Source organism: Methanoculleus chikugoensis (genome assembly GCF_900095385.1).
Classification (GTDB): Archaea; Halobacteriota; Methanomicrobia; order Methanomicrobiales; family Methanoculleaceae; genus Methanoculleus; species Methanoculleus chikugoensis_A.
The window spans coordinates 115,343-173,013 of sequence record NZ_FMID01000004.1 but is presented as its reverse complement, the minus strand read 5'-3'; the positions used below and the strand labels follow the sequence as shown (position 1 = coordinate 173,013).

Genomic DNA, 57,671 nt, shown 5'->3' with positions numbered 1-57,671 from the left:
GCCGAGTCGTGCCGGCCAGGCGCTCGCGTTCACCCGCGTCCACGGCGTGCTGTTATACGTCTCGTCGCCGAAGTACCACGCCCACCCGGTCGGAGAGCCGGTCGAGGTGTCGTTGAACTCTACAGTCAGTGGTGCGGCACCGCTGATCACGTTGCTGGTGAAGTTCGCTTCCGGTACGGCGCCAGCCGTGCCGACCAGCAGCGAAAGGGCTGCAATAAACAGAAATAGCACTACCGCCGGAGTGCTCCTGTGACGTTTCGCCATCAAATATTAAAAAAAGTTGAAATGTATATGGCTTTCGTTTTGGCAATCCGGGCCCGGCGGAACTGCCGCCGGGAATCCGCTCGTACAAGATCGCTGATCTCCAGGCTCTGCTTAATATTGGTTTTTATTTCGCATCGAAGCTGGATTCAGGGTAATAGGGGGCTTCCCCCCATCGTGCGCCGCCTCAATCGTAGTCCCGAAAAATGCCGGGCACCGCCCATAACCCCACCGGCGCCGGGCACCCTGAGCCACCGGCGGACCGGGGCGTTCGCGGTCTCTCCCGCGCCGGGCACTGCCGCCCCCTCCCGGTGCCCCGCCCGCGCCCAAAGAACGAGATATAAATTCCCGAAGAGTGGTACTACAATAGTGAGAACCCGGCCGCGTGCGGCCATGCCCGCGGCGAGCCGTTCTGCGGCCGGGATACCAGAATCTACATCGATACGGGCGGGTACCGGCCCCGATTAGCATAGGTGTCGCGGTGATAAGCGCGATGATCCGGGACGGGAGCCCGGGCGCCGCTACCGCGCGCGAGGCGGTTTGCATCGGTGTCGGCGTAGCCTCTACTGGCGACGGGGTTCCAATGAACCCGGTGAGACCCACCACCAGCTGCCGCCACCCGGCGGGGTAGCGACGGTGATGGACTTGCGTATGCTGTCGAACCCGTCGCCGTTGTACACCTGCAACGCCACCGGGTAGGGTGCCCGGGTGCTGCCAACTCCTTTTTGCGACGTCGCGTGAGACCGCGTCGTTCGATGTCGGGCGCCAAAATGAGCGAAGTGCTGTTCTGGAGATCATCGTTGATTTCCCAATATCATGGCCCGGGATTTAATCTGAGAGGCCTTTTTAGGGCGATCTCAATCGTTATCGTCGGCATCATTGATATGAACTATTGAGTACTCAATAATATTATTTAGCATCATAAATTATTATTTCTAATACTTTTTGTTATTCATACAAAAAATATTAATACTCTCCTTTTGATACACTAGGACGGGCAAGCGAATCAAGCAAATTGCCGTCAGCCATCACAACGGTCAGAATATCAATCGGTATCTTGGTGATTTCGTGGTGAAAATAAATTACAGCACAGTCGTTGCGGTCAGCATCGCGATCCTGGTCGTCGTTGCGATAGGATTTTTCGTATACGGGAATGCGTTCGGTAAACCTGCCGAAAGCACGGAAAAATCAGGGATGACCATCACGGACATGGCCGGCAGGACGGTGACACTGAACGCTCCAGTGGAGCGAATCGTGCTGACGGAGTCCTCGAAGACTGCCGAGCTCGCGGCGATCGCAGGGGATGGTTTCGCCGAGAAGATCGTTGGCTGGGACAGCGATATCAAGCGAAATGCCGGGGACGAATACACCGTGTTCGTGGCAAAGTATCCCCAGCTGGCCGACATACCGGACGTTGGGTGGCTGGACGACGGTACGTTCAGCACCGAAAAGGTGATCTCGCTCAAGCCGGACGTCGTTATCATGCATAACTTCCAATTCATGTGGGCCGGAGACGCGACCGCGGACGCCCTGACTAAACTGGAGCTGGCGGGAATTCCCGTGGTCTTCGTGGACTTCTACATGGACCCGATGGTGAACTCCACGAAAAGCATGCTGGTGCTCGGGAAGATCCTTGACCGAGAAGATCGGGCCGGGGAGATCGTGGATTTTTACAACGAGCAGACTGATATCGTGTACTCCCGCCTGGCTACCGTTAACGGAACCGGGCCCAGCGTATACATCGAATGTGCGAGTAAAGATCCATCGGATTACAGCATCTCCTACGGTGACGTGAGCTGGGGCTCGATCGTGAAGAAGGCAGGCGGGAACAACATCGCAGAACCTCTACTGGCCGGTACGAGCAAGGCGGTAAGTCCAGAGTATCTGGTCAGCCAGAACCCCGACATCATCATATTGACCGGCAGGAACTGGCCTGCCCCCGGCTCGTTAAAGCTCGGGTACACCGCCACTCAGGATACGGTCAGGAGCACCATGACTGGATTCGTTCAGCGCCCGGGGTGGGACACGATAGACGCCGTTAAAAACCACGAGGTTTACGGGATCTATCACGGCTACTGCTTCAGTATCTACAACTTCGCGGCGCTGGAGGCCTTCGCCAAGTGGTTCTATCCGGAGGAGTTCAGGGACGTCGACCCGGATGCGGTCCTCAAGGAGTACCACGATAGGTTCATGCCTATAGACTACAGCGGCACGTTCTTCTATAGTTATTATTGAAGGGCGTGTGCGCAATCGGGCGAGGTGTGCTGCCTTGAGGGATAGCGTTAAAAAATGAAGTCCAGGCTGAGTAAATGGATAGTGAGGTCGGGGGAAAGAAATTATCTTTCCTGCTTTTGATCGCCTCCGCAGTCGTTCTCATCGGGGTCATCCCAGTATTCTCCCGATCATGACAGTGCATCCGGGTGAATCAGTTTTGGGAGTGAGTTTTCGTATCGCCCGTAGCGTGGAATGGTCTTCTTAACTACCTCGATCCTGCTGAAAAAGTGTTCCGCCGCGGTGCGCTTCCTATAAGCCTCTGGATTGAAGTTACCCGCTCATTCCGCTTGACCGGGATACTACCTCTGGTTCTTCGATTTCGGTTGTAGCTCCTGAAGGCTGATCTCAATCGTTATCGTCGGCATCCTTGATATGAACTATCGAGTACTCAATGATATTATTTAGCATCATAAATCATTATTTCCAATATTTTTTGTTATTTAAACATAAATTATTAATACTCTTCTTTTGATATACTAACTACGGGCAAGCGAATCAAGCAAATTGCCATCCACCTTCACAACGGCTGAACGTCAATCGCCATCATGGTGATTTCATGGTGAAAATAAATTACAGCATAGTCGCAGTGGTCGGTATCGCGATCCTGGTCATCGCCGCGATAGGGTTCGTCGTATACGGGAATGCGTTCGATAGACCTGATGGCGGCCCGGAGAAAGCCAGGATGACCGTCACGGACATGGCCGGCAGGACGGTGACGCTGAACGCTCCTGTGGAGCGAATCGTGATAATGGAGTCCTCGAAGACGGCCGAGCTCGCGGCTATTGCAGGGGACGGTTTCGCCGAGAAGATTGTCGGCTGGGACAGCGACTTCAAGCGATATGCCGGGGACGAATACGCCGTGTTCGTGGAAAAATGTCCGCAGTTGGCCGACATACCGGAAGTCGGGCTACTGGACGACAACACGTTCAGTATAGAGAAGACGATCTCGCTCAAGCCGGACGTTGTCATCATGCAGAACTGGCAATTATTGCGAGCCAAGGAAGCAACCACGGATGCTCTGAACAAACTGGAGCGGGCGGGAATTCCCGTGGTCTTCTTGGACTTTTATACGGACCCGATGGCGAACTCCACGAAGAGCATGCTGCTGCTCGGAGAAATCCTCGGCAAAGAAGACCGGGCTCAGGAGATTGTCAACTTCTATAACGAACAGACCGAACTCGTGTATTCACGTCTGGCTGCCGTTAACGGAACCAGGCCCAGCGTATATATCGAATGTGGGATCAATGGCCCATCTAGCTACGCCAATACCTACGGCGATGTGGCCTGGGGCTCAGTCGTAAAGAGGGTAGGCGGAAACAACATTGCAGAGTCCTTGCTGGCCGGTACGACCAAGGCGATAAGTCCGGAGTATCTGGTCAGCCAGAACCCCGACATCATCATATTGACCGGCAGGAACTGGGCTACCCCCGACTCGTTAAAACTCGGGTACACCGTTACTCAGGACACGGCCAGGAACACCATGACCGGGTTCGTTCAGCGCCCGGGATGGGACACGACAAACGCCGTTAAAAATCACAAAGTTTACGGGATCTATCAGGGCTACTGCTACAGCATTTACAACTTCGCGGTGGTGGAGGCCTTCGCCAAGTGGTTCTATCCGGAGGAGTTCAAGGATGTCGACCCGGATGCGGTCCTCAGGGAGTACCACGACAGGTTCATGCCTATAGATTACAATGGCACGTTCTTCTATAGTTATTATTGAAGGGACTACCTGGAGGAGATGCATTACATGACGAATGTCGAGGCAACGTCGATATACGGTGAGATCGCAGGGAAAAAATTATTTCTCCTGCTTTTGATCGCCTCCGCGATCGTTCTCACCGTTATCGTCGACGTCATGACCGGACCGGCCCCCCTGTCTCTTGGCGAGGTTGTCTCGACGATCCTCTCCCCCGCGTCGAACGATCAGTCCTTCTATGTTATCGTCTGGACGTTCCGGCTGCCCGTCGCCCTGATGGCTGTCGTGATCGGTGCGGCGCTCGGCTTAGCGGGCGCCGTGATGCAGACTATCCTGAACAATCCGCTGGCGAGCCCGTATACGCTCGGCATTTCTTCAGCTGCGGGGTTCGGCGCGGCACTGGCGGTCGTGTTCGGCATGGGTGTGGTGCCGTTCGCGGACGCGGTGCTGGTCACGGGCAACGCCTTCGTTTTTGCGCTTCTCTGCTGCATGATGATCTACGCAGTAGCCCGGCTTAAGAGGGCGTCGTCGGAGACGCTCGTGCTCGCCGGGATCGCGGTGCTGTTCATGTTCGATTCGCTGCTGATGCTGCTACAGTACCTTGGAAACCCCGAGCAGGTACAGGCGATAGTATTCTGGATGTTCGGCAGCCTGACGAAGGCCACCTGGACCAAGCTCGGCATCATGGCCGTGGGACTACTGGCGAGCGTCCTGATAATCATGGTCGACGCATGGAAACTCACGACGCTCCGGCTGGGAGAAGACAAGGCAAAAGGCCTTGGGGTCAACGTCGAAAGGCTGCGGCTGAAGGGGTTCATCCTGATCTCGGTCCTCACGGCTACGTCGGTTGCTTTCGTGGGCAGCATCGGCTTCGTCGGCCTCGTAGTACCGCACATTGCCCGGATGCTCGTGGGCGAGGACCACCGATTTTTCCTGCCCCTGTCCGCCCTTACCGGTGCCCTCATGCTCTCCGCCGCCTCAATCCTGAGCAAAAACGTCGTGCCCGGCATCATATTTCCCATCGGCGTCCTCACGTCGCTCATTGGAATACCGTTCTTTGTCTGGCTGATCTTTTCGCGAAAGAGGGGATACTGGTGAAACTGGAGGTACGACAGCTTACGTTCGGCTACAGAACCGTGCCGGTCCTGAAAGACGTGTGCATCGATGCCGGGCCGATGGTCACGGCAGTCATCGGGCCGAACGCCGCGGGGAAGTCCACGCTGCTGAAGTGCCTGAGCGGGATACTGAAACCGGAAGGGTCCATACTGCTGGACGGGAAAGACCTGAAGGAGTACAAGAGCGACGAACTCCTGCAGGCCGTCAGTTACCTGCCCCAGGATTCCGCCAGCAACGCGGCGCTGACCGTGTTCGAGGCGGTCCTGTTGGGGAGACTGAACTCGCTCGGCTGGACGGTCACCGACGAAGACCTTTCGCTGACGCTGGATGCGCTGGAAAAATTGGGGATCGAGGGACTGGCAAAGCGACCCCTGAACGAACTCAGCGGCGGACAGAAACAAATGGTTTCCATCGCCCAATCGATCATCAGGAAACCAGGGGTTCTTCTCATGGACGAGCCCACGAACTCGCTGGACCTCCAGCACCAGCTCGAACTTTTCGACGTGATCAGGACGATCACCGAAGACAATAACATGACGACGGTCGTCGCCCTGCACGACCTCAATCTGGCCGCGAGATACGCGGACAACATCATACTGCTGAACTGCGGGAAGATCGAGGCGATGGGAAGCCCGGGGTCGGTGATCACGGAAGACATGATCCGAACCGTCTACGGCGTCAATGCCCGGGTGACCATCGACAACGAAGGGATACCGCAGATCATACCGATCAATTCCACCAGGTACTGCGGTCCTGGGAAATGATGAGGCGACAGCATGGAAACAGACAAACTAGAACTGGACGAGATCAAGGACGGCGTGAGGAAATACTGGGACTACGGAAGCAGGTTCTACGACACGGCGCCGGGATATGACGGCGATGAGGAGAGGTCCCTATGGAAAGACTACTTATCGCAGGCGATCGGGCTGGAGCCGAAGGAGATACTGGACGTCGGCACGGGAACCGGCGCCATCGCGCTGCTGCTGGCGGAGCTGGGCCATAACGTCACCGGGGTCGACTTCAGTCGGGAGATGATGGAAGTCGCCAGGAAAAAGGCACTGGACAGCAGTTCGTCCATCAGGTTTCTGGAAGGTGACGTGGAGAATCTCCGGTTCGAAGATGCGACCTTCGATTGCGTCACCGGGCGGTATGTCCTGTGGACAATGACCAATCCCGAAAAGGCGGTCCGGGAATGGGTGAGAGTCGTGAAACCGGGCGGGATGATCGTCATCATAGACGGAAAGTGGGTCACGAAGGGCCTGCTTCCGATGCTCTCTGTAGGGACCTATCACATCTACCGGTTCATCAGGTGTGGTAAAAATCCCTTCGCCTATGACTACACCAGAGACATCAGCGCCGGCCTCCCGAACCCGCACGGGGTCGAGAAAGAGCAAATAGTTGCCTACATGTCCGGGGCGGGCGTGACCGGCATCACCGTTACCGACCTGGAGCCGATCCGGGCGGTACAGAGAAAACGGCTGCCCAGGTACATGAAATACGCCAACGACCACCCGACGTACTTAGTGTCGGGCATTACTCCGAAAAAACCACAGGATGATGGAACATGACGTTAAGCGAGGACCAGATCAAGGGCGATATCGCGAAACGGTGGGATTACTCATCGCAGCGGTATGACGACTATCACGGCCACGGCATCAAGAGCGATGAAGAGGTCGCCTTCTGGAGAGCGTTGTTCGGACAGATCATCCCCGGAGAGCGGCTGAACGTGCTGGACGTCGGATGCGGCACGGGGGAGATAAGTCTGCTGCTTGCCGGGATGGGCCACAGGGTGGTGGGCATCGACCTTTCTAAAAAAATGCTCGACAGGGCCGCATCGAAAGCAAAGGCGATGGCGCAGGCCGGCCACGAGGTCGACGCGAAGTTCATGATCGGTGATGCCGAGTCCCCTCCCTTCGAAAACGGCTCATTCGACGCTATAGTGACCCGGCACGTGCTGTGGACACTGCCGAACCCCCAGAACGCGGTAACCAGCTGGATGCGGACTTTAAAGGAGGGGGGAACGCTGGGGGTCATAGACGGTTTATGGAACGACGGCAGTCTGGAGACGCGCCTGCGCCGGAAGGTCGGGGAACTCCTGATCCTGATCTTCGAAAGAAACGACATATCTAGGGACAGTTATTCGCCGGAGATGAACGCGACGTTGCCCCATTCGAAAGGCGTATCGGCAGTTAAGGTCCGGGAATACATGGAGAAAGCCGGGCTGAGGGATATCGGGACAGAGAACCTGGCCGACCTGATCGAAATCCAGAGAAGGCACATGCCGTTTCGGTATAAGATCAGCTACAAGTGCGATTATTATGCAGTTTACGGCACGAAATGAATTACCATGGCTGTGAGTTGCATACGGGAAAACGGAGCCTGAAGAATCAACTGTGAGTTCCGATAATCGCCGGGAACATCATAGCTCGCATCGATATGGGACAAAATTTCACGAGGAGGAGATCCCCCGGACGACGACGCCCGGCTCGGAAGGTGTACGGAATGGCTGACAGTTCAAAGATCGTCGAAGAATACACGAAGGTAGAATCCAGACGCGGACTCTCGGTGACGAGCGGCGCCAGCCACATGAAACTGTTCGACCCCCGGGTGCTGGCGATGGGCAAGGGGGAATACGGCAGGCTGTGGAGCGTAGTCACGCTCGGCCTCCTGATCTCGTTCAGTTACATAGTCCAGGGCATCATCATCGCACTCATCCTCGAAGACGTTTTTTCCGGCAGGCCGATGGCCGGATCGATCCCCTCCTTTGCCGGGCTGGTTCTCATCATCGCCCTGCGGTGGGCGATGATCTGGGCCAACGACCGGATTGTAGCCAGGGCCGCGACGAACATCGCCATATCGCTCCGCCGGCGCATTTACCACAAACTGTATGATCTTGGCCCCGGCTGGATGCTCAGCCAGAAAAGCGGCGTCGTGCAGGCGACGATCGTCGACGGGGCGGAAGCCCTTCAGAACTATTACGGGCGGTTCCTGCCGCAGGTGATCGTGTCGTCCCTGGCGGGCCTCGCGATCATGGTGATCCTGCTCTATGTCGACGTGATCATCGGCCTCGTCGTCGGGGTGATGATGGTCGCCTCGCTGCTCCAGCCGCTCGCCATCTACCGGGGAGTCGGGTCCAGAATCCGCGTCTGGTTTGTCGCCATGCCTCGCCTCTTCGCGGAATACGTGGACAACGTCCAGGGTATCGTCACGCTGAAGTCGTTCAACGCCGGCAAGAGACACGGCAAGCTGCTCGACCTGAAGACAAACGCCCTGTATGACGCGGAGATAGGCATACTCAAGGATGAAATCCTCTGGGGCGTGCCCCTGGGGCTGGTCGCGGCGATCGGCGGCACGGTGGCCATCGTGATCGGCGCATTGCGCATGGATGCAGGCAGCCTGTCGGCAGGAGGCCTGCTTTTCGTGCTCCTCCTGGTCAGGGAAGCGCTACGGCCGGTGACCGACCTCCGGCAGACGATACATTTCTCGTTTGCGGGGATGGGTGCCGCCGAGGGGGTCCTCGATATCCTTGAGGCTGTCCCTCCTGCCGCCGCACCGGTCGATCCCATCGCCCCAGGGACGCTCCCGCCGTCCATCGCCTTTGAAGGTGTCACGTTCCGGTACCGGAAAGGGGACGCTCCCGCCGTTGACAACTTTTCGTTCGCCGTGCAGCCCGGCGAGAAAGTGGCCCTTGTCGGCCGCTCGGGTAGCGGCAAAACGACGGTGACGTCGCTATTGCTACGATTTTTCGATCCTGATGAGGGGGCGATCCGGCTCGGGGGCGAAGATATCCGGCGCATCCGGCCGGAGCGGCTGCGTGCCATGTACTCCGTCGTGTCCCAGGACACCTACCTGTTTCACGGCACCGTCCGTGACAACCTCCTGCTGGCAAAGCCGGGAGCTTCCCGGGAGGAACTGGAGAGCGCGACCAGAGCCGCTTCCGCCCACGACTTCATCACCGGGCTCCCAAAAGGATACGATACAGTGGTGGGAGAGAGGGGCGTAAAGTTGTCAGGCGGCGAACGCCAGCGCATTGCCATAGCCCGGGCCATCCTGAAGGGCGCGCCCATCCTAGTGCTGGACGAGGCGACGTCCAACGTGGACGTCGCCAATGAATCGCTGATCCGGGACGCTCTTGACCGGGTTGCCCGCGACAGGACGACCATCATCATCTCTCATCGGCTTTCGGCAGTGCGCGATGCCGACAGGATCTATGTGATCGAAAAAGGCCGACTGGCCGAGTCAGGGTCCCACTCCGATCTCATCCGCCGCAACGGGGACTACCACGCCCTGCTTATGGCCGAGGGGGGAAGCGTATGAGTCACGAGCACCATGATGATCACAGCCTGCCCGTCGGTCAGGTGTTCCGGAAAGTCCGGGTGATAGACCACCTGCTAGGCACGTATCGACTGTCCCTGCAAAAAGTACGGATCACCAGCGTGATCGTACAGGTGCTCGGCATATTGACGGCATTGACCGGTGCATATCTGGTGGGAGCGGTGCTCACGGGAGCCACGATCTCCGACCAACTGATGACGATCACACTGCTTGCCCTGTTCACAGTCATGCAATTTGTTCTCTCAAACGTCAACAGTTACTGGTCCCACGTCACAGCGTTCCGGTCACTGGTTGAGATTCGCAAAGCGGTGTATAAAAAAATTGACGAACTCGCGCCCGCATATGTGATCGAGAGGCGATCGGGAGACCTGGCGAGATCGGCGCTTTCCGACGTCAACCTGCTTGAGCTCTACATCGCACATACGCTGCCGGAATTTTTACAGGCGATAGTGGTGACCCCTATCACGCTGCTCGTCATCGGGTTGATCCACTGGGGCCTCATGATCGCACTGGCCCCGTTCCTCGTCGCCGCGGTGACCGTGCCCGACTGGTTTGCCCGGCGGGCGGAGGAACAGGGACGCGCACACCGGGCGTCCGCAGGGGAGATGAGCGCGGACGTGATCGACGGCGTGCAGGGCCTCCGGGAGATCGTGACCTTTGGGGCCATGGAGCAGTCGATTAAACGGCTGGACGCCAGCCAGCAGAGGTACTCGGACACGTACGTGTCATATGAAGGGCGCAGCGGCCTGGAGCGCGGGTCCGGCGACGCCCTTCTGGCGATGGGGATGACCGTCACGGTCGCGCTGGGCGGGTGGCTGACAACACGGGGGTACATGGATGTGGCGTTGTATCCTGCCGCCACGGTCCTTGCGGCGATGGCGTTCGTGCCGATCATGAACCTGATGAACATCGCCCGGCAGCTGAGTCAGACTTCCGCCGCAGCCGAACGGGTCATAGGAATAATGAACGCGCAACCCACGGTGATCGACCGGGCCGTGTCCCCGCCCGAAGGGTCAATTGTCCCGACACTCGACTTCAAGGAAGTCCGTTTCTGCTATGCTCCAGAGCTGCCCGAAGTGCTGAAGGGGGTGACCTTCGGGGTGTCGCCGGGAGAAACCGTCGCCCTGGTGGGTCGCTCCGGCGCCGGGAAGTCGACGTGCACCTACCTGATGCTGAGACTCTGGGATCCGACGGTCGGCTCCGTCAGGATCGGCGGCCATGACCTTCGTGACTTCCCGCAGGAATACCTCCGGGACATGATCGCCTACGTCCCGCAGGACGTTTATCTCTTCAATGTCTCCGTGAGGGAGAACATTCGCATCGGTCGGGGCGACGCCACGGACGCCGAAGTTGAAGATGCGGCTCGTCGAGCCTTCGCCCTCGACTTCATCACGGCACTGCCCGACCGGTGGGACACGGTGCTTGGGGAGCGGGGGGCCACGTTGTCGGGCGGGCAGCGGCAACGCATCGCGATCGCGAGAGCGTTCCTGAAGGACGCGCCCATACTGGTGATGGATGAGGCCGTGTCCAGCTTGGATACCGAGTCGGAGGCGAACGTTCGTAAAGCCGTCAAGGAGGTCAGCCGGGGGAGGACGACGCTCATTGTGGCGCACCGGCCCTCGACGATCCGGTCTGCCGACCGGATCATCGTGCTGGAAGAGGGGCGGGTCGCGGAGACAGGGTGGTTCAATGAGTTAGCGGAAAACGGCGGGGCGTTCTCCCGCCTGATGACGGCTCAGGTCGAGATCACGCAGCCGGTAGATGGAGCGCCGTAAACGGGTGCCGGTTTTGGCGAAGGAGCATCCCCAAACGGTCTATAAGTTTGTAGGTGTACTGTTATCGGAGCACCAGCGTACCAGGTTTCCCTCCTCACCGCCGTTCCGCGAACCCAAGACCGTTGAGCACCGCTGGCTTGACAATCCGGCTGTGGGTGAAGTGGCGCTGCCGCGCCTTTGGGGGTAGTTGCGTTTGCCGATCGTACGGCGGGTATCGGGGTCATGTGTCTCCACCCGACTTTCCGCAGTAAGAGTTCTGGCCCGGCATTTTTCTCATACCTCTCATTGAAGCAGAGTACCGGAGCAGCAACAAGGTCTCTCGCGTTGAGCGCGAAGCCGCGAAGGGGAGTTTCCTGCCCATCGACCGAATTTCGTGCTTTCGCGTGCGGCTGGCGATCACTCCCACGCACCCGCAACATACGGTGAATCGGTCCACTCGTTCATTATTTCAGGACGCGATCATCTTACTGCGGAAGGTGGGTCCATCCTTGGTCGTTCGATTTTCGGAAATATACGTTGGATCCGGGATATATGCGTATGTTCCGTCTTAGATCGTGAAATCGGACAAATTTGGTCGTTTCCGGGGATTTCTCCCGAAAATGAGGTGTGCGGGATTCTTCTATCTGGACTTGAGGCCGGGGAAACGGCATACCAAGCCGTATCTCGTGTAGCCGGCCACTGTTCAGGAGCGGGGCACGGCCGATCCGCGAGGGCGGTCTTCCCGCTGGGCTCCCTTGCCTCGCAGGTTAAAAAATGAGGTATAAATTCTCCGAAGTCGGTACATACAATTACCGGGAGTGGATCGCAGATCGTGTCTGTCAGGGATGCGGCCGGGATATCCTCGCGGTTGATACGGGCGGGTGCCGGGCCCTGCATACGAGTGAGACCATGAGCGAATCGTTGAGAGTGATCTTGATCGGGGAGAATCCCGGCGACGCCCCGGGTATCCGGGAGATGCTTCGAGGGTGCGGGCGCGAGGTTGAACTGCTGTACTGCGAGCGCCCCGAAGACGGGCTTACTCCCGTGCTGGAGGGCGGAGTCGGGGTGGTTCTCCTCGACCTCGACTTCCCGGATGGCCGGGGAATGGGAATCTTCGACCGCCTGCGCCGGACGGCGCCCGACGTCCCGGTCATCGTGCTCACCGCGGCGGGAGAAGACCCCGCCGCGCTCCACGCGATGCAGAACGGCGCGCAGGATTACCTGGTCAAGGGGAAGGCCGACGCGGAACTGCTCTGCCGGGCGATCCGGTACGCGCTCGAGCGCACAAGGGTGGAGGCCGCGCTCCGGCACTCTGAGGCGATGTACCGGAGGCTCGTCGAGAACCTCAACGAGGGCGTCATCGCCGTCGACGAGACCGGCCTCATCACCTTTGCAAACCCTCGCATGGGGGAGATCCTCGGCTGCCCCGTGGAACGCCTGGTCGGATCGCCGGTCGCCTGGTTCTTTGACGCTCCCGGCCGGAAGTGTTCCGCTCCAACGAATCCGTTCTGCCGGGCGACCGACGAACGGCAGGAGTTCGAACTGGATCTCCTCCATTGCGACGGCGGACACGTCCACGCGCTCGTGGTCACGTCGCCGATCACCGATGAGTCCGGCAGGTTCCGGGGCTCGATCGCCGGCATTATGGATATCACCGAGCGCAAGCGCGCCGAAGAGGAGATCCGGATCCGGAACGAACATCTCACGATGCTCAATCAGGTCATCGGCGTCACGGCCGCTTCTCTCTCTCTTGCCGGGCTCCTGGAGGAGTCGCTTGAAAAAACGCTCGAACTGATGAGGCTCGACGTCGGCATCGTCTACATGCTCGACTCCGAGCGGAAACGAGCGCTGCTGCAGCACCAGAACGGACTCCCCGGATCCGTCCTGGCCCGGCACCGCCTGATCAAGGTCCACCACTGGCCGTTCAACTTCATCTTCATCGCCGGCCAGCCCCGCTACATCGAGCAGCAGGCGGACTTGAACTCCATCGAGGCGGGCATACTCCGGGAACTCGAGGTCTCCGCGCTCGCCTGCATCCCCCTCGTCGCGGAATCGGTCGTCGTCGGCGCGGTATACGCGGGGAGCCGGACGAAGACGTCCTTCTCCCGCGACGAACGGACGCTCCTCGAGACGATAGGCCAGGAGATCGGGTCGGGGATCCTGAAAGGGATGCTGCACAAGAAACTCGAGGCGGCCAACCGGGAGGCGAACCTCTACCTCGACATCATGACGCACGACATCAAGAACGCCGAGAACGTCTCGAACCTCTACACTGACCTCCTCCTCGAGATGCTGGAAGGAGAGGCCGCGCTCTACGCGAGAAAGATCCGGAGCAGCATTCACCGGAGCGCGGAGATCCTCGGCAACGTCACCACGATCCGCCGCATCCACCACGACTCGCCCGACGTCGGGCCGGTCGACCTTGCCGCCGTCATCAGGGAGGAGGTCGCCGCCTTCCCCGATGTCGCGATCGAGGTTGCGGAGCCCCTCCTCACCCGGGTCTGGGCGGACGACCTGCTCTGTGAGGTCTTCACGAACCTCATCCGGAACGCCGTCAAGTTCGGCGGCGGGGACGTCCGGATGGCCATCCGCGTGGAGGACTACGACGGCGAGAGCGTGCTGGTCTCGGTCGAGGATACCGGGCCGGGCATACCCGATCCCATGAAGGAGTCGATCTTTTCCCGGTTCGAGCGGGGGTGGGTCGGGGGCTACGGCGACGGCCTCGGCCTCTTCATCGTCCGGACGCTGGTGGAGAGGTACGGCGGCACCATCCGGGTGGAGGACCGGGTGGAAGGGCGGCCGGATCTCGGTACGGCGTTCCGGTTCACCCTCCGTGAGGTTCTCCCTGCCGGTGACGACGATTACCCGGACGGCGAGGAGTGCGAATAAGATTCCGTGCTGAGAACGGTGCATCGTCGGCTTTCCGTCAGGGCCCGGGCTGACGACTGCCACCCGGATCAAAAGGCTTAAGAGTGCGGGAAGCATTATTCCCCAGCGTGACACCAACCTACGTCCGAATCATCCAGTTCATCGTGGCGATAGGGGTCAGTCTCGCAGCCGGGTGGATCGGCTCGATCTTCACGATGCCGGCGATCCCCGCCTGGTATGCCGGTCTTACAATGCCCGCGTTCAGTCCCCCGGCGTGGGTCTTCGGCCCCGTCTGGACGGTGCTCTACATCCTCATGGGCATCGCGCTCTACCTCGTCTGGAGCAAGGGGTGGGGGCATAAGAACGTGCACGTCGCGACGGCGATCTTCGGCGTGCAACTGGTCTTGAACGTCCTCTGGTCGTTTGTCTTCTTCGGGATGCAGGAGCCGTTCTTCGCGTTCATCGTGATCCTGATCCTCTGGGCTGCGATCCTCATGACGATAGTCGCCTTCGACCGGGTCTCGGTGCCCGCGGCGATTCTGCTCGTCCCGTACTTCCTCTGGGTGAGTTTCGCGGCCTACCTCAACTACGGGATCTACGTCCTCAACCCGTAGAGGACACTGCAAAGGTCGTCTCCGCTCGCAGGATCAGCACCTCACCAATTTCAGCATCTGCAATCGAGCAAGTCACCCCTCTGGAGACCGGAAGCGGGATCAGCAGCACCTGGATACCGGTCTTCGCGGCTTCGCGCTCTTCGCGTGAGGCTCTGTCGACACCAACACTAATTCATTCACGCGAAGGCGCGAAGCACGCGAAGGGAAGTCAGTGGGGTGATCTCTTGAAAATTACTCCGGTCATTTGAGCGAAGTACCAGGGATGTAAAAATGACGGGGAAAAAATCCCCCTATTGCTGTTCTTCGATCTGCCGCCAGACGTGGGCAAACCGCTGGAACGCGGTGTAGTGCCCGAGGAAACCGAATATGACGAGGAGCCACCCGAGGTAGTTCAGGCCGTAGATATCACCGGGTATCAGCACCGTGAGGGCGCCTGCGATGATGATCAGCACGAGGCGATCCGCCCGGCCGAGGATCCCGCCGTAGACCCTGCCCACCCCGACGGCCTGCGCCTGGGTGCCGAGGTAGGAGGACATCAGGACACCCGTCAGCGCGAAGACCCCGATCTGCCAGGGCGCGGCCCCGCCCGCAAATATCCCGGTGATGATGAGTATGTCGGCGTAGCGGTCGATGACGTGGTCGAGAAAGTCTCCGCGAAGTCCCGCGATCCCCATATCCCGGGCGAGCGCCCCGTCGAGCGCGTCGAAGACGGCGTTGAACGCGACCATGATGGTGCCGAGGACGACTCCCCCGGCATAGAACGCGATACCCGCAAGCGCCGAGACGAGGAACGATGCGATCGTCAGCGCGTTCGGGGTGACCCCGATCTTTCGCACCAGGTTCACCACGGGCTGGATGATCCCCTGCACGTGCGGCCGGAACTGGTCGAGTGTCATCGCCCGACCTCCAGGTAATCCGTCCAGTCGATGGAGCCGTAGGACGGCGGGAGAACGCCCTGGATGAACCGCTCGATCCGGTCGGCGCAGTCGCCGGCGGAGAGTTCGGTCGAGTCCACCTCGAGGACGTGCTCGCCCGGGTGCTCCTCGAGCGTCTCGATCAGGATGACGTCGAGTGCCTCCGCCTCGACGTTTTCTGCAACCTTCTCCGCCGGGTAGTTCCTCGGGGCGAGGCGCCGGCGCAGGACGTCCGGACGGCACCGGAGCACCACCACCCGGTCGCAGGGGAGGAGGTGGGCGAGGTGGCCTTCGACGATCCCGTCGACGGGCTCGAACTCCTCCACCCACCGGTCGACGTCCACCACCAGCGTCTGGCGGTCACGGTCCTCTTCGATGACGTAGGGGCGTACCGTATCCGTCAGCCGGACGACGGTGTGCCCTCGCCGTTCGAGTTCGGCCGCAACAGACGTCTTCCCGGTTCCCGGCGTGCCGGTGATGCCCGTCATCATAAGTTCTTTATCGCCTCGAGGAATCGGATGTTCTCCCAGTCTTCGCCGATGCAGACCCTGATGTAGTGGTCTCCGAGCCCCGGGAAACTGGTGCAGGACCGGACGAGGACGCCCTTCGCCGCGAGACGTTCCGTTGCCTCGTCCCCTGTTCGGGGCGCGACGTCGATCATGACGAAGTTCGCATCCGTTGGGTATACCCTGAACGGCACCTCTTCGGTGAACCGCCGCCGCCACTCCTGCACGTGTTCAAGGGTCTCCCTCACCCGGTCGGTGTCGGCGAGCGCCCCTGCGGCCGCGGCCATCGAGACGGAGTTCAGCGCAAACGGCGTTGCGGCCCTCTGGTAGAACGGCTCAAGCCACGCGGGCACGAACGCGTAGCCGACCCGGAGCCCGGCGAGAGCGAAGATCTTCGACATCGTCCGCCCGATGACCAGGTTCTCGTACCGGCGCATCAGCGGCCGGTAGTCGATATCCGCAAAATCGACGTAGGCGTTGTCGAGGAAGAGCAGCCCGTCCATTCCTTCCAGGATCGCCTCGACGTCCTCCGGCGGAACCGAGTTCCCCGTGGGGTTGTTCGGGGTGCAGAGGAAGGCGAGTTTTGCGCCCCGCGAGGCTTCAATGAACGCTGCCGGATCGACCGAGAAGTCCTCTCTGCGGGGGACGTTCACGACCCGTGCGCCCTGTGCCGCGGCTGCGATCCCGTAGAAGGAGAAGGTCGGGGTCGAGACGGCCACCTTCTCGCCGGGCTCGACGACCGTCCGGATCACCGTCTCGATGACGCCGTCCATGCCTGCGCCGGTCACGAACCGGTAGTCGCCGTGGTAGCGGCGGAGGGCTTCGACGAGCGCGGATGCCCGCTCGTCCGGGTAGCGGTTGGTCTCCCGGAGAGCAGCCGCTGCCGCCTCGATCGCGGCGGGCGACGGCGGCCGGGGGTTCTCGTTGCTCGCGAGGCGGGCCACCCGGTCGAAGCCGTGCTCCCGCGCGACGTCCCCGGCCTTCTTCGCGTAGGAGTAGCCGCCCGCACTCGTATAACACGCTCTAATCAAGCGCTGCATCGATGACACCGACGGCTGCGTCGATCTCCTCGTCCGTGATCACGAGCGGCGGGATCAGACGGAGGTTCCCGTCGGCGGCGCAGTTGACGAGCACCCCGTTCGCAGCGCAGGTCTGCTGCACCTCCGGGCACCGGTCGCCGACCGACATGCCGACGATCAGGCCGCGGCCCCGGGGGTTGTGGCGGGCGAGGCCCTTCATGAACCGCTCGCCTTTCCGGGTCACATCGGGGAGGATCTCCTCGATGACGCCGATCGTCGCGAGCGCCGCCGCGCAGGCGAGCGGGCCTCCGGCAAACGTGCTCCCGTGTTCGCTCTTCTTGAACTCGAGTCCCTCGCGGGCAACGAGCGCACCGATGGGGAACCCGCTCGCGAGCCCCTTTGCGGTCGTGACGATGTCGGGAGATACGCCCGAGTGCTGGTAGGCGAACCATTTGCCCGTCCGGCCCATCCCGGTCTGCACCTCATCGACGATCATCAGCGCGCCGGTATCGTCGCAGATCTCCCGGATGCCCCGGAGGAACTCGTCGGGCGGGATCAGCACCCCGGCCTCGCCCTGGATCGGCTCGACGAAGACCCCGGCGGTATCCTTATCGACGGCCCTTGCGAGGGCGTCGAGGTCGCCGTAGTCGACGAAGGTGCAGGGAACCGAGAGCGGCTCGAACGGTTCCCTGATGGCGGGCTTGTGGGTGACCGCAAGCGATCCGCAGGTCCGGCCGTGGAACCCGTGGTTGAACGCGACGAACTTCTTCCTCCCCGTCCGGACGCGGGCGAGTTTGATCGCGCCGTCGTTCGCCTCCGCGCCGGAGTTCGAGAAGAACGCCTTCGCGAGCCCCGAGATCCCGACGAGCCTCTCCGCGAGTTCCGCCTGGTTCGGGATGTAGTAGAGGTTCGAGCAGTGGATCAGCTCGTGGGCCTGATTGCAGATCGCCTCGACGACCAACGGGTGGCAGTGGCCGGTGCTGCAGACCGCAATACCCGCCACGCAGTCGATATACTCGCGTCCCTGGTCGTCCCAGACGCGCGACCCCGCGCCGCGGACGATCTTCATCGTCCGGCTGAACGCGGGCATGTAGTAGCGTGCGTCAAGCACGCGTGAGTCTTCTGCCATGATATCACTCATACTCGATCGTCGCGGGGGGTTTCGGGGTGACGTCGTAGACGACCCGGGAGACGCCGGGGATCTCGGCGGTGATCCGGGTCGCCATCCGCGACAGCGTCTCGTAGGGGAGGAGCAGCGGGTCGGCGGTCATCCCGTCCCGCGACTGAACAGCCCGGACGGCGACGATCCAGCCGTGGAGCCGGACGTCTCCCTTGACCCCGGTCCCGAGCCCGATCAGTGCTGCAAAACACTGCCAGGGGCGGAACTCCTCCACCAGGCACTCCTCGACGATGGCGTTCGCCTCCCGGGCGATCGCGACCTTCTCCTTCGTCACCTCACCGAGCACCCGGACGGCGAGCCCCGGGCCCGGGAAGGGCATCCGGTGCTGGATCTCCGCCGGGAGCCCGAGCCCGCCGGCGACCTCGCGGACCTCGTCCTTGTAGAGGTCGGCAAGCGGCTCGATGACGCCTTTGAACTCGATATCGAGGGGCATGCCGCCGACGTTGTGGTGGCTCTTGATGCCCCCCTCGCTCTCGATGCGGTCGGGGTAGATCGTCCCCTGCAGGAGCATCGTCGCTCCGGTCCGTTTCGCTTCCCGCTCGAAGATCCGGACGAACTTCTCGCCGATAGCCTTGCGCTTCTCCTCGGGATCGACGATGCCCGCGAGAGCCTCGAAGAACTCGTCTGCGGCATCCACGACACGGAGGTTCGCGTCGGCAAAGAGCGACCGGATGCGATCGGTCTCTCCCTTCCGCATGAGGCCGGTATCCACGTATATCGGCACAAGGCGGTCGCCTATCGCGCGGGTCGCGAGCGCCGCGCAGACCGACGAGTCCACGCCGCCGGAGAGCGCCATCACGACCTTATCCTCGCCGGCAGCATTGCGTATCTCACTGACTGCCCGGTCGATAAACTTCTCGACGTTTACCATTCTGCTGTCTCACCTGATCTCTGATGATTTATTCTTCTTGCATGCCTCTACAAAGCCGATGTAGGGGGGGGAGGGTTTTGTCGGGCTCGATCTGAACTCGGGGTGGAACTGCGTCGCGAGGTAGAAGGGGTGCTCGGGGATCTCGCAGACCTCCATCCGCGGCCCGCAGGCACCCGAAAAGACGAGCCCGGCGCCTTCGAGGTCGGCGATGAACTCCGGGTTCACCTCGTAGCGGTGGCGGTGCCGCTCCACGATTGCCGTTCTGCCGTAGAGACCGGCCACCCTCGTCCCCTCTTTCAGGACGACGTCGCAGTTCCCGAGACGCATCGTGCCCCCGAGGTCGCTGACGCCCTCCTGCTCGGGCAGGATGGCGATGACGTGCGCCCCCTCACCCATCTCTTCGCTCGTGGCGTCCTCGATGCCGAGGACGTGCCGCGCGTACTCGATCACCGAGAGCTGGAACCCGAGGCAGAGGCCGAGGTAGGGCTTTTTGTTCTCGCGGGCGTACCGGATCGCCCGGATCTTCCCCTCAATGCCGCGCTTCCCGAACCCGCCCGGGATCAGGATGCCGTCGACGTCGGCGAGATCGCGGACCTCGAACGTCTCCGCGTCCAGCCAGCGGATCTTCACCTCGGTGGAGAGCGCTCTTCCGGCGTGCTTGAGCGACTCCTTGATGGACATGTAGACGTCCTCGATCCCGTACTTGCTGACGATGGCGACCGTCACCCGGTTCGTGTACTCCTGCGAGACGACCCGGTACCACGCGGGATCCGGTTCCCGGTTATTGAGGGAGAGGTAATTGCAGACGACTTCCGCGAGCCCTTCCTTCTCCAGCTCCATCGGGATCTGGTAGATGTCCGGTGCGTCCTTTGCGGAGACGACGGCTTTTACCGGGACGTCGGTGAAGGTGGATATCTTCTTCTTCGTCTGCGGCCCGATCACGTCGCTGCTTCTCGCGACGATGATGTCGGGCTGCAGCCCGAGTTCGCGGAGCGCCTTCACCGAGTGCTGCGTGGGTTTGGTCTTGAAGTCCCCCATCGTGTCCATCGGGACCAGGGTGACGTGAACCAGGATCATCTCTTCCGGCGCGAGTTCGCCGTGCATCTGCCGTACGGCCTCAAGGAACGGCATGCTCTCGATGTCGCCCACCGTGCCGCCGACCTCAACCATGCAGATATCGGCAACCTTGCCGCCGTTGACCGCTTCCTCGGCCGCGCAGCTGATGCAGTGCTTGATCTCGTCGGTGATGTGGGGGATGATCTGGACGGTCGCCCCGAGGAAATCCCCGCGCCGCTCTTTCTCGATGACGTTCCGGTAGACCTTGCCCGTCGTGATGTTGTGGATCGACTTGAGGTTGATGTCCAGGAACCGCTCGTAGTTGCCTAAGTCGAGGTCGACTTCCCCGCCGTCGGAGAGGACGAATACTTCACCGTGCTGGGCGGGGTTCATGGTGCCGGCGTCGATGTTCAGGTACGGGTCGATCTTCACCGCCGTTACCAGGTAGCCGCGGTTTTTCAAGAGGCGGCCGATGGATGCGGTGGTGATGCCTTTCCCGAGCCCGCTCATGACGCCGCCGGTTACAACGATATACTTCAAACTCTCGTTCCCCTCCGGTTGTGCCGGATGCTCTATCTTATGTATGTGATCCCGGGTATTGAGAATGTATTGTTCCGGCAGTCCCGGGGAATCCCCGGCGGCGCAAAGAGGGCTTCCCCGGGGGGGCGTCCCGGCGCTACCCCTCGATGACCGCGAACGATGTCGACGTCCGGGAGAGAAGTGTATCGTCCGCCGCGCTCCTGACCTCCCCGTCTGCAAACGCCACCCGGCGGCCTTTGCGGACGACCCGCCCGGTGGCGACGATCGTCCCCGTGCTGACGCCTTTCATGAAACTGGTGTGCTCGTCGATCGTGGCGATCCTCTCGTTCTCGGCAAGGAGCGTATACAGCGCAAGCGCAATCGCCTCGTCGGCGAGCGCCACGTAGATCCCGCCCTGGAGCCACCCGGCGCCGTTCAGCATATCCGGCCGGACCTCCATGCTGAGGCGCGCCCGCCCGTCGCCGTATTCATCCACATCTATCCCCATCAGTTTGAAGAAGGGATTCGCGTCCCTCCCGACCCGTTTTAGTTCGTCAATGTAGCCCACGCGACCACACCTGCCTCCCGGAGGATATGGGGTCTGTCGGGATAAACGTTATGAAGACCGGTGCCGGATACGAAATCCGATTCGTTTACCCTGCTCGTTTGCCGGCAGGAGTTCGGGGTCCCGGCGGCGGGACCCGGTGCCGCCTCTCCACCCCTGAAAAACCTTGTTGCGCGAGATCTCCATTTAACGAGCCATATACGGGATTTAACGTTCTCTCCCGGCCGGGGAGACCTGAAGGACATATAACAACAAATATCTCTTCAACTCTCAACCAGTACGATATGGAAGAAGCGTGGCAGCCCGAGGCGCTCCGGAACCGGCGGCTCGAGCAGCTCCGGGCTACCATGGACGATTACATCGCAAAGAACACCGGACTGGTCGAGGGGAACCTCCCGGTCTTCTTCGGCCACGTTGCCGCCACGCTCGACAAGACGTTTCCCGACCTCGACGACAGGACCTACGACGACTTCATCGATGCGACCGCTTTTACCCTCCTCAACGTCACGCGCGAGGCCCCGACGACGGAGTTTCTCGAGAAGTTCCTGCGGCACGCCATGGGAAACAAGCGACGCCGCAAGGGACGGGCAACGCTCGACGTGATTGTGGCCCTGAGGTTGATCGACTCCGGCAACTACTACCAGGCGATCGAGTACCTTATGCCCCACAGGAGTTACGACGGTCGCACCAACGCTGCGGTCGCCTACTGCTACTACGCTCTCTCCCTCGCGAAGAACCAGAAGTCGAGACTTCGCCCCGACGACCTGGAACTGCACGCCCGCGAGGAGATGCTGAACGTCTCCCGTGTCCGCGCCCCGCTCAACCGTCTCGCGCTCTTCAATCGCAAGGACAACCGGCTGAACACGATCTTCTGGTTCATGCTGGATCTGGCGTTCACCTGGTTCCCGAGCGAACCGGAGTTCTACCGCATGGGCATCACCAAAACGAAGGACGATGGCGATATCGAGCGCCGGAACCATCTCCTTGCTCATGCAACGGAGCGGTTCTCGGACGATCGGTTCTTCCTCGCGGAGGCGTTCAACACCCGCGTGGAGTTGCGCAACGGGAGCGGTGCCGCCGCTGTCGTCAAACAGATGATGCAGCAGTTCCCGAACGACCTCGAACCGCTCTACTACGGGATGAAACTCGCAATTCTCGGAGCCCAGCCGAGATCCTATGCGACGTTCCGAAAACTGGCGATCTTAAAAGAGTTCCCCCGGTTTCTGCTCTTGATGCTCGATACCGTCTTCGAGGTCATGAGGAACCACAAAACGGAGAGTTACGTCTGCTTCGAGGAGGCAAAGAAGGCCTCACCCGGGCGAGACTACTACATCACGTCGCTGGAGTACATCCTCCGCGACTTCATCGAAGGGGACGAAGAGCGGGCGAAACGCGCGAGATCTGCGTTCTTTATGTCCGTAGATCAGTACTGCATGCAGATCCTGAAGGTCAGGGAGTGACGGAGAATGGGTGTCGCGCTGCAAAGGTCTCCTCCCCGGTGGGGAATCCTGAGATCACCCGTTGCTTCAAACCGGTGTCGAAATGCCGGTGTTCTTCCGGAAAATAGGTTAAATCGCCCCATTTCAAAAATAACGGGGAGAGACAGAACGATGCATATATCTATCTCGAAAAGCAAAATCTCCTGTGAGCGGCGCTTACAGGCCCGAATAATCAGATATATCGTGGAGGACCGGTTACGATGACGGGAAACAAGACAACCCGGGACGGCGCCCCCGAATCGCCGGACCTTGGAGCGGACACCTGCCTCTCGATCCTCCGTGAAACGCCGGACGGCCTCGTTCTGGTGGACGGCGAAGGCAGATGCCGGTACCTGAACCCGGCGTTCACCCGGATCACCGGGTATACCCTGGAGGATGTTCCGACGCTCGCTCAATGGTTCGAGCGTGCCCACCCGAACCCGGCGTACCGCCGGAAGGTGCAGGGACCGGGGGAGGAACTGTTCTCAGGCGCCCGGGACCTCCTGGTTGCCAGCGTGGTCTGCCGGGACGGCAGGGTGCGCGATATCGAGATCCGGCGAGCGGCGGTCGAGGGCGGCTATGTCCTGCTCGCCGTCCGGGATGTCACCGAGCAGTGCCTGGCCGAGGAGAACCTCAGGCAGGCGACGTCCGAGTTGACCGCGGTGATCGAGGCGTTCCCCGATCTCTTCGTCCGGTTGAACGCCGACGGCACGATCCTTGAAGTCAGAGCGGGGAGGCTCGCGGAGACTCCGTTCATCTCCCGGGTGCACCTCGGGCGGCGGGTGCAGGATCTGCTCCCCGCCGGGGTGGGCGAGGCGCTTTCGGGTGCGTTGCAGGGGGTTGTCAGGGCGAATACGCCCGCAGCACCCCTTGAGTTCAGTCGCACGAACGCCGGAGAGGTCCGGCACTTCGAGGCCCGCGTCATGCCGCTACGGGAGATGCACCTGATGGTCATCATCAGGGAGATCACGGAGCGCAAGTTGGCGGAGGAGGAGTTGCACCGCCACCGCGAGCACCTGGAGGAACTCGTCGCCGAACGGACCGCCGAACTCGAGCGCGCGAACAAGCAGCTCGAGCAGCTGCTCTACTACATCGAGATGACCGAGCGCAAAGCCGCGGAGAACTGGCTGGACTCGCCGGTCGAACTGGACTCCCCGGGGACGGAAGAGCCCGGGGAGGCGAGGATCACGACAGACGCCGCCGGGACGATCGTCATCGTGGATATGGCGGCCGAACGCCTCACCGGCTACGCGGGGGACGAACTGGCCGGGAAGCCGGTCTGGTCGCTCTTTACGGGCGGGGATCTCCGGGAACTCCTCTCCCGGGAGGTGCTGGAGCAGGGTCGGGCGGCGGAGTACGCACAGGTCGTGAGTCTCGTGAGAAAAGGCGGGTCGAAAGAGGCCGTCCGTGTCTCCGGCGACCCGATCGCCGACGGCTCCGGCACCGTGATCGGGATGGTCTGCACCTTTTACAAGGCGTGAATCCTCAGAGCCGGAAGCCGTAGGACTCCGGGTGTACCGCTCCCGGGTCCTGGGGCGCAACGGCGACCCCGATCTGGTCGGAGTAGAGCCCGAGCCCTTCGAGGGCGGAGAGGAGCACTTTTTCCGGCGTGTTGTTGATCTCGCTCACGTGGGCGAGCATCGCCATGTGGATGCGGTCGGCGAGCCTCTGCAGGCAGCGGGCGGCATCGGGGTTCGAGAGGTGCCCGCGTTTCGACCGTATCCGGCTCTTTAAGTAGGCGGGATACGGGCCGTTCTCAAGCATATCCGGGCAGTGGTTGCTCTCGAGGAGGACGGCGTCGCAGGATGCGAGTCTATCGAACATCGAGGTGGTGACGGTGCCGGTGTCGGTGCAGCACCCGATGCGGAGGTCGCCCTCGGTGACCGAGAACCCGCAGGGTTCCCGGGCATCGTGGGAGGCGGCGAACGGTTCGACCGAGAAGTCGCCGACGGAGAATGTCTCGCCGCACCGGCACCGCCGGATCTCTGCGGACGTTCCCCTGCACTTCGCGGTGAACGCATCGAGCGTTCCGCCGGTCGCGTAGACCGGAACCCCGAGCCTCCTTGCCAGGACGTCGACGCCCCGGATATGATCGATGTGCTCGTGCGTGACGAGTATCGCCTCGACGAGCGTTGCGTCCCCACCGGCGGCTTCGAGGCGCCGAAGGGTCTCGCGAGCGGAGAGCCCCGCGTCGATGAGCAGCGCACCCCGCTCCCCCCGGAGATAGGTGCAGTTTCCTTTGCTCCCGCTGGCGAGGACTGTCAGTTCCATTGTAGAAATGGTGGGCTGTGCGGATATTTAAGACCGGGGATGACGACGTGCAGAATGAACCCCGGAATCCGGGGCTCCAATCCCCGGTGAGAGCGGATGAACACGACGGAGGAGTCCCGGCAGGGGGCGGTCGGCCGGTTCGCCCCCGGTCTTGCCGGCGGCCGGCACGCATCGACCGGGAGAGGGTGAGGTCTCTCGTCAACACCTGCCCCGTCCGGTCGCTCGATACGACAGCGCTTCCGCCCCGGAGGGCCGGCCGAAGGAGGAAGGCGGGTTCCCGGACCCGGGTGTCGCGGTGGAGGGGAACCTGCGGCATACGTCACTATCGAACTGCTTCAATACCCGCCGGTGGCAATATCGAGTTTGTTTCTATCGAAAATGCTGTTCGCCTTTTCAATACGGTGTTTGACCATTTCGCACACAGCCCAATACACTTCATTAATCTCCATCTCGTTCAGGCCTAGTTCTTTGAATATAATTTCATCAATACTCCCCTGGGTCTCATCGGGATCCGGGATCTGTTCGCGAAGAGGCCTTGTAACAGGTAATCCGGATTCTGAAAAAATTGACATTAATCGTTTTGATCGAACTCTTCTCTCCAGGTTATTCCTGTCTTCGGGGAGGTTGACTAATACCGGGATATTACTGAAATCTTCAACAGAAATGAATAATGCGCCCTCGCCCAGACCGATCTGCCCAAATATGTTTAAGAACAATGCGAAAACCGTTGAATTTAGCATTAGCCCCAGATTCTCCTTATTCTCGGCTTTCAATGGGGATATTCCATACATCACCTTATCGATGATATTTCGGTACTTATTGTAAAATATTGAGAAATTTGTGTTAAATGTTGATCGAGTGATATACTCGGGTGTTAGTGCCCCTATCGAGTACCATCTCACCCTCGTTCTACAACTCGGTCGTTTGTCATAGCCTCGCGCCTCACCCCATTCGATGTATTTTAAAGCGTTTGTTCCCGTTAGCTCGCTTTTCCCTCTGTCGCACAGAAATATTTTAGTTTTTAGTTCTGACGGATCGATTATAAGGGAATTGAATTCTCGAGGGCTCTTGATGATGGGCTTTACAAATTCCACTTCAATGTTCCATCGGTTCAGTTCTTGTTCTGTAAGGTAAAAGAATTCGTTTGCACCCGTTGTAAAGCCTCTTTGAATCTTAGCGGTTTCGCGTAACTTAATGAATTTGCCTTTCCCTTTCTTTAAAATTGTATAGAATATATCCGGAGCCCGTAGGTACTTTCCCCATTTATTGCCGATGTACCTACCCCTCCCGAATCGGCCTTTATCACGGTCGTATTCCTCCGGATATTCCCATCCGTCCTCCAGGAGATCCTCTTGCGTGATCGAAAATATGCGGCATTCATCCGTCTGGACGATGTTTTCGATTAAATCGGTCAAATTACCTCCCTTCACCCTCGCTTGAGTCCTGTCGACGGCAATCATTGTCTCCGCCGAAACGACTTCTTCAAAAGGCTTCTTGAACATCACGAACTTTGCTGTGTTTGAAATTCCCGTCCAGGATGCTTCTACTCCTGTTCGTATTTTCTCTTCAAACGCCTCCCCACGAAGCGCCGGAGCACCAAACACAGCAATGATGGTATTCACATCCGCATGCTCGAAACTCCGTTTCGGGTTATCATAGATCGCATGGATTGGAACATATTTAAGAAGGAACTCCTGGAGGTCTTTCCCATATCCTACATCGAGCCAGGAATTCGATGTAATGAAACAGACAACCCCTTTTTCGTTAAGTAGCGAAAGGCCGTGGAAATAGAAGTAAATGTATAAATCACTCTTTCGATCGATGTTTTGAATGACAGGGAACTGTGTCCGCACCGAATGAATTAATTTCTCTTTATACTCACGCCGATCTTCAAGAGTAACCTCCGCTTTGATACGGTTCGGCGGTGAGATCATCTCCTGTCGTACGTAAGGGGGATTGCCGATTACAATATCGAATCCGTTCTTCTCGCCGAATACCTCAGCGAAATCTATATCCCAGATAAATGGCTTCTTCTCCGGGTCATCGAGGACGGATTTCACCGATTTAAGGTCTCGGCGAACGCCTTCATCGAGCCCTCTCGATCTGATACTAAACGAGACGCCTCCCGTCTCCTGCACCATCGAGTCGCCAACACGGAGGTGGAGGTTCGGATTTGGGAGAAGCGGACCTTTTCTCAGATCTTCAATCGATACGTCGGCGTCAACGATCGGGTGAAGCCACAATCTGAGTTCTGCAGCCCGCACAGCCCACGGCATCACATCGACACCATACAGGGAACGCTGAATGATACCATATTTGATATCGAAAACAGACTTCCTGGTCGATGCCATGCGGGCATACACAGTTTGATACAACTCGGTAAGAACACTGAGCATTCCGACGAGGAATGCCCCCGACCCGCAAGCAGGGTCCACGATAGAGAGATCATTCAGAATGCGCTCTATCCTAAACCAGATCTCAGGATCCCCATTGATATGACCGGTCTTTTCATCATCCTCTGGAGAGTCGAATACAAAATGGTACAGCGATTCTCCTGGCAGATCGGGCAGTTGATTCATTAACGATCCGACCAGTGCCCGGCGGCACATGAAATCAACTTCAATACGAGCTGTATAGAAAATTCCCAGGTCGTTGCGATCATAAATTTCTTCGGCAACATTGGCGAGAGATTCATACACATACCCAATCATCCGGGGATCGACTGCAACTTCCTCATCGAGAGGATCAGCCTCTCGAATGGTAAATTTATACTTCTCAAAGAAGGTAAGAACTTCGTTAAACATCTCATCAGAGACTGTAGCGCCCATTCTGTCAGTATCTTTCTCGGTAAACAGGCCCCCGTTGAGATGCGGAACTGTAAGGAGGAGACGGCTTACATCATCGGAAAACCCCGTGATCTCACTGCTCTTGTTATTAAAGGCTTTAAAGAACACCTGTGAGAGCCGATCCCGATAAAACGTATCTGTTCCGAACCTGTTTTCTGACGTATACGATGCCCAGAGCCACTTGACGAAGTGTGGTTGCTTAAGCCACCCTTTTTCCGCGATGAAATAAATGAACATTACCCGATTTAACAATTGCAGGGCAAACTCATGGGATTCCTGTCTGGAAAAGCCCTGATCGGATACACGCTCGCGCACGCGGAAAAAGAGGCGCTTATAATCCTCAAAGAACTGCCCGGCTACAGACTCAACAGTGAATGCTTCCCCCCATCGGTGCCATACTGCACGCCAGGTTGCATTTTTCTGGTACGAGAGACGAGCCAGCGTCCGGATCTCTGTATAATGAAGATCTTCCTTTTTAAGGATCAGTTTGGTAATCTTGAGTTTTCGTTTTCCTTTTTCATCCTTCACGGTCTTAGGGTAGACAAACAGAATCTCCGAATAATCTATCGTAAAAATTACCATGAACCGAAGATACTGGTGATCGAGCGTATTGGTGGCAGACCTGATGAAGGATGGAGCGAGCGAGGTCGTTTCGAGCAGAAAGACGGGAATATCCTCACCGAAACTCATCGGAGAATAGATATTGGAGATCCTTTCCTCATCCTCCTTACGGAGATCAAAAGACTCTTTCTTCCTTCGCAGAGGTCTCTCATGAATATTCTCTGCAGGATACTCTAACAACGAAAATAAAGCGGCAATATCGTCTGCTTTCGTTATTGATGGTATAAACTCTCTTAGTATCGTTTGAATTCTTACTTCTTCGGCATTATTGGTCACAATCTCAACCTCTTTTCGTTCGTACACCAATAACGACCCAGATATCCCATAATTGAAAAAATTCCGTCGGGGGGCGATACTATTCAATGGGGCTTATATCCCACCTGAATCTGCTATCAACTATTTGAAATAGGTTGTTATCTTCAATTATTAGAACTCTGTCAGGATCTTCTCAATCCCCTGAGAACGGTAATTTAGAATCTGTCAGTCCAGTGTCCCCCTTTACGTGACACGATGAAGCGCCTCCCTGAACCGCGAGAATCGGGAGGTTGCAATGACGAAACATATTCGGGGAATCCCGAAGAGGAGTCGAAATATCATGCGCCGGGTGAAGCCCGGCGATACCATACCCGGGCATGTCCGGCAGGAGAAAGAGGACGACACCATCCTCCCTCCGCGATAAGCGATCAAGGGCGCTTCGCGGGTTCCCCGGAGCACCTGCGGAAAGGCTCGACGTTCGGGGCCGAAGGGCTGGTGGCGCCCCTCACTCGCGCCGAACGACGTGAACCGACTCCGGCGTAAACGAGACCACAACCCGGCTCCCCTCCCGGATGCCGAGGTTGTCCACTGCTTTCCAGGAGAGGATGGACGAGAGCGCGAACCCGCAGTCGACCGTCACCCTGCTGAACGGGCCGCGGGGAACGACGGACGTCACGGTGCTGGGAAGGGCGTTCCTCCCCGGGGCGGCGGCGGCCCCGTCCGCCACGGCGATCCGGATATCCTCCGATCGGATGCAGAGAGAGACCGCCTCCCCCGCCTCGAACGGCGACCGTGCCCGGATCCGGACGCCGCCGGCATCGACGACGGCGGCAGCGTTCTCCCCGACGACGACGCCCTCGACGATGTTCTCGATCCCGACGAACCGGGCGACCTCCCGGCTTGCCGGGAGGGTGAAGACCTCCCGCGGCGTCCCCACCTGCGCGAACACCCCGTTCATCAGCACCCCGATCCGGTGAGCGAGCCGCTGGCCCTGGTACATGTCGTGGGTCGAGAAGACGATCGTCGTCCCGAGGTCGCGGTTGATCCGCACCGCCAGATCCTCGATCGTCGCCACCGAGACCGGGTCGAGGTTCGCGGTCGGTTCGTCGAGGAGGAGGATCTCCGGCTCGATCACCATCGCCCGGGCAAGCGCCACCCGCTGCATCTCCCCGCCCGAGAGCGTCCTTGCCCGGCGCTCCCCGTAACCCGCAAGACCGACCATATCGAGAGCTTCCTCGATACGGGTATGGATCTCGCTCTTGCTCGCGCCCCGGAACCGGAGGCCGACGGCGACGTTCTCCGCGACCGTCGCGTTGAAGACGGCGGGTTTCTGGAAGACCATCCCCATCATCCTGCGGATGGAGAGGTTTCTTTGCTCCGCGTGGATATCGGTGCCGTCCACCCGGATCGTCCCTCCCGTCGGGGTATCGAGGAGATCGATGAGGCGCAGCAGGGTCGACTTCCCCGACCCGGAGGGGCCGATGACGGCGAAGATCTCGCCCTGGTTCACCTTCCCGGTGACGCCGTCGAGCACCCGGGTGTCGCCGAAGTACTTTGAGACGTTCTCGAGTTCGATCATGGTATCACCGGTGCTGCACCGTGGTTATGGCGAGATTCACGCCGAGGGCGATCGCGAGCAGGACGAGCCCGAGCGCGATGGACTGGGAGATGTTGCCCATCGAGGTCTCGAGCGATATTGCGGTCGTCAGGACCCGGGTCGAACTCGCAAACGACGACGCCGCGATGTTGCCGCCGACGAGGATCGCCGCCCCGACCTCCGATATCGCCCGCCCGAACCCGACCGCGACGGTCGCAAGGATAGCGAACCGGGCTTCTTTCAAGATGTTCACCAGGAACTGGAGTCGGGTTGCCCCGAGCGAGCGGAGGGTGTCCCTGATCACCGGGTCGACCCCCGAGAGCGCGGAGATCGTGAGGCCGGTCATGATCGGCAGGATGAGCACCGTCTGCGCGATGATCATCGCGGTCGGGGTGAAGAGCAGCCGCATGAACCCGAACGGGCCGACGCGGGAGATGAGCAGGAATATGAGCAGCCCGACGATGACCGTCGGGAGGGAGTAGAGCGTCTGGATCAGGTTGATAAGACTCTTTCTTCCCGGGAACGTCCCGAAGTTGATCGCGGCCCCGAGCGGAACGGCGATCAGCGAGGCGACGATCGTTGCGGTGAGCGATATGGCGATGCTCCGCGCGGCGATGGCCATCACATCGGGATCAAGCGTGACGATGAGCCTGATTGCCTCCAGGAACCCCTCGACGATCTCGTACATGCTCTCCACCTCTCCGCACGCAGCTGAAGACAAAAAAGGGTGATTGTAGCAGGATCAGGCGATCGGATCCTTCACTTCAGCCTCGGTCACGCCGATCTTCTCCCAGTCGTCCTGGGCGGCGTAGAAGAGCGGCTGGCCGTACTGGTCGACACCGAAGGATGCAATCTCCTTCTGGATATCGTCGGAGATCAGGAAGTTGACCCAGTCCTTCGCGACGGTGGTGTTGGTGTCGGGGTACTTCTCGGGATTGATCTCCATCGCGCAGTAGACGTTGAGCAGGATATCGCCCTCGTCGACGAGCGCTACGAGATCGAGGTCGCCCTTGTAGGCGAGGTAGGTGCCGATGTCGGAGAGGGTGTAAGCCTGCTTCTCATTTGTCAGCGTAAGGGTCGCGCCCATGCCTGTTCCGGCCTCCTGGTACCAGTCCCCGGAGCCCTGTACATCCGTCGAGTAGTTGAACCCGGCGCCCTTCCAGATAGCCTTCTCCTTGGAGTGCGTGCCCGACGCGTCGCCGCGCGAGACGAAGACGACATCCTCACCGGCCATTCCCTTCTCGCGGATGGCGGTGAACGCCGCTTCGGGCTGCATGCCCTTGATCTCTGCCGGGTCGGACTCGGGCCCGACGAGGACGAAGTAGTTGTAGGCGAAGACGCGCCGGTTGATGCCGTAGCCGTCGGCGATGAAGGCGTCTTCACGCGCACGGTCGTGCACCATCAGGACGTCCACATCGCCCCGCTGCCCATACTCGATCGCTTTGCCGGTTCCGGCGGAGACGATCAGCACCTCGGCGTTGTACTTCTCCTCGAAGATCGGCGTGATGTGGTCGAGGAGCTTGGTGTCGTAAAGGCTGGTCGTCGTGGCGATACGGAGTTGCTGCTTCTCTACGGGTGTCGGGTCGGTTGTCGTCCCGGTACAGCCGCAGATCAGCATGAGGGCGACCATGACGGCCGCAACAGCAAAAATAATTCGTCTGTGCATGATGATCAGATTGATATATCGCGATACGTGCATTTAAGTAGATGTGTTTTGTGTTAATGGAAACTTGATATACTTAATGGATTTTATATTTGCCGGGGTTAAGGGGATGTTGTTGATTCGATCTTCACCCCACCACGATATCCCGATACGCTTCGCCGTCCGCCTCGACGTAGAGGATCGCCTTCCCCCCGATGCAGGCGGGCTTCGGGAATTTCCGCAGAGTAACGACACCTTCTTCGAGCACTGCGCCGCCCATGGTCATCACCCGGTCGACGCCGGAGGCGAGGATCGCGGCGACCGTCTGGGTGCCGCGGAGGTCGCGGGTCGTTCCCTTCTGGACGAACCGGCCGTCATTCCCCGATGCCGCAAGCCCGACCCCGGCAAGTGCGCCGATGACGCCGTCTTCGGTGCCGCCGAGCCCTTCGAGGAGGATTCCGGCCTCGCGGGCGAGCTTTCGCGCCTCATCCTGCGTCACGATGCTCGTCTTCGCGGCGAACCCGAAGCGGGAGAGGTCGCCGTTGATCCCGGGGCCGGCGGCGACGCAGATGCCCGGGTCGCTCCCCTCGATGAAGTCGGCGAGCATCATCTCCCTTGCCGTCGCGAAGACGTCGGCCGCGGTCCCGCGCTCCTCCTCCCGGATGTGGATGACCGCGGAGCTGTTATGGGTGGTGTAGGGCACGGCGGGATGGACAAAGAGCTGGTGACGGGTCACCCCCGTCACCGTATACGACCGGGCGAGTTCTGCTGCAATCGTGCGGGCGAGCCGTCCGGTCCCCCGGGACTCGCGGGTGTCGGTGTCGTCAATGCCGAGGTAGAGAGTCATGGAATCGCTCGTGTGCTGTAAAGATCTGCGCGCAACGCTAAAGAAGACTTCTCCGGAGTTAATGGAAAATGGTTGATCCGGGGCGGCCGTCACGCCCGGATGATGGTGCCGACCCGCTCCCCGTTGACGGCCTTCGCGATATTGCCGGGGACGTGGGCGTTTACCACCTTGATCTCTCTGATGTGGACGGCGTCACGGAGGAGTTCGACCGCCATCGGTTCGAGAACCATATCCTCGAGCTGCATCTCCAGGAGTTCGTCGGCCGTGATCTCCGCGATGAACTCGGCGTCGGGGTTCACGAACGGGTTCTCCACATAGAGCCCATCCACGTTCTTCCCGAGGATGCAGTTCTTTCCGCCGACGACCTCCGCCATCAGGAAGGCGCCGGTATCCGTCCGGTGCGGCGGGATGCTCCCGAGTTTCGGCGGGTGCTCGTAGAGCCCGTAGGGCGGGGTGCCCTGGACGACCGGGAGCATACCGAGGGATATGAGCGAGGGGAGGTCCAGGAGGTCGCCGGTCTGGATCCGGGTGCCGTTGTATTTCGAGAGGAGGAGCGAGATCATGGTCGCGTTCTGCTCGCTGATCTTGCCCGCGAGTTCCGCGAGCACCCCCGTCGGCATCCCGAGATCGATCCCGACGTCGAGGATGTGCCGGACCCGGGCGCCGCCGCCGGTGGCGACCAGGATCTTGTGGTCCCGGGAGAGTTCGCCGATCTCCTCCATCAGCGGATGAACGACCTCCCGCCCGTAATCGATGACGCCGTGGCCGCCGATCTTGACAACGTTTAAGTCCGGCATGATCCGGATCTGCCGGACCTCCCCGGTCTCGCGGAGCAGGCTCCGCCGGACCAGGCTCTCGCCCTTGAGTCTCGATCCCATCTCGAATCGCTCTGCCATGGTTAGTCTCCTCATAGCATATGTGGGCGTAAGTATTAAGTGTCTTCGTGGTATATCTGCTGATATACCAATTGGTTGTGGGGTGAAGAAGTAATGAAGATCTACGCACGAGAACGCCAGAAAGTCGGTACCGGCGTGAAGCAGCCCCGGTTCCGCGTTGTCGCCGTCGTCGAAGAGCAGGGCGAAGAAAAGCACCTGAAGGTGGAGGGGACCCACTTCAGGAAGGTCGAACTCGAACAGATTGCAAAGGACATCGGCGCCGAGATCGTCTACCTCGAGGGGATGCCCGAGGAAGAGCGCGGCGAAATGAAGGCGGAAGCAGCGTAACCGAACCGACCTCTTTTTTTCCGCCGGGCGCGACTACTGGTACGATCGGATGTCCACACACGACGATATCTTTGAGGCGGCCGCGAGGATCCTTCTCCTGGATGACCGGTGCGTAACCCTCAGTTTCTCCCCGGAGGGCGTCTCGTTCCGTTTCCCGACGACCCGGAAACTTGCCGAGCACCTCGGGATCCCGCACTACTACGTCCTCCCCCGGTTCGGGGAGATGGAGCGCGACGGGCTGATCCGCCGGGCCGAGCGGGTCGGGATCTCCACCACGGCCGCGGGGACACAGCGGCTCCTCTCGATCATGGCGGAGCGCTACCCGGAGCGCGCAGAAGAGATCCTCGGCGCTGCGGTCTTTCCGGTGCTCCAGGCGCGCTCCGGCGGGTATGAGAGGGATTAACTCTCCCGCCCGCCCACCCACCTCACTCTATATGCAGACGAGCGATCCGGCCCTCATCGGCGGGGTGCCCCTTGATGCATTCTTTGCGTTCCTCCTCGCTCTTGTCGTGTTTCTCTTCCTCGGTAACCTCGCCTACATGCTTCTCCGGCAGGCACTCGACGGGCGCACCTCCCCGGGAACGGCCAAGTGGGCGGCGGCCATCCTGCAGTACGCCGTCATCATCTGCGGGGTCTACGCGAGCGCGCGCTACCTCCTCGACTTCGATCTCACGGCTGTTGCCGCATCGCTCGGGATCCTCGGCATCATCGTGGCCGTCTCGTCGACCCAGATCACCCAGAACGTCCTTGCCGGCATCCTGATCACCATCAACCGCCCGGTCCAGCTCGAAGAGTGGATCGTCGTCGGGGAGATGCCGTCGACGGGGCTGTGCAAGGTGCATGATATCTCGTTCACGACGACGATCCTCCAGGGGCTCGACGGCGGTCTGATCCTCACCCCGAACTCGAACATCATCACCTCAAAGGTCATCAACTACTCCCGCGCCGGGCTCCAGGAGATCGCGATCCCGCTCACCGTCCCGGTCACCGCGGATCTTGGGCGGGTGCAGGAGATCGCGATCCCGCTCACCGTCCCGGTCACCGCGGATCTTGGGCGGGTGCAGGAGATCGCGATCCCGCTCACCGTCCCGCTCACCGCGGATCTTGGGCGGGTGCAGGAGATCGCCCTCGCGGCAGCCCGCGACCATCCCCGAATCCTGCCCCACGTCGAGCCGGCCGAACGCTCAGCGGTCCAGAGCCTCTTCGACCTCCCCTACATCGGGCGCCTCTCCTCCGACCTCCCCCATATCGGCCTTGCGATCTTCGAGCCGAAGGTACAGGTCACGTCGATCAGGGAGGAGTGGGTCCGGCTGACGGTGCGGGTCTGGATCCGGGAGATCCCCGAGAGAGACCGGATCGTCTCCGGGTATCTCGATGCCGTCATCGGGCGGCTGAAGGCCGAAGACCTCCTTGAAGCAAAGAAACCGGAGAAGGGGCCCGCGCCGGAGAACCCGGTGTGACGGGCTTCGTCGCTTTAGGAAAAAGGGTAGACGCGGGCCGCCGAAGGCCGCGAGTCCTCACGCGGACTCTTCATACTCCCGGAGATCCTTTGGCGAGAAACTCCGGACCTTCACCTCCTCGATGCGCCGCGCGTCGACCCAGCCGCTCCTGACCTCGTCGCGGTGGTCGAACTGGCGGACGTAGGGCTTGATGTCGAGGAGCGGCGTGCCGTCCAGCACGTCGATCCCGCGGACCCGGACGGTGTTGCCTTCGACGGCGATGACCTCGACGAGGGAGATCCCGATCGGGTTCGGGCGGTTGCAGTGGCGTATGGCAAAGATCCCGCGTTCCCTGCTGCCGTCGGCGAACGGACGCTGGCGCAGGGAAAACCCGTTTACCCGGTGAAAGTGGTAGAGGAGGTAGATGTGGGAGAACCCATCGAGCCCCTCCAGCCCGTCGGCGTACCCGGGAGCGACCTCGATCGCCCCCTCTGCTTCAGAGAAGATGCTCTGGATGGGTGTGGTGTCCCCGTCGGTGAACGGCGATCGGATGGTCCCGATGATCCGGTAGGTGGCGGTCTCCATGGGTTCATGCTCCTTGTGCCCCGTCAGGGTCTCATCCCCGTCGAGGTAATGGAGGCGAGCGGTTCGGATTCCGCAGTTCCGGCAGTTTCCGGCGTATCGGGCGCGGTTCCGGTGCACCTGTACGAAGAAGCGATAGTTGCCGTAAAAAACGGTGGAAGAACGGAAGGGTGGTGCGCTTTCATAGGGATTATTACTCGATAGAGCAAAATAAGCGTTTACATTCACCACAATGATAACTTCTGCAGTTTACCCTGACGCAGCTGCTGAAAAAGTATATCGACAACATTTATGATGGGGAAGCATCCTTCCAAAACCCCCAAAAAGGAGAGGAGACATAGAAGGAGAGTGCGTATGGCGGAGAACAGCGGAACGGAGGAACGGGGTATCCGGATCACCCTCGAGGAGATCGCCGGAGCGGTCGGCGACTTCGGCACCATATTCCCCATCCTGCTCGGCGTCGCGATCGTCTGCCCCGACGTGAACGTCAGCCACTTCTTCCTCTTCGTCGCCGCCTGGTTCATCATCACCGGGCTCTACTACCGCCTTCCCATCCCCATCGAGCCGATGAAGGCGATTGGGGCCGTCGTCATCGCGGAAGGACTCTGTGCTGGCGAGATCGTGGCCTCGGGGATCATCGTCGGGGTGCTCTTCCTCGCGATCGGCCTCGTCGGCGGGATGGCCTGGCTTGAGGACCGGATCCCGAGAAGCGTCATCCGCGGCGTGCAGGCCGGGCTTGCGCTCCTCCTCCTCCGGACGTCGCTCGGCTACATCGTCGCCGACCCGCTCGTTGCAGTGCTCGCGATCGCGGTCATCGTTGCCTTCTTTATCGCGTCGCAGCGCACCCGGATCCCGGACATCTCCGCCCTCCTCGTCCTCATCATCGGGCTTGCCGTCGGGATCGCCGCGCAGGGGATGCCGCCGTTCCGCCTGATGCCCCTCCCCGCCCTCGTCCTCCCGATGCCGTCGGACTTCATCGCCGGCACCTGGGACCTCGTCCTCCCGCAGGTGCCGCTCACGATAGCAAACGCCATCCTCGCGACGTCCCTCCTCACCTACGACCTCTTCCCGAAGAAGGGCGTCGATCCCGACCGGCTCTCCCGGACGATCGGGGCGATGAACCTCGTCTCGACGCCGCTCGGCGGGTTTCCGATGTGCCACGGCGCCGGGGGGCTCGCGGCGATGTACCGGTTCGGCGCGAGGACCGGCGGGGCGAACATCGTCGCCGGGATCTTCATCCTCATCTTCGCCGTCGCGTTTGCCCCGCCGGAGGTCCTGACCCTCATCCCCCTGGGGATCTTCGGCGCGCTCCTGGTCTTCGTGGCGCTCGAACTCGGGAAGCACAGCGCGAAGACGGAGTCTTACCTGGTCACGGGGGTCATCGCCGTCCTCACCCTCGTGGTCGGTCTCACCGTCGCGTTCATCGTCGGGATGGTCCTTGCATATGCGCTGGAGCGGTGGGGGAAGGGGAGAGCATCCCGGAGTTGATGGGCCGCGGCCTTATCCTTCCGGAGATCTGTAACCCCCACCCCACCCAGCCTTCGGCCTCCTCCCCCGCCCCCAAGGGGCGGGGGCAGTCATGGCGATACCCTCTGGAAAGCCGGAAATGATTCTTTTCCGGGCGCTCCCCGTACACTGGACCGTGGGGGTATCGCCATCGGGGAGGGGCCTGTCTCAACCTATCCCGGATACCTGTAGCCCCCACCCCACCCGCGAGGAAGACTGCGGGCAACGCTTGGCGATACGTAACCAGCCGGCGAACCGGGCCAGGTTTTATCCTCTCCGGCGTAAGACCCGGGCGAAGATGGACACCGTCACCTTACTCGGTCTTCTCGCCGGCACGCTCACGACGCTCGCGTTCGCGCCGCAGGTCGTCCGGGCGTGGCGGACGCGGTCGACCGCCGACCTCTCGCTTGGTATGCTCGTCGTCCTCCTCTCCGGCGTCCTGCTCTGGCTCGCCTACGGGGTGGTGAGAGGAGATATCGCCATCATCGCGGCGAACGGGGTAACGGCCGTCCTCGTCGGCCTGATCCTCTCGATCAAGAAGAAGAGTGGATGACGTGGATCGCCGTCGCCTTCACGGAGAGGGTGACGGACGCTCCCGGAACGAGGCCGAGTTCCTGCACCGACCGCCGGGTCAGGACCGCGGTGAGCATGACGCCCGCGTCAACCCGCACCTCGGCGACGGGGCCGTTCTCCGCGACCGAGACGACCGTCCGGGACATCCTGTTTCGGGCGCTGGTGCGCCGGTCATTCCCGACGGCGAGGACGACGTCGTCGGCCCGGATGCAGAGCGTGACCTCCTCACCCGCGGCGGCGTCCGTCACCGCCTCGAAGACCAGTCCGCCGACGTCCACCGTCGCGAGCCCGTCCTCGTTTGCCGTCACCGTTCCGTCCAGGATGTTCTCGACCCCGACGAACGACGCGACCTCCCGGCTCCTCGGCGCGTTCAGCACGACACCGGCCTCTCCCTCGTCCACGAGCGCCCCGTCGATGATCACCGCCATCCAGGTGGCGAGGAGATGCGCCTCCCGGCGCGAATGGCTCACCTGGACGACGGTGAGCCCGTCCTCCCGATGAAGCCGCTTGAGGTCGGCGATGAACTTCTCCTGCGTGACGGGATCGAGGGCCGAGAGCGGTTCGTCGAGGAGGAGGATGTCGGGTTTCACCGCGACGGCCCGTGCAAGCGCCACCCGCTGCTGCTCCCCGCCGGAGAGCGTCCCCGGATACCGGTTGGCGAGGTGAGCGATCCCGAACCGTTCGAGGAGAGGGGCGACCTCGGCCCGGGCCTCCTTCTTCCGCATCCCCTGCACCCGGAGACCGTAGGAGACGTTCTCGATGACCCGCATGTTCGGGAAGAGCGAGTAGTCCTGGTAGACGAGGGCAACCTTCCGCATCTCCGGGGGGAGAGCGGTGATCTCTTCGCCCCGGAGGAGGACGCGGCCGCTCTCCGGCCGGTGAAGCCCGGCGATAGCTTCGAGGAGCACCGTCTTTCCCGCCCCCGACGGCCCGACGATGAAGTAGTAGTCGCCCTTCCCGATCCTCAGGCTGACGTCGTTTAAGCGGAACGAGCCGAGTGCGAGCGATACACGGTCAAACTCTATCATCGTACCTCCCTAAGTACCGGGTCATCCTTCGCAGGAGGTAGAATACTCCGAAACTGACCAGGATGACCGTAAACGCGATGCTCCTGCTCGTGTGGATGCCGTCCGTCGTGAATGAGTAGTAGATCAGCGTCGATATGATGAACGGGTAGTAGGCGATCATGATGACGCCGGCGAACTCCCCGATCGCCCTCCCCCAGGCGAGGATGGCCCCGCTGTACATGTGCCGGAGGCTTAAGGGGAGGGTGACCGTCCAAAACGCCGTGAAGGTGCCCGCCCCGAGCGTGCGGGCGACGTTCTCCAGGTGGACCGGCACCTTCTCAAACCCTTCCCGCATGGAGTTGACGTAGAACGGCGAGGCGACGAAGAGCATCGCGATGATCGTTCCCGGGAGCGCGTCCTCGAACGCAAGCCCGATCTCCGAGAGCGGCGCGCCGAGCCATCCCCGGCGCATGAAGAGGAGGTAGACGAGCAGGCCCGCCACCGTGTGCGGCAGGATGAGCGGGATGTCGACGATGCTCTCGACGGCACCCTTGAGCCGCGAGGGACGGGCCCGGGCGAGAACGTAGGCAAGCGGTGTCCCGAAGAGGATGAGGAGGATGACGGCGCTCGCCCCCGCGCCGAACGTGAGGAGGATAGACCCGATCACCTCCGATGACGCTGCGACCTTGAGGAGATGGGCCGGGTCGGCGAGTTCCGTCATCGTGATGTTGGCGATGGCAAGCACCGTTATCCCGACGATCGCCGCGCCCATAATGCAGAACCCGACGATGCACCAGTCGAGATACCGCCCCCGATACTCGTTCCAGCGGGTAACGTTCGCCTCCTCGCCTGCCGGGAGGGGTTCGGTTGAGAGCGTTTCGGTCTTCATCTTCGTGATCGTGTTGTACTGGTTATGCACGCTTCACAGAAAGCCTGTTTTGGGAAAAAGAGAGAGGTCAGGGGTTGACCGTAACGAGCGACTGGAGCTCGGCCGGAACGGTGCCGTAACCGTCCGCGGGGACGATCGGGGGCTGGCCATCGCGCTCGAGGATCTCCTGGCCGGTAGCGCCGATCAACATCTCGACGAACGCAACGCCGAGGTCGGGGTGCTCCGCGATCTTCGGGACGGTCACGCCGTAGACGATGGGGGAGCCGGTATAAAGTGTCGTGCCGTCGCCCTTCTTCGCCTCGGTCTGGACGGTCGCGTAGTTATCCGCAAATGCGACGGCCGAGAGGTCGATCTCCTCGGGGAGCTCGATGAACAGAAGGTCGTTCTGCACGGCAACGCTCCGGTACTCCCAGGCGTAGTCAAGTCCGCCGGCCTGAACCATCTGGACTAACTCGACGCTCTTAGGCCGGATTGTCAGGGTGGTGCTGTCGGGCTTCGGGTCGGCGGCGTGGATGGTGTAGGTGCCGTTCTCTTCGGTGACGGTGATCGCGCTGTGCTCGCTGACAAGGGTCTCAAAGATCCGGTCGTTCTTGTAGTAGGTCTCGGCGAGCTGGATCACCATCGGGGTGCGGTAGCCGCAGGGGTCGGAGTTCGGGTCGGAGAAGCCCCACCGGACGCCGTCGCGGTCGAGGACCTCGTACCAGTTCTCGGCGGCAATCTCGTCGGCGTACTTACTCTCGTTCGTGTAGGTGAGCACCATCCGGTTCTTCGCAAACGTCAGGTACCAGTCGGCGTGATCGGGCAGCATCATCTCCGGGATGAGGGCGTAGTCGGCGGAGGCGAGGACGTCGGCGGGCTTGCCGTTCTCGGTGATCTTCTTGATGCAGTCGACACTGCCGGCGGGCTCGAGGAGCACGGTGACGCCGGGATGTTCGGCTTCGAATTCTGCTTTGACCTTCTCAAACGGTCCGGTCAGGCTCCCGGCATGGAAGACCTTTACCTGGACGTCTTCGGCGGCGGTTGCCGTCGGTGTGGGGGTCGTCGCCGGATCTTCAGTCGTCCCCGTGCAGCCGCAGAACAGGACCGCGACAGCGATGATGAGGGCGATAAAAGCCATTAAATTCGTTTGTTTCATGAAATAGCTTTTTAGGGCAATCGATTGTTAAAACTATCCTTTCCTGCAAGAAATTAAGGCAAATATGTTAATATTTTGGGCTAATTCAGTGCATTTGCCTCGGGAAGGTGCCCTGATACCAGTTCAGTGTCCGGTCAGGGGGATGAGGTGGACCGCCTTCGCCTGGAGGGAGATCCAGACCCCCACCCCCTCACGAAGCCCGAGGGCATCCGCCCGCCTTGCCGTCACCAGTGCGACGAGATCGCACCCGCAGTGGACCGTCACGTTCACAAACGGCGCCGCAGGTTCGATACGGGTGAGCATGGCCGGGAAGAGGTTCTCCGCCTCCTCGTGCATGGGTTCCCTCCGGTGCAGGGAGACGTCTTCGCCCCGGATGACTATCTCGACTTTGTCGGCGGGCGGCGGGGTCGCCGAGAGGATCTGCCTCCCGCCCGCCTCCACCGTGGTGAGCCCCTCGGTCCGGGAGACGACCCGGCCGGGGATGATGTTCTGGACGCCCACGAACCGGGCGATCCTCCGGTCCTTCGGTGCGCGGAATACATCGCTGGACGGCCCCGTCTGGGCGATCGTCCCCTCGATCATCACCCCGACGCGGTGGGCGAGCCGCTGCCCCTGCGCGAGGTCGTGGGTGCTTATGAGGACGGTCATCCCGGCTTCGCGGTTGAGCCGCATCACGATCTCCTCGATGGTCGCAGTCGATGTCGGGTCCAGATTTGCGGTCGGCTCGTCCAGGAAGAGGACCTCCGGGTCGGTCACGAGCACCCTCGATAACGCCACCCGCTGCTGCTCGCCGCCGGAGAGATCGGTCGCCCGGCTCCTCGTGTAGCGGGAGAGCCCGACGGCTTCGAGGGCCTCATTCACCCTCCGGTCGATCTCGTCGCCGGAGGCCCGCCGGTACCGGAGCCCCATCGCGACGTTGTCGTAGACGGATGCGTTGAAGACGATCGGCCGCTGAAAGAGCATTCCCATCCGGCGGCGGAGGTCGAGCCACCGGCCGCGCTCTGCGACCACATCGATGCCGAAGATCGAAAGTTCTCCCTCGTTTGCGGGCTCGATCAGGTCGAGGACGCGGAGAAGCGTGCTCTTCCCGGAACCGCTCGGACCGATGAGTGCCAGGATCTCTCCTTCTTCAACCGCGAGGTCGACATCGTGCAGGGCCAGGAGGCTGCCGTAGGACTTCCGTATGCCGTGTGCCTCTATGATTGCCATACCGTCACCGCCTCTGCACCAGGGATAGCGCGAGATTCACCCCGAGCGCCACCGAGAGGAGGATGATCCCGAGTGCGATCGAGAGGGAGTAGTTCGCCATCGACGTGTTGAGCGTGATCGCCGTGGTGAGGACGCGGGTGGCGCCCCGGATGTTCCCCCCGACGATCATCACCGACCCCACCTCGGCGATCGCCCGCCCGAACCCGAGGAGGACGCCGGCCATGACCGCGAACCGTGCCTCCGATATGATCGTCATGACCGTCTGGAGCCTGCTCGCGCCGAGTGCGGTGATCGTGTAGCGCTTGTCCCGGTCGATCCCGGAGAGCGCCGAGACCGTCAGCCCCATCAGGAGCGGTATGATGAGAACCGTCTGGGTGACGATCATGCCGCCGGGGGTGTAGAGGAGGCGGAGGAACCCGAAGGGGCCGATGTTTGAGAGGAACAGGAACATGACCAGGCCGACGATGACCGTCGGGAGCGCATACAGCGTCTGCAGCGTGGAGACCACCGCATGCTTCCCCCGGAACTCGTAGAAGTAGATCAGCGCCCCGAGCGGCAGGGCGATCAGCGCGGCAAAGAAGGTGGCGGTGAGGGAGACGTAGAGCGAGCGGATGGTGATCTCGACCACCTGCGGGTCGAGGGCGATGATGAGCTCGATGGCCTCGATGAACCCCTCGACGATCGGGTTCCCGTTCACCACGCGAACTCACCCTCCAGGCTCCCTGTCACCTCGCTCCCCGCCCTGCTCGTGATGCTTACGTGGGTACCGGCTCCGCGCAGGTGCAGTTGAACGGCGGCTCCGTGCACTCGGGTGCGTAAAGCGGCGTGAAGAGCGGTTTACCGAACTCCTCGGTGCCGAACTCCCCGATCATCTCCTTCGTCTCGTCCGAGGTGAGCCAGTTGATGAAGTCCGCGGCACCTTCGGCGTTCACCTCCGCGTGCTGCTCGGGGTTGACGGCAATCGCGCTGTAGCGGTTGAGGAGTTCCGCGCCCTCGGCGACGACCGGGACGAGATCGAGCCGGTCTGCAAACGAGAGATAGGTCCCCTCATCGGAGAGGGTGTATGCCTGCTGCTCGTTTGCGAGGATCAGGGTGTCGCCCATCCCCTTGCCGGCCTCGACGTACCAGGCCCCGGCGTCAAGGACATCGGCCTCGTAGTCGTAGCCCGCCTCTTCCCAGAGCACCTTCTCCTGGTTGTGGGTCCCGGAGTTGTCGCCGCGGGAGACGAAGGCGACGCCCGCCGTCTGGTTCGTGCCGGCGGTATAGATCGCCTGGAAGGCCTCCACCGGGCTCATGTTCGCGATCCCCGCCGGGTCAGATTCGGGGCCGACGATGATGAAGTAGTTGTAGGCGATGCACCGCGGGTTGATCCCGAAGCCGTCGTCGATGAACTGCTGCTCAAGGTCCGGGGCGTGGACGAGGACGAGATCGACGTCGCCGCGCCTGCCGGAGTCGATGGACTGGCCGGTGCCCTGGGAGATGAACTGGAGGTCGACCCCGGTCTCGTTCTCGTAGACCCGTTCGAGCTCCGCGAGGAGCCCGGTGTTCTCAAGGCTTGTCGTGGTGGCGATCCGCACGACGTTCGCCCCGCCGGGGGGAGCGGTCGTGGCGTTCGGTGTCGCGTTCCCGTCCGGCGCCGTCCCCGTGCATCCCGCACAGAGGGCAAGGATGAGCAGGACCGCGATGATGCCTGCCGTCAGAAGAGTCGTATTCGTTCTCATAACAACGCGTCAGGATGATTGACCGGTATTAAATAGTTAACGGTGTCCCCGGGGTTAACGATCCGTCCCTCGCCCCCCCGGAGAGCGCTCCCACCCGGGCCGCCGCCTGCCGGTTCTCCGTGCAGGCGGCAGGGACCCGTGCTGTTCACGCCGTAGTGTTCGTCTCTCCCGAGCAGGAGGTGCAGTTGAACGGCGGCTCCGTGCATTCCGGTGGGTAAAGGGGCACAAAGAGCGGCTGGCCGAACTCTTCGACGCCGAAGTTCCCGATGTACTCCTTGGTCTCGTTCGTGGTGATCCAATCGATGAAGTTGTTCGCCTCATCGATGTTGACGCCCTGCGCCATCTCGGGGTTGACCGCAATTGCGCTGTAGCGGTTCATGAGTTGGTCGCCCTCCGTCACCAGCTGCACGAGGTTCAACTGGCTCTGGAAGGCAAGGTACGTCCCGATGTCGGAGAGGGTGTAGGCTTCCCTCTGGTTGGCGATGGTCAGGGTCTCGCCCATGCCGCTCCCGGTCTCGAGATACCAGTTCCCGGAGTCCTGGATCTCCTGGGTGTAATTGTAGCCGGCCGCCGTCCAGATCTCCTTCTCGCGGGTGTGAGTCCCGGAATCGTCACCACGGGAGACGAACGCCACGCCCTCGGTGTCGTTCGTGCCGGCAGCATAGATCGCCTGGAAGGCCTCGACCGGGGTCATGTTCGCGATCCTCGCCGGGTCGGACTCGGGCCCGACGATGAGGAAGTTGTTGTAGGCGAAGCACCGCTCGTTGATGCCGTAGCCTTCGTCGATGAACTCCTGCTCAAGCGACGGCGAATGGACGAGCACCAGGTCGACGTCGCCGCGTCGCGCGGTATCGAGCGACTGTCCGGTGCCCTGGGCGGTGATCTGCACGTCCACGTCGGAGGTGTTCTCGTACATCAGTTCAAGTTCGTCGAGAAGCCCCGTATCGTAGAGGCTCGTCGTCGTTGCTATCCGGAGTGTACCCGGATCCGCTGCCTCCTGTGCTGTAACGGAGACGGCACAGGAGGCGAGCAGCACTACCATGATGCCCAGGAGGGGCACCCACGTTCTCGATCTCATGCGGGGACGCACTCAGCCGGGTTTATATTTATACGTTATTATAATAATTACAAAATTAAGGATGTCAATCTCTTCTGCACACCCGCCCTCCGGAGGAGAGGCATTCCCCCGGAGGGTGGCGAAACCTTAACGCTCCTCCCCGCCGACCCTCTTCCTCATGTGGCAGGCGCTGGATATCGGGACCTGGATCGCGGGACGGCGGTCGGACCTCGACCGGGTGAAGGGGCCGGTCTCCGAGATCATCGGGAGGGTGCGCTCAGAGGGTGACGCCGCCCTCATCGACCTGACGAAGAAGTTCGACGGGATCGATCTGGCTGAGTTCGCCGTCACCGAGGAGGAGCGGGAGGCGGCCTACGACGAGGTGGACCCGCAGCTGGTCGCGAGCCTCGTGGAGGCGGAAGAGCGGATCAGCCGGTTCCATGAACTGCAGCGCGGGCGCGACCTCTGGCTGCAGGAGGTGGAGCCGGGGATCACGCTCGGGGTCAAGACGACGCCCCTATCCCGGATCGGCGCCTATATCCCCGGCGGGCGGGCGGCATACCCCTCGACGGCGCTGATGTGCACGATCCCGGCGAAGGTCGCAGGAGTCCGAGAGATCTGCTGCTGCACCCCGCCGCCGGTAAATCCGATCACCCTCGTCGCGCTCGACATCGCCGGGGTCGACGAGATCTACCGGATCGGCGGCGCCCAGGCGATCGCGGCAATGGCGCTCGGGACGGAGTCTATCCCGCGGGTGGAGAAGATCGTCGGCCCGGGGAACGTCTACGTCACCGCGGCGAAGATGCTTCTCCGCGACGCAGCCGAGATCGACTTTCCGGCGGGGCCGAGCGAGATCGCGATCCTCGCGGACGAGACGGCGAACCCGACGTTCGTCGCGGCCGATATCCTTGCCCAGGCCGAGCACGACCCGAACGCCGCCTGCGTCCTCGTGACGACCGACGCGGCCCTGGCCGGACGGGTCGGTGCCGAGGTGAAGCGGATGGTAGCGGGCGCACAGCGCGGGGATATCATCGCAAAGGCGCTTGAGCACTCCGGCTACATCGTCGCCGCCGACCTCGATGAGGCGGTAGCGACCGTCGACGGGATCGCCCCCGAGCACCTCTCAATCCAGGTCGCCGACCCGCTCTCCGTCCTGAACCGGATCCGGAGCGCCGGGTCGATCTTCGTCGGCCCCTACGCGGCGGTTGCCTGCGGCGATTATGCATCGGGGACGAACCACGTCCTCCCGACGGCAGGCTATGCGAGCCTCTACTCCGGCCTCGACGTGAACCACTTCTGCCGGCGCTCGACGGTGCAGGTGATCACGCGGGAGGGGCTCGAGGCCATCGGCGACGTGGTGGAGACGATCGCCGACGCGGAGGGGCTCCACGCCCACGCGGAGTCGGTGCGGGTAAGGAGAAGGGGATAAAAGACCTTTTTTTCGCTACGACCGAAGGGATTCGAGCCGGGAATCTCCTGAAAAAGATACGTTATCGGGAGGTCGGCGGCGACGGCTCCGGTGCAGCCTCCCCGCGGACCATCCGGATAGCCTCGATTGCGTCCTCTGCAACGCTTCTCTCCTCCGCATCGGCGCTCCCGGCGAGGCGCTGCAACGCCTCGATTGCCCGCGGGTTGCCGATGTACTTGAGCGCTCCCGCCGCATAGAGCCGGACGTTCCTGTCGGCGTCCTTCGTCGCCGCGATCAGCGGCTCGACCGCGGCATCGCCCATCCGAAAGAGGGCGCCTCCCGCCGCCCCCCGGACATCGTCGTTCTCGTCCCGGAGCGCCCCGATGAGGGGCTCGACCGCAGCCGGGTTGCCGGTATCGCCGAGGACCCCCGCCGCGACGATCCGGACGTCCGGGTCCGCATCGGCGAGCATCGCCATGAGCGGCTCCACCGCCCTGCTCTCGAACTTTGCAAGCGCCCCGGACGCCTGGCACCGGAGGTCATCGCTTGCATCCTTGAGCGCCCGGGCGAGGGGCTCGACCGCGGCAGGATCGTTGATCTCACCGAGGATGGCGGCCGCGTAGACCCGCCGGAGATCCCTCCCGGTCGCGACCTCCCAGGTCCGGCCCCCGGGGCCGGTCACGGTCGTCGGGCCGGCGGCGGCCCCCGGCTCGTCGTACCTCCCCGACGCTTCGGGGTCATCGAGGAGTTCGACCAGCGGCCCGACCGCCGGGCTCCCGAGCAGCGTGAGCGAGTCCGCCGCCGCCTCCCGCACCGCCGTCAGCGGGTCGCCAAGCGCCCGGATGAGCGGCCCGACCGCTTCGGCACCGCCGAAGTCCCCGAGCGCCAGGGCGGCCCGCTGACGGGTCAGGCCGTCATCGCTCTCGATCGCCTCGACCAGGCCGTCTACGTCCTCCTCGGCCCGCAGGCGATCGATGTTGAACCGTCTCTCTTGTGCCAATCTTTTCGCCTCCATGGCCGGTGTATGGCGAAGGGTCGATATAATAACTTGCGCAAGATGCCTCTCGGGAGGCATCCAAAGACCCTGTTCTGAGAGGCGTTCAACTCTGGCGGGGCGATCTTCAAAAGAGAGAGGGGGTAAGGCGCGTGCAATTCCGGTCGCACATGGCATCCGGGGCTCAAGGCAACGCCTGTCACTACCTCCGCCAACGTCTCGGTTCCGTGCGTCCTATGGTGCTGTAGTTTCGACATATCGGACATTTGACGGGTCCACTGGTAGATTCTCCTTCCCATCGGTGATGGCATTTGCCACAGTAATAGATGGCGTAGTTTCCGGTTGTTTCTGCTGTCATGGTATAACTCTCTTGAACCCGGCAAAGAGATCCCGTGTCTCCTCCGGGCTCGCTGTTCAGGATAGGCAACTGCCAGCATCGGCAAAACTCGTAAGAGAACGATGGGGCAGTCTTTCCCCGGGGTGGTAGAGACTGCCCGCCGGGCCGACCCCCTTGCGCGGCATATCGTCACGCCCGGAATAGATCTGTGCCCGGCGGCTGCTCTCTTGTACAGTCAGGAATGTGAAGACCCGCGTCAGAGTGCTCCGAAGAGGCGGTATGCCTCTCCCGGAGTTCAGGGTCATGGCTGCACCCGGGGCGCCTAAGGTGTCTAACTTATGAGGTCCACCCATATATACCCCGGCTCTACCACCCCCACGAGGGCCCTCTGGTCCGAAGATGCTCCCGGCATGCCAAAAAGAAAAGAGTGGTTCGCTCCGGCATCACCGGGATACCGGTGGAACGGGGGTCGCCGAACCCTGCTTCTGCCGGAACCGCGCCATCCCGTCCTCCGCCCCCCTCCGGACCCGGGGGTCGGCATCAGAGAGCGCCCGGTCGAGCGCTCCTTCCGCCCGCGGGTCGGCGATCTCCCCGAGGATGATGGCGGCGTAGGCCCGGCGCAGCGCCGTGCCGGGGCTGACCCCTTCCGGCACGACGCCGGCCCTCCTCGCTCCGGGAAAGAGTCGTTCGTGCTCCCTTGCGTCCTCCGGGCCGCCGAGGAGATCGTGCTGGGCGAGTTCGCGGTGCCGGAGATTCTTTCTCGTCCCGAGATCCGCCGGCCCCCCGAAGAGATCGTGCTGGGTGATCTCGCTCCCGTGCTGGAGCCTCCTTTTCTCGGGTGGTATCCCCTCGGGCCCGCCGAGGAGGTCGATCTGGGTGAGGCCATGGCCGGTCGGCTCCCGTGGCACCCCGACTCCGGGACGGTCGAGGAGGCCGATCAGCGGTTCGACCGCCGGTGTTCCGACCATGACGAGCGCGTTTGCCGCCCCCTCCCGGACGTCCTGCACCGGATCGTTGAGCGCCCGGATGAGGGGGTCCACCGCCCGCCACTCCCCGAGCGCGCCGAGGTTGAGGGCGGCGGTCCGGCGTGCGGTCGGATCGCCGCTCTGCAGCGTCTCGATCAGGCTGTCGACATCCTCTCTCGATGCCGTATGCTCGATATCGGGCGGGGGGGCATCACCGCCTCCGCCGGGACCGGCGTCGACATCCTCTCTCGATGCCGTATGCTCGATATCGTACTGCTTCTCCCCTGCTGGAATGTCCCTTCTCTGCATCACAATCACCTCAGGATGGGGCGGTATAATCGGTCAAGAATATAAAAATGTCGTGCATAAAAATCGAGATGTGCCGTATTGAGAATCCGGCCTCTCCCGGGAGGGGGTGCGCGAAGGCGGGCAGGTGAGAGCAGGTATTTTATCTGCGCAGAGCGAGGAGAATAACATGCCGGAGCAGAAGAGAAAGGCGGAACTGAAGATCTCCGGGATGCACTGTGCGTCCTGCGCCCTCAACGTGGAACGCGCTCTCCAGGGCCGGGACGACGTCTATGACGCCCGGGTCAACCTCGCAAACGAGACCGCCGTCGTCGAGTACGACCCGTCGAAGGCCACCCTCGCGGATCTTGAACGGACGGTCACGAACGTCGGTTACGAGGTCGTAAGGAACGAGGTCACCGTCAGGATCGGCGGGATGGTCTGCGCCTCCTGCGCCCAGGTGATCGAGGCATCGCTCGGCGATCTCGACGGGGTCTACGATGCCCGGGTCAACCTCGCAAACGAGAATGCACACGTCGTCTACAGCCCCGCGCTCGTCACGACTGCGGATATCCGCGCCGCCGTCGAGGACGCCGGCTACCAGTACCTCGGCCTCGAGGAGGAGGTCACCGGGGACGTCGAGACCCGGATGCGCGAGGAAGACCTCCGGGACAAGTTCCGGCGGCTGACCGTCGGCTTTGCGGTGAGCATCCCGCTCTTCGTCTACATGCTCCTCGGGATGCCGGGGGCGGCCGCCCTCCCGGTCTCCGTGAACCTCGTCATGCTCGTCATCACCCTGCCGGTCTTCCTCTACGTCAGCGCCCCCATCTTCAGGGCCGCGGCCGCCGCGCTCCGGAACCGGGCGCTGACGATGGACGTCATGTACGCGATGGGGATCGGCGTCGCATACGGCGCAAGCCTTCTCGGCACCTTCGGGATCGTCCTCACCCCGGAGTTCAACTTCTACGAGACCGCCGTGATGCTTGCCTCGTTCCTGACGCTCGGGCGGTACCTCGAAGCCCGGGCGAAGGGGCGGACGTCTGAAGCCATCAAGAACCTGATCGGCCTCCGGCCGAAGACCGCGACGGTTATCCGGGACGGCCGGGAGGTCGAGGTCGGGATCGAGGAGGTCGTCGTCGGCGACGTGCTCCTGGTCCGGCCGGGGGAGAAGGTGCCGGTGGACGGGACGGTCGTCGGCGGCGAGAGTTCCGTCGACGAGTCGATGATCACCGGCGAGCCCATCCCGACCGACAGGCGGGAGGGCGACGGGGTCGTCGGCGGCACCCTGAACGTGAACGGGGTCCTCCGGGTCCGGGCGGAGAAGGTCGGGAAAGATATGGTGTTATCGCAGATCATCAGGCTCGTCCGGGACGCCCAGGGTTCACGGCCCCCGGTGGAGCGGATCGCCGACGTCGCGGTCTCCTACTTCATCCCGGTCATTCTCGCGATAGCGATTGCCGCCTTCCTCGTCTGGTACGTGGGGCTCGGTTCGTCGCTCCTCTTTGCGCTCACGGTGCTGATATCCGTCCTGGTCGTCGCCTGTCCCTGCGCGCTCGGCCTTGCCACCCCGACCGCCGTGACCGTCGGGATCGGCCGGGGCGCCGAACTCGGACTGCTGATCAGGAACGGCGAGGCGCTCGAGGTCTCGGAGAAACTGACCGCGATCGTCTTCGACAAGACGGGGACGCTCACCCGGGGGAAACCCGACGTCACCGACGTCGTCGCGTTCGGGGTTCCGGAGGACCGGCTGTTATCGGTCGCCGCGGCGGTCGAGAAGAACTCCCAGCACCCGCTCGGGGCAGCGGTCGTCCGGCGGGCAGAGAGCGCCGGGGTCGGTATCCCGGCGTCGGAGCGATTCAACACCTTCGGCGGCCTGGGGGTCAGCGCTGTCGTGGAGGGGGAGGAGGTCCTGATCGGGAACCAGCCCTTCCTTGAGGAGCGCGGCATCGCCGTCCCGCCGAAGGCCGGGATGCGGGTGACCGTGTTTCAGGACGTGGGGAAGACCGCGGTGCTCGTCGCCATAGGGGGCGAACTCGCGGGCATTCTCGCCATCGCCGATACCCTCAAACCGACGACGCGGACCGCCGTCGCGGAACTGAAACGGATGGGCCTCTCCGTCATGATGATCACCGGTGACAACGAGCGGACGGCGAACGCCATCGCCCGCGAGGTCGGTATCACGGACGTCCACGCCGGGGTGCTGCCGCAGGAGAAGGCCGAAGAGGTCCGGGCCCTCCAGGTGCAGGGCGAGGTCGTGGCCTTCGTCGGCGACGGGATCAACGACGCCCCGGCGCTTGCGCAGGCGGACGTCGGGATCGCCATCGGGAGTGGAACCGACGTCGCCATCGAGAGCGGGGATATCGTCCTCGTCCGGGACGACCTCGTCGACGCCGTCGCGGCCGTCGAACTCTCCCGGAAGGTGATGAGCCGGATCAAGCAGAACCTCTTCTGGGCGTTCGCCTACAACTCCGCCCTCATCCCCCTCGCGGCAGGCGTGCTCTACCCCTTCTTCGGCATCACCTTCCGGCCGGAGTACGCGGCGCTCGCGATGGCCCTCTCGTCGGTGACGGTCGTCTCGCTCTCGCTGCTGCTCAAGACATATATACCTCCGGTGAAGAGAGGGATCCTGTCGGAGGTCGATACTTATGGCAGTTGATCCCGTATGCAAGATGGACGTCGATGAGGCGACGGCGAAGTTCACGTCCGAGTATAAGGGCAAGACCTACTACTTCTGCGCCCCGGGCTGCAAGAAACTCTTCGAGCGCGACCCGGAGGCGTACCTGAAGGGGGCGTGAGTTCGTCACCTAGGGTCCTCCCCTGCGGATCACAAACCCCTTATACTCAGAGAATAATAGGATATTCTTAGATCTAACCCCTAAAAACCGTTATTTTTGGTATAGCATCATATAGTTTATATCGGTGTGTGCCCTTCAGAACCGGTAGACCATCTGCCGCGTCCGCGCTCCCTGCCGCTCCTCTCCCGGGTTAAGGGCGCTCGCGTCGTCGCAGACACTCCGGAGGGTGGCGCTTGCGTTGTCAGCGAAGTGAACCGCCCAGGCCTCGGGCGTCCGGGGCTGGACCTCGCCGTGGGGGCCGTGGTGCGACATCACGATATGGAGGATGTGCGCGAACCGTGCGGGATCGACGCCGGCGGAGTACTTCATCAGCGCCGCGGCCCCGATCGCCGTATGCCCGACGAGGGTGTAGTCGGGGAGCGCGACGAACGAGAAACCCCGACGGCAGAAGCAGGACGCTTTGCCGATGTCGTGGAGGAGTGCTCCGGCGAGGAGGATGTCGGTATCCATCTCCGCCCGCGAGACGCTGCCCGCGAGGTTCGCCGCAATCTCCGCGGTCTCGAGGGTGTGCTCCGCAAGGCCTCCCATATAGTCGTGATGGCGGCGTTTGGCCGCGGGAACCTCAAAGAACCCGGGCGTATCGTTCATCACCCGTGATACGAGGGAGAATATGCCGGGGTCCTCGATCTGGGCGGCCATACGCCCGAGTCCCCGCCGGACTCCGTCGTCGTCCGCGGGTGCATGGACAAACCAGGACGGGTCGAGAAGGTCTCCCCGGATAGGGTCCGCGAGGTTCGCGATCCCGTCGTTCACGTTCACCTCGCAGGTGCCGTTGAACTCCTTCGCATATCCCCGGATGCGGTAGACCTCGCCGGGCCGGATAGCGCGGCAGAACCCCTCGATCTGCTCCACACTGAGATCCGGCGTCCCCCAGACCTTGCAGGTCCCTCGCCCGGTCCTGTCGGAGATGACGAGTTGAATGTATTTGCCGCCCCGCTTCTCCCGGAGTTCTGCGGCGTCCACCACGAAGGGCGCGTCGACCTGGACGCTCCCGCTCAGTTCTTCCACGAAGATCGTCTTCTCAAGCACTGGATCACCGTCAGGATTCCATCCACGTAAAGAGGCTTAAAACCCGGCGATCTGTTCCAGGAGGAGAGGGGGAGGCGGACTACCCGAACCGGAGCCGGATCATCCCGAGCAGCATCGCCTTCACGTCCGTCGTCGCCACCTTCGACTCGTCCCGGTTCTCCCAGGTGATCGGGACCTCCTCCACCCGGTAGCTGCTCCGGCGCAACCGCCAGAGGAGTTCGACGTCGAACTCGAACCCGGTCGACCGGATCGAGGGGAGAACCTCCTCAAGAGCATCCTTCCGGAAGACCTTTGCGCCGCACTGGGTATCCCGGTAATCGAGCCCGAAGAGCGCCCTGGCCATGAGGTTGAAGAGACGGCTCTCGACCCGGCGACGGAACCCCTGCCGCACGGGGAGGACCGATCCCGGAACCCAGCGCGACCCGATGGCGCCGTCGGCGGTTGCGAGACGGTCGAAGAGCCGCTCCATCTCGGAGAGCGCGGTCGAACCGTCCGCGTCCATGTAGCCGACGAAGGGTGTTTCCGCCGCCTCCATCCCGGCGACGACGCCTCCCCCTTTCCCGAGCCGGGCCGGGTAGGTCAGGCACCGGATGGAGAGCGACGGGTGAGCGTCCGCAAACGCACCGACGATCTCTGCTGTGGCATCGGTCCCGTCGCAGACGAAGACGAGATCGCCCTTGAAGCCCGAGACGTCCTCGAGGAGCGACCGGATCCGCCGCTCTTCGTTGTATGCGGGGATCACCAGGGTGCAGTCCGCCGGGCTCACGCCGCCGTTACCGGTATCGTCTAGCATTCCAGTTTCGTGATGATGGTGTCGGCGAACTGTGCGGCGGCGGCGGGGCCGTTCGCGGTCACGACCTGCATGTCGGCGACGACGGGGATCTCAAGGAAGTTCGCTCCCGCCTTCTTCATCTCCGCGACAGCCGCCGGGCTCGGGTATACCGTCGCCTGCCTCCCGGCGAGGATGCCCGCCCGTGCCAGCACGACCGGCGCAAGGCAGATGGCGGCGACGACCTTGCCCTGCTCGAAGAACGACCTGGTGAGTTCCCGGAGCCGCTCGCTTCCCCAGAGGTGCTCCTCCGAGCCGCTGCCGCCCACGATCACGATCCCGGCGTAGTCGTCGCTCTTTGCGTCATCAAACGTCATGGTCGCCTCCGCGGCGCCCCCGAGCATCCCCGTGCACGTGCCGGCGACCGTAGAGGCGATGTCGGCGCCGATCCCCGCCTCCTCGAAGGTGCGTCTCGGGATCTCCAGTTCCTCGTCTCTGAACCGTTCCGGTGCAATCGCAAGCAAGAGTTTCATACGCGTCTTCTATCAGGGATTTGTTCATAAGCGTATTGATGGTTGTGGAGCGGGGTCGTGCCCCCCGGAGAGAATGCCCGGGAAGATCCGGGCCGTGTTTTTAAACAAGATTATTATAATAATTGCGCCATTGAAGTGCAGACCCCGCGGCACCGTGAGATCCGAAGGCTCTGCCGGAGGCCCGGTCACTCATCCGGATCGGGCCGTCCCCGGTACGGAGTAGAGGCCTGTTCCCGGGGTGGAGACGAGGAGTGGTACATGATGCGACGCGGCACCTGTCTCTGGTTCGTCCTGCTCTCGGCACTCGCGCTCGTTATGAGCGCGGGGGCGCAGGCAGGAGATCCTGCGGTTATCTGGAACCGGACGTACGGAGGACCTGACACATACGACGCGGCATACGCGGTCGTCCCCGATCCCGGCGGAACCGGGCTCTTCCTTGCCGGGGAGACGGCGTCGTTCGGTGCGAAGACGGACGCCTGGGTGATCCGGCTCACGCCGGACGGCGGCGAGGAGTGGAACAGAACCTACGGGGGGGAGGAGACCGACGCTGCGCACTCCATCGTCCGGACCAATGGGGGTAATCTCCTCCTTGCCGGGAATCTCACCCTCGTCACGAACGGGACTGTGGCCGACACCGACGCCTGGCTCCTGGAGATTGACCCTTCCGGCGGCGAGATCTGGAACCGGACGTACGGCGGCCCGGACGACAACGCCACGGCAGCCGCGGTCATCGAGGCGGAGGACGGGGGTTACGTTGTCGTCGGCTCCATCGCGCCGCGGGAGGGGAACGAATCCTCGGCCTGGGTGGTAAGGGTGAACGCGACGGGTGGTGAGGTCTGGAACCGGACGTTCGGCGGAGCGGGAGAGAATGCCGCGAACGCCGTCACCCGGATCCCCGGCGGGGACTTCGTCGTTGCCGGCAGCACCGGGTCCTCGGGAGCGGGCATGGCCGACGTCTGGACGGTCAGGCTGGACGGGTCGGGCGACGAGGTCTGGAACAGGACGTTCGGCAGCCCCGACGACGATGCCGGCCGGGCGGTGATCAACACCTCCGACGGCAACCTGCTCGTCGCTGGCACGTTCACGGAACGGCCGGACAACACGACGGTCGATACCGACGCCCTCCTCATTAAACTCACGCCCGACGGGGATATCGTCTGGAACTGGATCTACGGCGACTTCGGCGTGAACGAGACGGCGGCGGCCGTCATCGAGACCCCTGACGGCGGCTACCTCTTCGCCGGGGAGACGGCTTATCCCGGGGTGGACGATACCGACGCCTGGCTGGTCGCGACCGACGCCGACGGAGCGGTGGCGTGGAGCAGGACGTTCGGCGGCGTAAACCCCGGTGATGCGGCAGCATCGCTTATCGAGTCCGCACCGGGAGAGTTCGTCTTTGCAGGGACGTTCAACGCCACGGTGAGCGGAGGGGGGGCAAACACGGATGCCTGGGCGGTGAAACTGGGGCCGAAGCCCACGCCGACGCCAACCCCGACGACTACCCCGACACCCGTGCCGACGGCGACGCCTTCCAGGCCCTCAAAAGCACCTATCATCTCCCAGAAGCCGCCGGTACCGGCCGCAACGGTGACTGCCGCCCCGTCACCGGTCGTGACGGGGCCGGCGGGAACCCCCTCGCCGTCTCCGACTGCGGTTCCGACGGGGGTCACGACGCCCGTGCCCACCGGGACGACGACGCCCACGGCCGTGCCGACCATGACGGCCGCCCCATCTCCGACGATGACGCCGGTCGGCGACGATAATGATGATGACGATGACAATGACGACGATACTAACCAGACCGGCGGCGCGGCAAACGAATCGCTCTCGGGGACGGTCTGGTTCGACCTGAACGGTGACGGCGCCCGCGATCCCGGTGAGCCGGGTATCCCCGAGATCAGCGTGCGGCTGATCGGCCAGCGAACCATGCTCGACTATACCGCCACCGGCCCGGACGGGTCGTACCGGTTCGGGCTCGTCCCCTCCGTCGGCTACGCCGGTGTGGAGTTCGTTCTCCCGGACGGGTATTCCTGCACCGTCCCGGGCCTGGACAACAACGCCGCCCCGCTCGACACGGACGTGATATTCGCCGAAGGCGGGGTTGACCGGCAGACCCTGAATGCGGGACTCGTCGGGAATCTCCTGCCCGGAACCCCGGCGGGGGCCTACGGGTGGGTGCTCGGGACGGCCTGGAGCGACGACAACCGGGACGGGGTCCGGGATGAGACCTCTGGCGTGACGGGTGTCGAGGTCCGCCTCCTGGACGCGGACGGGAACGTGGCGGCGTCGACCCAGACCAGGTATCACGACCGGTACTTCTCCATGTACCTCTTCGGCCCGCTTCCGCCCGGGGAGTACTCCGTCGCGTTCACTGCGCCGGACGGCTACATCTTCACGAATCCCGGTCGGGACAGCCACGTCGACCCCTCGACCGGGGTGACCGGCCGGTTTACGGTCGGCGGAGGGGAGGCGGTCGTCAGGGGTGCGGGGCTGATCCTCTCCCCGCCTCCGGCCGCCCCACCCGGCGATCCGGGGAATGAGGCCCCCGTTCCGGGCGGGACGGACGGTGAGCAGGAGCTCCTCCGGGACGATGCGGCCGTTCGCACTGAGGAAGACGATGAGCGGGCCGGGCCGGTCGTGACCGGCGCCCCGCAGGTTCCGGTGAATGGGACCGTCGATGACGGCGATCCCGCCGGCGAACGGGAACCTGTGTGGGAGAGCGGCGACGATAACGAGGTTAGGGATAGCGATGACCGGAGAGAAGTAGACGACGATGACGACGACCGGGAAGGCGGTAGGGACAGCGACGGTCGAAAAGAGATTGGAGACAATAACGACCGGAAAGAGACCCGGGACAACGACGATCGGAAGGAGGTAAAAGACGATGGCCGGAAAAGGCCGGGTGGGATGGAAGAGAGCGTCCGGCGTGACGACGGCAGGGACGAGGATGACTGATCGGGAGGGGTAAGGCGGCGTTCGACAACGGCGATGCACGCTTTCTCTATGGTTTTCTGATCGGCACGGCTCCCTGCTCCCGATCGGTTCGG

50 protein-coding genes (1 of these 50 cut by a window edge) are annotated in these 57,671 nt (G+C 62.1%); 22 read left to right on the top strand and 28 right to left on the bottom strand.

Going from position 1 to position 57,671, the window contains the following annotated elements; genetic code table 11:
• The coding region annotated (locus L21_RS01215) for a PKD domain-containing protein (RefSeq protein ID WP_143727179.1) crosses the window boundary (this coding region is incomplete at its 3' end): on the bottom strand, window positions 1–264 show 264 of its 1,900 nt. Its footprint begins 1,636 nt before the window's first position.
• A gap of 1,068 nt (window positions 265–1,332) precedes the next feature.
• Between L21_RS01215 and L21_RS01210 the strand changes: the two genes are divergently transcribed.
• The 10 genes from L21_RS01210 to L21_RS01165 all read left to right on the top strand — a co-directional run bounded on the left by L21_RS01210 (window position 1,333) and on the right by L21_RS01165 (window position 14,921).
• The gene (locus L21_RS01210; RefSeq protein WP_218600617.1) at window positions 1,333–2,496 is read left to right on the top strand and encodes an ABC transporter substrate-binding protein; all 1,164 of its coding nucleotides are present in this window, start codon (window positions 1,333–1,335) and stop codon (window positions 2,494–2,496) included.
• Window positions 2,497–3,091: 595 nt separating this feature from the next.
• Complete coding sequence (locus L21_RS01205; RefSeq protein WP_074368670.1) at window positions 3,092–4,258, top strand: ABC transporter substrate-binding protein; 1,167 nt, start codon at window positions 3,092–3,094, stop codon at window positions 4,256–4,258.
• Between the two features lie 27 nt (window positions 4,259–4,285).
• Window positions 4,286–5,332, top strand: a complete 1,047-nt coding sequence (locus tag L21_RS01200) for a FecCD family ABC transporter permease (protein ID WP_218600616.1) — start codon at window positions 4,286–4,288, stop codon at window positions 5,330–5,332.
• Window positions 5,329–6,114 carry an ABC transporter ATP-binding protein gene (locus L21_RS01195; RefSeq protein ID WP_074368668.1) on the top strand — a complete coding sequence of 262 codons (786 nt, stop codon included), beginning with the start codon at window positions 5,329–5,331 and terminating at the stop codon, window positions 6,112–6,114. The genes L21_RS01200 and L21_RS01195 overlap by 4 nt, the downstream gene beginning before the upstream one ends.
• Window positions 6,115–6,126: 12 nt before the next feature.
• A complete protein-coding gene (locus L21_RS01190; RefSeq protein ID WP_074368667.1) occupies window positions 6,127–6,918 on the top strand; it encodes a class I SAM-dependent methyltransferase in 792 nt (263 codons plus the stop codon).
• A complete protein-coding gene (locus L21_RS01185) occupies window positions 6,915–7,691 on the top strand; it encodes a class I SAM-dependent methyltransferase (protein ID WP_074368666.1) in 777 nt (258 codons plus the stop codon). The genes L21_RS01190 and L21_RS01185 overlap by 4 nt, the downstream gene beginning before the upstream one ends.
• A gap of 161 nt (window positions 7,692–7,852) precedes the next feature.
• A complete protein-coding gene (locus tag L21_RS01180) occupies window positions 7,853–9,667 on the top strand; it encodes an ABC transporter ATP-binding protein (protein ID WP_178377660.1) in 1,815 nt (604 codons plus the stop codon).
• 119 nt (window positions 9,668–9,786) lie between these two features.
• Entirely contained in the window at window positions 9,787–11,460 is a 1,674-nt protein-coding gene (locus L21_RS01175) for an ABC transporter ATP-binding protein (protein WP_178377659.1), read from the top strand.
• An 888-nt stretch (window positions 11,461–12,348) separates the two neighbouring features.
• Window positions 12,349–14,328, top strand: a complete 1,980-nt coding sequence (locus L21_RS01170) for a hybrid sensor histidine kinase/response regulator (protein WP_178377658.1) — start codon at window positions 12,349–12,351, stop codon at window positions 14,326–14,328.
• 107 nt (window positions 14,329–14,435) lie between these two features.
• On the top strand, window positions 14,436–14,921 hold the full coding sequence (locus L21_RS01165; protein ID WP_074368663.1) for a TspO/MBR family protein: 486 nt from the start codon (window positions 14,436–14,438) through the stop codon (window positions 14,919–14,921).
• Between the two features lie 290 nt (window positions 14,922–15,211).
• Here the strand turns inward: L21_RS01165 and L21_RS01160 are convergent, their stop codons facing one another.
• The 7 genes from L21_RS01160 to L21_RS01130 form a co-directional block, all read right to left on the bottom strand.
• On the bottom strand, window positions 15,212–15,817 hold the full coding sequence (locus L21_RS01160) for a CDP-alcohol phosphatidyltransferase family protein (RefSeq protein ID WP_074368662.1): 606 nt from the start codon (window positions 15,815–15,817) through the stop codon (window positions 15,212–15,214).
• Window positions 15,814–16,326, bottom strand: a complete 513-nt coding sequence (locus L21_RS01155) for an adenylate kinase family protein (protein ID WP_074368661.1) — start codon at window positions 16,324–16,326, stop codon at window positions 15,814–15,816. The genes L21_RS01160 and L21_RS01155 overlap by 4 nt, the downstream gene beginning before the upstream one ends.
• Window positions 16,323–17,381, bottom strand: a complete 1,059-nt coding sequence (gene hisC, locus L21_RS01150) for a histidinol-phosphate transaminase (RefSeq protein ID WP_074368686.1) — start codon at window positions 17,379–17,381, stop codon at window positions 16,323–16,325. Before hisC ends, L21_RS01155 begins: the two co-directional genes overlap by 4 nt.
• Window positions 17,365–18,489, bottom strand: coding sequence for an aspartate aminotransferase family protein (locus tag L21_RS01145; RefSeq protein ID WP_074368660.1), 1,125 nt, complete (start codon window positions 18,487–18,489; stop codon window positions 17,365–17,367). The genes hisC and L21_RS01145 overlap by 17 nt, the downstream gene beginning before the upstream one ends.
• 4 nt (window positions 18,490–18,493) lie before the next feature.
• Window positions 18,494–19,411 (bottom strand): glutamine-hydrolyzing GMP synthase, encoded by a 918-nt coding sequence (gene guaA, locus L21_RS01140; protein WP_074368659.1) that lies wholly within the window; start codon window positions 19,409–19,411, stop codon window positions 18,494–18,496.
• Window positions 19,412–19,420: 9 nt separating this feature from the next.
• Complete coding sequence (locus tag L21_RS01135) at window positions 19,421–21,007, bottom strand: CTP synthase (protein WP_074368658.1); 1,587 nt, start codon at window positions 21,005–21,007, stop codon at window positions 19,421–19,423.
• A gap of 136 nt (window positions 21,008–21,143) precedes the next feature.
• On the bottom strand, window positions 21,144–21,554 hold the full coding sequence (locus tag L21_RS01130; protein WP_074368657.1) for a PaaI family thioesterase: 411 nt from the start codon (window positions 21,552–21,554) through the stop codon (window positions 21,144–21,146).
• A 281-nt stretch (window positions 21,555–21,835) separates the two neighbouring features.
• Between L21_RS01130 and L21_RS01125 the strand changes: the two genes are divergently transcribed.
• Together L21_RS01125 and L21_RS01120 are read left to right on the top strand one after the other, a co-directional pair.
• On the top strand, window positions 21,836–23,011 hold the full coding sequence (locus L21_RS01125; protein ID WP_074368656.1) for a hypothetical protein: 1,176 nt from the start codon (window positions 21,836–21,838) through the stop codon (window positions 23,009–23,011).
• A 239-nt stretch (window positions 23,012–23,250) separates the two neighbouring features.
• A complete protein-coding gene (locus L21_RS01120; RefSeq protein WP_074368655.1) occupies window positions 23,251–24,510 on the top strand; it encodes a PAS domain S-box protein in 1,260 nt (419 codons plus the stop codon).
• Window positions 24,511–24,514: 4 nt separating this feature from the next.
• Here the strand turns inward: L21_RS01120 and L21_RS01115 are convergent, their stop codons facing one another.
• Both L21_RS01115 and L21_RS01110 read right to left on the bottom strand, forming a co-directional pair.
• Entirely contained in the window at window positions 24,515–25,300 is a 786-nt protein-coding gene (locus L21_RS01115; protein ID WP_074368654.1) for an MBL fold metallo-hydrolase, read from the bottom strand.
• A gap of 335 nt (window positions 25,301–25,635) precedes the next feature.
• Window positions 25,636–29,070, bottom strand: coding sequence for an Eco57I restriction-modification methylase domain-containing protein (locus L21_RS01110; RefSeq protein WP_074368653.1), 3,435 nt, complete (start codon window positions 29,068–29,070; stop codon window positions 25,636–25,638).
• Window positions 29,071–29,317: 247 nt separating this feature from the next.
• Here L21_RS01110 and L21_RS14360 point away from each other — a divergent pair, with 247 nt between their 5' ends.
• On the top strand, window positions 29,318–29,446 hold the full coding sequence (locus L21_RS14360; RefSeq protein ID WP_256711858.1) for an EVE domain-containing protein: 129 nt from the start codon (window positions 29,318–29,320) through the stop codon (window positions 29,444–29,446).
• 81 nt (window positions 29,447–29,527) lie between these two features.
• Here the strand turns inward: L21_RS14360 and L21_RS01105 are convergent, their stop codons facing one another.
• From L21_RS01105 to L21_RS01085, 5 genes are all read right to left on the bottom strand, one after another.
• Window positions 29,528–30,601, bottom strand: a complete 1,074-nt coding sequence (locus tag L21_RS01105; protein ID WP_074368652.1) for an ABC transporter ATP-binding protein — start codon at window positions 30,599–30,601, stop codon at window positions 29,528–29,530.
• A 4-nt stretch (window positions 30,602–30,605) separates the two neighbouring features.
• Window positions 30,606–31,307, bottom strand: coding sequence for an ABC transporter permease (locus L21_RS01100; protein ID WP_074368651.1), 702 nt, complete (start codon window positions 31,305–31,307; stop codon window positions 30,606–30,608).
• 54 nt (window positions 31,308–31,361) lie between these two features.
• Complete coding sequence (locus L21_RS01095) at window positions 31,362–32,285, bottom strand: ABC transporter substrate-binding protein (RefSeq protein WP_074368685.1); 924 nt, start codon at window positions 32,283–32,285, stop codon at window positions 31,362–31,364.
• A 124-nt stretch (window positions 32,286–32,409) separates the two neighbouring features.
• A complete protein-coding gene (locus L21_RS01090) occupies window positions 32,410–33,108 on the bottom strand; it encodes an ABC transporter substrate-binding protein (protein ID WP_074368650.1) in 699 nt (232 codons plus the stop codon).
• Window positions 33,109–33,197: 89 nt separating this feature from the next.
• Window positions 33,198–34,004, bottom strand: coding sequence for an amino acid kinase family protein (locus L21_RS01085; RefSeq protein ID WP_074368649.1), 807 nt, complete (start codon window positions 34,002–34,004; stop codon window positions 33,198–33,200).
• A 93-nt stretch (window positions 34,005–34,097) separates the two neighbouring features.
• Between L21_RS01085 and L21_RS01080 the strand changes: the two genes are divergently transcribed.
• The 3 genes from L21_RS01080 to L21_RS13515 are packed head-to-tail and all read left to right on the top strand — an operon-like array spanning window position 34,098 to window position 35,791.
• Window positions 34,098–34,331: a hypothetical protein gene (locus L21_RS01080; protein WP_074368648.1), complete on the top strand. Its 234-nt coding sequence runs from the start codon at window positions 34,098–34,100 to the stop codon at window positions 34,329–34,331.
• Between the two features lie 49 nt (window positions 34,332–34,380).
• Entirely contained in the window at window positions 34,381–34,734 is a 354-nt protein-coding gene (locus L21_RS01075; protein ID WP_074368647.1) for a hypothetical protein, read from the top strand.
• A 31-nt stretch (window positions 34,735–34,765) separates the two neighbouring features.
• A complete protein-coding gene (locus L21_RS13515) occupies window positions 34,766–35,791 on the top strand; it encodes a mechanosensitive ion channel family protein (protein WP_083608679.1) in 1,026 nt (341 codons plus the stop codon).
• Window positions 35,792–35,848: 57 nt separating this feature from the next.
• On the opposite strand, the gene tsaA is transcribed toward L21_RS13515, so the two are convergent.
• A complete protein-coding gene (tsaA, locus tag L21_RS01065) occupies window positions 35,849–36,472 on the bottom strand; it encodes a tRNA (N6-threonylcarbamoyladenosine(37)-N6)-methyltransferase TrmO (protein WP_305954458.1) in 624 nt (207 codons plus the stop codon).
• 234 nt (window positions 36,473–36,706) lie between these two features.
• Here tsaA and L21_RS01060 point away from each other — a divergent pair, with 234 nt between their 5' ends.
• Window positions 36,707–37,840: a putative sulfate/molybdate transporter gene (locus L21_RS01060; RefSeq protein WP_074368646.1), complete on the top strand. Its 1,134-nt coding sequence runs from the start codon at window positions 36,707–36,709 to the stop codon at window positions 37,838–37,840.
• 316 nt (window positions 37,841–38,156) lie between these two features.
• Entirely contained in the window at window positions 38,157–38,411 is a 255-nt protein-coding gene (locus tag L21_RS01055) for a SemiSWEET family sugar transporter (RefSeq protein WP_074368645.1), read from the top strand.
• On the opposite strand, the gene L21_RS01050 is transcribed toward L21_RS01055, so the two are convergent.
• The 7 genes from L21_RS01050 to L21_RS01020 form a co-directional block, all read right to left on the bottom strand.
• On the bottom strand, window positions 38,392–39,459 hold the full coding sequence (locus L21_RS01050) for an ABC transporter ATP-binding protein (RefSeq protein WP_074368644.1): 1,068 nt from the start codon (window positions 39,457–39,459) through the stop codon (window positions 38,392–38,394). The two genes, L21_RS01055 and L21_RS01050, sit on opposite strands and share 20 nt — an antisense overlap.
• Window positions 39,446–40,357 carry an ABC transporter permease gene (locus tag L21_RS01045; RefSeq protein ID WP_256711847.1) on the bottom strand — a complete coding sequence of 304 codons (912 nt, stop codon included), beginning with the start codon at window positions 40,355–40,357 and terminating at the stop codon, window positions 39,446–39,448. The genes L21_RS01050 and L21_RS01045 overlap by 14 nt, the downstream gene beginning before the upstream one ends.
• A 37-nt stretch (window positions 40,358–40,394) precedes the next feature.
• Complete coding sequence (gene wtpA, locus L21_RS01040) at window positions 40,395–41,462, bottom strand: tungstate ABC transporter substrate-binding protein WtpA (protein WP_074368643.1); 1,068 nt, start codon at window positions 41,460–41,462, stop codon at window positions 40,395–40,397.
• 123 nt (window positions 41,463–41,585) lie between these two features.
• On the bottom strand, window positions 41,586–42,671 hold the full coding sequence (locus L21_RS01035; protein ID WP_074368642.1) for an ABC transporter ATP-binding protein: 1,086 nt from the start codon (window positions 42,669–42,671) through the stop codon (window positions 41,586–41,588).
• Between the two features lie 4 nt (window positions 42,672–42,675).
• A complete protein-coding gene (locus L21_RS01030) occupies window positions 42,676–43,371 on the bottom strand; it encodes an ABC transporter permease (protein ID WP_074368641.1) in 696 nt (231 codons plus the stop codon).
• 55 nt (window positions 43,372–43,426) lie between these two features.
• Window positions 43,427–44,392 carry an ABC transporter substrate-binding protein gene (locus L21_RS01025; protein WP_074368640.1) on the bottom strand — a complete coding sequence of 322 codons (966 nt, stop codon included), beginning with the start codon at window positions 44,390–44,392 and terminating at the stop codon, window positions 43,427–43,429.
• 145 nt (window positions 44,393–44,537) lie between these two features.
• Entirely contained in the window at window positions 44,538–45,470 is a 933-nt protein-coding gene (locus L21_RS01020; RefSeq protein ID WP_074368639.1) for an ABC transporter substrate-binding protein, read from the bottom strand.
• A 157-nt stretch (window positions 45,471–45,627) separates the two neighbouring features.
• On the opposite strand from L21_RS01020, the gene hisD reads away from it, so the two are divergent.
• Window positions 45,628–46,878: a histidinol dehydrogenase gene (gene hisD / locus L21_RS01015; protein ID WP_074368638.1), complete on the top strand. Its 1,251-nt coding sequence runs from the start codon at window positions 45,628–45,630 to the stop codon at window positions 46,876–46,878.
• Between the two features lie 61 nt (window positions 46,879–46,939).
• Here hisD and L21_RS01010 read toward each other — a convergent pair whose 3' ends face one another.
• On the bottom strand, window positions 46,940–47,872 hold the full coding sequence (locus L21_RS01010) for a HEAT repeat domain-containing protein (protein WP_074368637.1): 933 nt from the start codon (window positions 47,870–47,872) through the stop codon (window positions 46,940–46,942).
• A gap of 759 nt (window positions 47,873–48,631) precedes the next feature.
• Window positions 48,632–49,462 carry a HEAT repeat domain-containing protein gene (locus tag L21_RS01005; RefSeq protein WP_074368636.1) on the bottom strand — a complete coding sequence of 277 codons (831 nt, stop codon included), beginning with the start codon at window positions 49,460–49,462 and terminating at the stop codon, window positions 48,632–48,634.
• Between the two features lie 166 nt (window positions 49,463–49,628).
• On the opposite strand from L21_RS01005, the gene L21_RS01000 reads away from it, so the two are divergent.
• Window positions 49,629–52,094, top strand: coding sequence for a heavy metal translocating P-type ATPase (locus L21_RS01000; RefSeq protein WP_074368635.1), 2,466 nt, complete (start codon window positions 49,629–49,631; stop codon window positions 52,092–52,094).
• A complete protein-coding gene (locus L21_RS00995; RefSeq protein ID WP_074368634.1) occupies window positions 52,084–52,233 on the top strand; it encodes a YHS domain-containing protein in 150 nt (49 codons plus the stop codon). Before L21_RS01000 ends, L21_RS00995 begins: the two co-directional genes overlap by 11 nt.
• Before the next feature lie 135 nt (window positions 52,234–52,368).
• Here L21_RS00995 and L21_RS00990 read toward each other — a convergent pair whose 3' ends face one another.
• From L21_RS00990 to L21_RS00980, 3 genes are all read right to left on the bottom strand, one after another.
• Entirely contained in the window at window positions 52,369–53,322 is a 954-nt protein-coding gene (locus L21_RS00990; RefSeq protein WP_074368633.1) for an HD domain-containing protein, read from the bottom strand.
• 79 nt (window positions 53,323–53,401) lie between these two features.
• On the bottom strand, window positions 53,402–54,115 hold the full coding sequence (locus L21_RS00985) for a dolichyl-phosphate beta-glucosyltransferase (protein WP_074368632.1): 714 nt from the start codon (window positions 54,113–54,115) through the stop codon (window positions 53,402–53,404).
• A complete protein-coding gene (locus L21_RS00980; protein ID WP_074368631.1) occupies window positions 54,109–54,624 on the bottom strand; it encodes a DJ-1/PfpI/YhbO family deglycase/protease in 516 nt (171 codons plus the stop codon). The genes L21_RS00985 and L21_RS00980 overlap by 7 nt, the downstream gene beginning before the upstream one ends.
• A gap of 258 nt (window positions 54,625–54,882) precedes the next feature.
• Between L21_RS00980 and L21_RS00975 the strand changes: the two genes are divergently transcribed.
• Entirely contained in the window at window positions 54,883–57,579 is a 2,697-nt protein-coding gene (locus tag L21_RS00975) for an SdrD B-like domain-containing protein (protein ID WP_256711834.1), read from the top strand.
• Window positions 57,580–57,671: the final 92 nt, after the last annotated feature.

Excerpts from the sequence above, each read along its gene's own strand:
- L21_RS01205 (WP_074368670.1), top strand. The coding sequence starts at position 3,092 with ATGGTGAAAATAAATTACAGCATAGTCGCAGTGGTCGGTATCGCGATC.
- L21_RS01200 (WP_218600616.1), top strand. The coding sequence starts at position 4,286 with ATGACGAATGTCGAGGCAACGTCGATATACGGTGAGATCGCAGGGAAA.
- L21_RS01190 (WP_074368667.1), top strand. The coding sequence starts at position 6,127 with ATGGAAACAGACAAACTAGAACTGGACGAGATCAAGGACGGCGTGAGG.
- L21_RS01185 (WP_074368666.1), top strand. The coding sequence starts at position 6,915 with ATGACGTTAAGCGAGGACCAGATCAAGGGCGATATCGCGAAACGGTGG.
- L21_RS01180 (WP_178377660.1), top strand. The coding sequence starts at position 7,853 with ATGGCTGACAGTTCAAAGATCGTCGAAGAATACACGAAGGTAGAATCC.
- L21_RS01170 (WP_178377658.1), top strand. The coding sequence starts at position 12,349 with ATGAGCGAATCGTTGAGAGTGATCTTGATCGGGGAGAATCCCGGCGAC.
- L21_RS01160 (WP_074368662.1), bottom strand. The coding sequence starts at position 15,817 with ATGACACTCGACCAGTTCCGGCCGCACGTGCAGGGGATCATCCAGCCC.
- L21_RS01155 (WP_074368661.1), bottom strand. The coding sequence starts at position 16,326 with ATGATGACGGGCATCACCGGCACGCCGGGAACCGGGAAGACGTCTGTT.
- hisC (WP_074368686.1), bottom strand. The coding sequence starts at position 17,381 with ATGCAGCGCTTGATTAGAGCGTGTTATACGAGTGCGGGCGGCTACTCC.
- L21_RS01145 (WP_074368660.1), bottom strand. The coding sequence starts at position 18,489 with ATGGCAGAAGACTCACGCGTGCTTGACGCACGCTACTACATGCCCGCG.
- guaA (WP_074368659.1), bottom strand. The coding sequence starts at position 19,411 with ATGGTAAACGTCGAGAAGTTTATCGACCGGGCAGTCAGTGAGATACGC.
- L21_RS01125 (WP_074368656.1), top strand. The coding sequence starts at position 21,836 with ATGGAAGAAGCGTGGCAGCCCGAGGCGCTCCGGAACCGGCGGCTCGAG.
- L21_RS01120 (WP_074368655.1), top strand. The coding sequence starts at position 23,251 with ATGACGGGAAACAAGACAACCCGGGACGGCGCCCCCGAATCGCCGGAC.
- L21_RS01115 (WP_074368654.1), bottom strand. The coding sequence starts at position 25,300 with ATGGAACTGACAGTCCTCGCCAGCGGGAGCAAAGGAAACTGCACCTAT.
- L21_RS14360 (WP_256711858.1), top strand. The coding sequence starts at position 29,318 with ATGACGAAACATATTCGGGGAATCCCGAAGAGGAGTCGAAATATCATG.
- L21_RS01105 (WP_074368652.1), bottom strand. The coding sequence starts at position 30,601 with ATGATCGAACTCGAGAACGTCTCAAAGTACTTCGGCGACACCCGGGTG.
- L21_RS01100 (WP_074368651.1), bottom strand. The coding sequence starts at position 31,307 with ATGTACGAGATCGTCGAGGGGTTCCTGGAGGCAATCAGGCTCATCGTC.
- L21_RS01095 (WP_074368685.1), bottom strand. The coding sequence starts at position 32,285 with ATGCACAGACGAATTATTTTTGCTGTTGCGGCCGTCATGGTCGCCCTC.
- L21_RS01090 (WP_074368650.1), bottom strand. The coding sequence starts at position 33,108 with ATGACTCTCTACCTCGGCATTGACGACACCGACACCCGCGAGTCCCGG.
- L21_RS01085 (WP_074368649.1), bottom strand. The coding sequence starts at position 34,004 with ATGGCAGAGCGATTCGAGATGGGATCGAGACTCAAGGGCGAGAGCCTG.
- L21_RS01080 (WP_074368648.1), top strand. The coding sequence starts at position 34,098 with ATGAAGATCTACGCACGAGAACGCCAGAAAGTCGGTACCGGCGTGAAG.
- L21_RS01075 (WP_074368647.1), top strand. The coding sequence starts at position 34,381 with ATGTCCACACACGACGATATCTTTGAGGCGGCCGCGAGGATCCTTCTC.
- L21_RS13515 (WP_083608679.1), top strand. The coding sequence starts at position 34,766 with ATGCAGACGAGCGATCCGGCCCTCATCGGCGGGGTGCCCCTTGATGCA.
- L21_RS01060 (WP_074368646.1), top strand. The coding sequence starts at position 36,707 with ATGGCGGAGAACAGCGGAACGGAGGAACGGGGTATCCGGATCACCCTC.
- L21_RS01055 (WP_074368645.1), top strand. The coding sequence starts at position 38,157 with ATGGACACCGTCACCTTACTCGGTCTTCTCGCCGGCACGCTCACGACG.
- L21_RS01050 (WP_074368644.1), bottom strand. The coding sequence starts at position 39,459 with ATGATAGAGTTTGACCGTGTATCGCTCGCACTCGGCTCGTTCCGCTTA.
- wtpA (WP_074368643.1), bottom strand. The coding sequence starts at position 41,462 with ATGAAACAAACGAATTTAATGGCTTTTATCGCCCTCATCATCGCTGTC.
- L21_RS01035 (WP_074368642.1), bottom strand. The coding sequence starts at position 42,671 with ATGGCAATCATAGAGGCACACGGCATACGGAAGTCCTACGGCAGCCTC.
- L21_RS01025 (WP_074368640.1), bottom strand. The coding sequence starts at position 44,392 with ATGAGAACGAATACGACTCTTCTGACGGCAGGCATCATCGCGGTCCTG.
- L21_RS01020 (WP_074368639.1), bottom strand. The coding sequence starts at position 45,470 with ATGAGATCGAGAACGTGGGTGCCCCTCCTGGGCATCATGGTAGTGCTG.
- hisD (WP_074368638.1), top strand. The coding sequence starts at position 45,628 with ATGTGGCAGGCGCTGGATATCGGGACCTGGATCGCGGGACGGCGGTCG.
- L21_RS01010 (WP_074368637.1), bottom strand. The coding sequence starts at position 47,872 with ATGGAGGCGAAAAGATTGGCACAAGAGAGACGGTTCAACATCGATCGC.
- L21_RS01005 (WP_074368636.1), bottom strand. The coding sequence starts at position 49,462 with ATGCAGAGAAGGGACATTCCAGCAGGGGAGAAGCAGTACGATATCGAG.
- L21_RS01000 (WP_074368635.1), top strand. The coding sequence starts at position 49,629 with ATGCCGGAGCAGAAGAGAAAGGCGGAACTGAAGATCTCCGGGATGCAC.
- L21_RS00995 (WP_074368634.1), top strand. The coding sequence starts at position 52,084 with ATGGCAGTTGATCCCGTATGCAAGATGGACGTCGATGAGGCGACGGCG.
- L21_RS00985 (WP_074368632.1), bottom strand. The coding sequence starts at position 54,115 with ATGCTAGACGATACCGGTAACGGCGGCGTGAGCCCGGCGGACTGCACC.
- L21_RS00980 (WP_074368631.1), bottom strand. The coding sequence starts at position 54,624 with ATGAAACTCTTGCTTGCGATTGCACCGGAACGGTTCAGAGACGAGGAA.
- L21_RS00975 (WP_256711834.1), top strand. The coding sequence starts at position 54,883 with ATGATGCGACGCGGCACCTGTCTCTGGTTCGTCCTGCTCTCGGCACTC.